35 protein-coding genes and 24 pseudogenes (2 of these 59 running past the window's edge) are annotated in these 57,671 nt (G+C 59.7%); 35 read left to right on the forward strand and 24 right to left on the reverse strand.

Translation table 11 applies throughout. The annotated features are described in order from the left end of the window. The 3 genes and pseudogenes from X741_RS01000000166665 to asnB form a co-directional block, all read left to right on the forward strand. A pseudogene (locus X741_RS01000000166665) lies at positions 1-88 on the forward strand (acetoacetate decarboxylase); its annotated part reaches 511 nt to the left of the window's first position; the annotation flags it as partial. A 73-nt stretch (positions 89-161) separates the two neighbouring features. Beyond that, positions 162-416, forward strand: coding sequence for a hypothetical protein (locus tag X741_RS01000000166670; RefSeq protein WP_023778237.1), 255 nt, complete (start codon positions 162-164; stop codon positions 414-416). A gap of 91 nt (positions 417-507) precedes the next feature. After that, complete coding sequence (gene asnB, locus X741_RS151275; protein ID WP_023778238.1) at positions 508-2,340, forward strand: asparagine synthase (glutamine-hydrolyzing); 1,833 nt, start codon at positions 508-510, stop codon at positions 2,338-2,340. A gap of 178 nt (positions 2,341-2,518) precedes the next feature. Here the strand turns inward: asnB and X741_RS1000000168430 are convergent. Beyond that, positions 2,519-2,711, reverse strand: a pseudogene (locus X741_RS1000000168430) (aminocyclopropane-1-carboxylate deaminase/D-cysteine desulfhydrase family protein); the annotation flags it as partial. 373 nt (positions 2,712-3,084) lie between these two features. Here X741_RS1000000168430 and X741_RS1000000168435 point away from each other — a divergent pair. Continuing rightward, positions 3,085-3,237: pseudogene (locus tag X741_RS1000000168435) on the forward strand (GDP-mannose 4,6-dehydratase); the annotation flags it as partial. Between the two features lie 710 nt (positions 3,238-3,947). Here the strand turns inward: X741_RS1000000168435 and X741_RS1000000168440 are convergent. Further along, positions 3,948-4,678 (reverse strand): annotated as a pseudogene (locus X741_RS1000000168440) (IS110 family transposase); the annotation flags it as partial. Further along, a pseudogene (locus tag X741_RS14980) lies at positions 4,678-5,014 on the reverse strand (transposase); the annotation flags it as partial. The pseudogenes X741_RS1000000168440 and X741_RS14980, both read right to left, overlap by 1 nt. Before the next feature lie 209 nt (positions 5,015-5,223). On the opposite strand from X741_RS14980, the pseudogene X741_RS1000000168445 reads away from it, so the two are divergent. Next, positions 5,224-6,242, forward strand: a pseudogene (locus tag X741_RS1000000168445) (IS110 family transposase). Between the two features lie 509 nt (positions 6,243-6,751). On the opposite strand, the pseudogene X741_RS1000000168450 reads toward X741_RS1000000168445, so the two are convergent. The 7 genes and pseudogenes from X741_RS1000000168450 to X741_RS1000000171490 form a co-directional block, all read right to left on the reverse strand. After that, positions 6,752-6,862 (reverse strand): annotated as a pseudogene (locus tag X741_RS1000000168450) (ATP-binding protein); the annotation flags it as partial. 946 nt (positions 6,863-7,808) lie between these two features. Further along, positions 7,809-8,228: pseudogene (locus tag X741_RS1000000171660) on the reverse strand (tyrosine-type recombinase/integrase); the annotation flags it as partial. A 378-nt stretch (positions 8,229-8,606) separates the two neighbouring features. Then, complete coding sequence (locus X741_RS1000000171475; RefSeq protein WP_348625687.1) at positions 8,607-8,885, reverse strand: tyrosine-type recombinase/integrase; 279 nt, start codon at positions 8,883-8,885, stop codon at positions 8,607-8,609. Then, positions 8,852-9,826: a tyrosine-type recombinase/integrase gene (locus X741_RS1000000171480; RefSeq protein ID WP_280940336.1), complete on the reverse strand. Its 975-nt coding sequence runs from the start codon at positions 9,824-9,826 to the stop codon at positions 8,852-8,854. Before X741_RS1000000171480 ends, X741_RS1000000171475 begins: the two co-directional genes overlap by 34 nt. A 52-nt stretch (positions 9,827-9,878) precedes the next feature. After that, entirely contained in the window at positions 9,879-10,196 is a 318-nt protein-coding gene (locus X741_RS151265; RefSeq protein ID WP_023778247.1) for a transposase, read from the reverse strand. Positions 10,197-10,587: 391 nt separating this feature from the next. Then, positions 10,588-10,965: a gamma-glutamyltransferase gene (locus X741_RS1000000171485; RefSeq protein WP_198023961.1), complete on the reverse strand. Its 378-nt coding sequence runs from the start codon at positions 10,963-10,965 to the stop codon at positions 10,588-10,590. Positions 10,966-10,970: 5 nt separating this feature from the next. Then, a pseudogene (locus X741_RS1000000171490) lies at positions 10,971-11,609 on the reverse strand (gamma-glutamyltransferase); the annotation flags it as partial. A 658-nt stretch (positions 11,610-12,267) separates the two neighbouring features. Between X741_RS1000000171490 and X741_RS151245 the strand changes: the two are divergent. The 4 genes and pseudogenes from X741_RS151245 (at position 12,268) to X741_RS01000000166690 (ending at position 17,207) form a co-directional block, all read left to right on the forward strand. Continuing rightward, positions 12,268-13,137, forward strand: a complete 870-nt coding sequence (locus X741_RS151245; protein WP_198023963.1) for an enoyl-CoA hydratase/isomerase family protein — start codon at positions 12,268-12,270, stop codon at positions 13,135-13,137. 2 nt (positions 13,138-13,139) lie between these two features. Continuing rightward, positions 13,140-15,332 (forward strand): acetate--CoA ligase, encoded by a 2,193-nt coding sequence (locus tag X741_RS151240; protein ID WP_051410473.1) that lies wholly within the window; start codon positions 13,140-13,142, stop codon positions 15,330-15,332. Then, positions 15,329-16,144 carry an enoyl-CoA hydratase-related protein gene (locus tag X741_RS151235; RefSeq protein WP_023778253.1) on the forward strand — a complete coding sequence of 272 codons (816 nt, stop codon included), beginning with the start codon at positions 15,329-15,331 and terminating at the stop codon, positions 16,142-16,144. Before X741_RS151240 ends, X741_RS151235 begins: the two co-directional genes overlap by 4 nt. A 177-nt stretch (positions 16,145-16,321) precedes the next feature. Beyond that, positions 16,322-17,207: pseudogene (locus X741_RS01000000166690) on the forward strand (MurR/RpiR family transcriptional regulator). Between the two features lie 536 nt (positions 17,208-17,743). On the opposite strand, the gene X741_RS151230 reads toward X741_RS01000000166690, so the two are convergent. Further along, positions 17,744-19,243: a M81 family metallopeptidase gene (locus X741_RS151230; protein ID WP_031250107.1), complete on the reverse strand. Its 1,500-nt coding sequence runs from the start codon at positions 19,241-19,243 to the stop codon at positions 17,744-17,746. Positions 19,244-19,538: 295 nt separating this feature from the next. On the opposite strand from X741_RS151230, the pseudogene X741_RS1000000168460 reads away from it, so the two are divergent. The 13 genes and pseudogenes from X741_RS1000000168460 to X741_RS1000000169805 all read left to right on the forward strand — a co-directional run. After that, a pseudogene (locus X741_RS1000000168460) lies at positions 19,539-19,859 on the forward strand (gamma-glutamyltransferase); the annotation flags it as partial. A 243-nt stretch (positions 19,860-20,102) separates the two neighbouring features. After that, positions 20,103-21,002: a transposase family protein gene (locus X741_RS1000000170960; RefSeq protein ID WP_245272716.1), complete on the forward strand. Its 900-nt coding sequence runs from the start codon at positions 20,103-20,105 to the stop codon at positions 21,000-21,002. 6 nt (positions 21,003-21,008) lie between these two features. Next, positions 21,009-21,686, forward strand: coding sequence for a hypothetical protein (locus X741_RS1000000170965; protein ID WP_245272717.1), 678 nt, complete (start codon positions 21,009-21,011; stop codon positions 21,684-21,686). A gap of 51 nt (positions 21,687-21,737) precedes the next feature. Then, a pseudogene (locus X741_RS1000000168465) lies at positions 21,738-22,238 on the forward strand (site-specific integrase); the annotation flags it as partial. After that, positions 22,235-23,071, forward strand: coding sequence for a tyrosine-type recombinase/integrase (locus X741_RS151220; RefSeq protein WP_245272718.1), 837 nt, complete (start codon positions 22,235-22,237; stop codon positions 23,069-23,071). The pseudogene X741_RS1000000168465 and the gene X741_RS151220, both read left to right, overlap by 4 nt. 140 nt (positions 23,072-23,211) lie before the next feature. Then, positions 23,212-23,424 (forward strand): annotated as a pseudogene (locus X741_RS151215) (tyrosine-type recombinase/integrase); the annotation flags it as partial. 114 nt (positions 23,425-23,538) lie between these two features. Beyond that, a pseudogene (locus tag X741_RS1000000168470) lies at positions 23,539-23,685 on the forward strand (transposase domain-containing protein); the annotation flags it as partial. Continuing rightward, positions 23,637-23,921 (forward strand): hypothetical protein, encoded by a 285-nt coding sequence (locus tag X741_RS151210; RefSeq protein ID WP_312887730.1) that lies wholly within the window; start codon positions 23,637-23,639, stop codon positions 23,919-23,921. The pseudogene X741_RS1000000168470 and the gene X741_RS151210, both read left to right, overlap by 49 nt. Positions 23,922-24,175: 254 nt before the next feature. Then, positions 24,176-24,898 carry a transposase DNA-binding-containing protein gene (locus X741_RS1000000170970; RefSeq protein ID WP_245272719.1) on the forward strand — a complete coding sequence of 241 codons (723 nt, stop codon included), beginning with the start codon at positions 24,176-24,178 and terminating at the stop codon, positions 24,896-24,898. 15 nt (positions 24,899-24,913) lie between these two features. Beyond that, positions 24,914-25,294, forward strand: a complete 381-nt coding sequence (locus X741_RS1000000170975; protein ID WP_023778260.1) for a hypothetical protein — start codon at positions 24,914-24,916, stop codon at positions 25,292-25,294. Between the two features lie 1,348 nt (positions 25,295-26,642). Then, complete coding sequence (locus X741_RS1000000168475; RefSeq protein WP_023778262.1) at positions 26,643-26,987, forward strand: LysR family transcriptional regulator; 345 nt, start codon at positions 26,643-26,645, stop codon at positions 26,985-26,987. 1,310 nt (positions 26,988-28,297) lie between these two features. Then, a complete protein-coding gene (locus X741_RS151195) occupies positions 28,298-29,431 on the forward strand; it encodes a hypothetical protein (RefSeq protein WP_023778264.1) in 1,134 nt (377 codons plus the stop codon). A 99-nt stretch (positions 29,432-29,530) separates the two neighbouring features. Beyond that, positions 29,531-29,779, forward strand: a pseudogene (locus X741_RS1000000169805) (transposase); the annotation flags it as partial. Positions 29,780-29,825: 46 nt separating this feature from the next. Here the strand turns inward: X741_RS1000000169805 and X741_RS151190 are convergent. The 3 genes and pseudogenes from X741_RS151190 to X741_RS1000000170980 all read right to left on the reverse strand — a co-directional run bounded on the left by X741_RS151190 (position 29,826) and on the right by X741_RS1000000170980 (position 33,456). Next, positions 29,826-30,932, reverse strand: coding sequence for an ISAs1 family transposase (locus X741_RS151190; RefSeq protein WP_023778266.1), 1,107 nt, complete (start codon positions 30,930-30,932; stop codon positions 29,826-29,828). A 979-nt stretch (positions 30,933-31,911) separates the two neighbouring features. Further along, positions 31,912-32,839, reverse strand: a pseudogene (locus X741_RS01000000166705) (IS110 family transposase). A 320-nt stretch (positions 32,840-33,159) separates the two neighbouring features. Beyond that, positions 33,160-33,456: a group II intron maturase-specific domain-containing protein gene (locus X741_RS1000000170980; RefSeq protein WP_245272720.1), complete on the reverse strand. Its 297-nt coding sequence runs from the start codon at positions 33,454-33,456 to the stop codon at positions 33,160-33,162. 586 nt (positions 33,457-34,042) lie between these two features. On the opposite strand from X741_RS1000000170980, the gene X741_RS151185 reads away from it, so the two are divergent. The 4 genes and pseudogenes from X741_RS151185 to X741_RS151175 all read left to right on the forward strand — a co-directional run bounded on the left by X741_RS151185 (position 34,043) and on the right by X741_RS151175 (position 37,228). Further along, the gene (locus X741_RS151185) at positions 34,043-34,750 is read left to right on the forward strand and encodes a class I SAM-dependent methyltransferase (protein WP_023778267.1); all 708 of its coding nucleotides are present in this window, start codon (positions 34,043-34,045) and stop codon (positions 34,748-34,750) included. Between the two features lie 22 nt (positions 34,751-34,772). Then, a pseudogene (locus tag X741_RS01000000166710) lies at positions 34,773-34,949 on the forward strand (peroxiredoxin); the annotation flags it as partial. Positions 34,950-35,280: 331 nt separating this feature from the next. After that, the gene (locus X741_RS151180; protein WP_245272731.1) at positions 35,281-36,237 is read left to right on the forward strand and encodes a thiamine pyrophosphate-dependent dehydrogenase E1 component subunit alpha; all 957 of its coding nucleotides are present in this window, start codon (positions 35,281-35,283) and stop codon (positions 36,235-36,237) included. Then, positions 36,227-37,228 carry a pyruvate dehydrogenase complex E1 component subunit beta gene (locus X741_RS151175; RefSeq protein WP_051410461.1) on the forward strand — a complete coding sequence of 334 codons (1,002 nt, stop codon included), beginning with the start codon at positions 36,227-36,229 and terminating at the stop codon, positions 37,226-37,228. Before X741_RS151180 ends, X741_RS151175 begins: the two co-directional genes overlap by 11 nt. 14 nt (positions 37,229-37,242) lie before the next feature. Here X741_RS151175 and X741_RS1000000169810 read toward each other — a convergent pair whose 3' ends face one another. Next, positions 37,243-37,683, reverse strand: a complete 441-nt coding sequence (locus X741_RS1000000169810) for a hypothetical protein (RefSeq protein ID WP_156937894.1) — start codon at positions 37,681-37,683, stop codon at positions 37,243-37,245. Between X741_RS1000000169810 and X741_RS1000000170985 the strand changes: the two are divergent. After that, positions 37,652-39,016 (forward strand): annotated as a pseudogene (locus tag X741_RS1000000170985) (glucose 1-dehydrogenase). The gene X741_RS1000000169810 and the pseudogene X741_RS1000000170985 sit on opposite strands and share 32 nt — an antisense overlap. Here X741_RS1000000170985 and X741_RS1000000170990 read toward each other — a convergent pair. After that, positions 38,979-39,421, reverse strand: a pseudogene (locus X741_RS1000000170990) (leucine zipper domain-containing protein); the annotation flags it as partial. The pseudogenes X741_RS1000000170985 and X741_RS1000000170990 sit on opposite strands and share 38 nt — an antisense overlap. A gap of 176 nt (positions 39,422-39,597) precedes the next feature. Beyond that, entirely contained in the window at positions 39,598-40,047 is a 450-nt protein-coding gene (locus tag X741_RS151165; RefSeq protein ID WP_023778274.1) for a GNAT family N-acetyltransferase, read from the reverse strand. Between the two features lie 666 nt (positions 40,048-40,713). On the opposite strand from X741_RS151165, the pseudogene X741_RS151160 reads away from it, so the two are divergent. The 4 genes and pseudogenes from X741_RS151160 to X741_RS1000000171000 form a co-directional block, all read left to right on the forward strand. Continuing rightward, positions 40,714-40,971, forward strand: a pseudogene (locus tag X741_RS151160) (IS110 family transposase); the annotation flags it as partial. A gap of 528 nt (positions 40,972-41,499) precedes the next feature. Next, complete coding sequence (gene gabT / locus X741_RS151155) at positions 41,500-42,822, forward strand: 4-aminobutyrate--2-oxoglutarate transaminase (protein ID WP_051410462.1); 1,323 nt, start codon at positions 41,500-41,502, stop codon at positions 42,820-42,822. 2,328 nt (positions 42,823-45,150) lie between these two features. Continuing rightward, the gene (locus tag X741_RS1000000170995) at positions 45,151-45,627 is read left to right on the forward strand and encodes a hypothetical protein (protein ID WP_023778280.1); all 477 of its coding nucleotides are present in this window, start codon (positions 45,151-45,153) and stop codon (positions 45,625-45,627) included. 326 nt (positions 45,628-45,953) lie between these two features. Next, entirely contained in the window at positions 45,954-46,076 is a 123-nt protein-coding gene (locus X741_RS1000000171000) for a helix-turn-helix domain-containing protein (RefSeq protein WP_245272732.1), read from the forward strand. A gap of 104 nt (positions 46,077-46,180) precedes the next feature. Here X741_RS1000000171000 and X741_RS01000000166725 read toward each other — a convergent pair. The 5 genes and pseudogenes from X741_RS01000000166725 to X741_RS1000000170395 all read right to left on the reverse strand — a co-directional run. After that, positions 46,181-47,630 (reverse strand): annotated as a pseudogene (locus X741_RS01000000166725) (IS66 family transposase); the annotation flags it as partial. Between the two features lie 44 nt (positions 47,631-47,674). After that, positions 47,675-48,019, reverse strand: a complete 345-nt coding sequence (tnpB, locus tag X741_RS1000000168490) for an IS66 family insertion sequence element accessory protein TnpB (protein ID WP_084018616.1) — start codon at positions 48,017-48,019, stop codon at positions 47,675-47,677. 314 nt (positions 48,020-48,333) lie between these two features. Continuing rightward, complete coding sequence (locus X741_RS151150; RefSeq protein ID WP_023778282.1) at positions 48,334-49,986, reverse strand: ABC transporter substrate-binding protein; 1,653 nt, start codon at positions 49,984-49,986, stop codon at positions 48,334-48,336. 539 nt (positions 49,987-50,525) lie between these two features. Beyond that, positions 50,526-50,639: pseudogene (locus tag X741_RS1000000171665) on the reverse strand (EamA/RhaT family transporter); the annotation flags it as partial. A gap of 145 nt (positions 50,640-50,784) precedes the next feature. Further along, positions 50,785-51,048, reverse strand: a pseudogene (locus tag X741_RS1000000170395) (site-specific integrase); the annotation flags it as partial. A 746-nt stretch (positions 51,049-51,794) separates the two neighbouring features. On the opposite strand from X741_RS1000000170395, the gene ltrA reads away from it, so the two are divergent. Further along, positions 51,795-53,033: a group II intron reverse transcriptase/maturase gene (gene ltrA, locus X741_RS151140; RefSeq protein WP_023778284.1), complete on the forward strand. Its 1,239-nt coding sequence runs from the start codon at positions 51,795-51,797 to the stop codon at positions 53,031-53,033. 102 nt (positions 53,034-53,135) lie between these two features. After that, a pseudogene (locus tag X741_RS1000000168500) lies at positions 53,136-53,564 on the forward strand (transposase); the annotation flags it as partial. 15 nt (positions 53,565-53,579) lie between these two features. On the opposite strand, the gene X741_RS151135 reads toward X741_RS1000000168500, so the two are convergent. Together X741_RS151135 and X741_RS151130 are read right to left on the reverse strand one after the other, a co-directional pair. Continuing rightward, on the reverse strand, positions 53,580-54,704 hold the full coding sequence (locus tag X741_RS151135) for a serine hydrolase domain-containing protein (protein ID WP_023778286.1): 1,125 nt from the start codon (positions 54,702-54,704) through the stop codon (positions 53,580-53,582). A 348-nt stretch (positions 54,705-55,052) separates the two neighbouring features. Further along, positions 55,053-56,066, reverse strand: coding sequence for a MurR/RpiR family transcriptional regulator (locus X741_RS151130; RefSeq protein WP_023778287.1), 1,014 nt, complete (start codon positions 56,064-56,066; stop codon positions 55,053-55,055). Between the two features lie 324 nt (positions 56,067-56,390). Between X741_RS151130 and X741_RS151125 the strand changes: the two genes are divergently transcribed. Further along, the gene (locus tag X741_RS151125; RefSeq protein WP_198023965.1) at positions 56,391-57,170 is read left to right on the forward strand and encodes an enoyl-CoA hydratase/isomerase family protein; all 780 of its coding nucleotides are present in this window, start codon (positions 56,391-56,393) and stop codon (positions 57,168-57,170) included. Position 57,171: 1 nt separating this feature from the next. After that, a protein-coding gene (locus X741_RS151120) for an acetate--CoA ligase (protein WP_023778289.1) crosses the window boundary here: on the forward strand, positions 57,172-57,671 show its beginning. Its footprint extends 1,693 nt past the window's final position; only the first 500 of its 2,193 coding nucleotides appear in the window; it begins with the start codon at positions 57,172-57,174; the stop codon falls past the right edge of the window.

Below are 57,671 nucleotides of genomic sequence, written 5' to 3' on the forward strand. Positions count from 1 at the left end.
GCTCGCGCTCGGGAAGGTCGTCCACGGCTACCTCGCGGAAGCCGAGCCTCGCTATCGGAAAGGAAGAATCCATGAACTTTCAGAATGAATATCGAACCAGCGCGACGACGGAGCCGGTGGCCGGCTTCTCGAGAAGATGGCGGTGATTGCCGGAGCCGCGAGTGCATCGCAAGGAGATTGCGCTCAGCTTCGCCCGCGAGGAGCAAGAGTGGTCCGCGGATCTCGATCACAGCGCTGCCCAGCAAACGGCGTCCGGGATCGATCCGATGGGCAAACGCGCGCAGTCGGGCTTGGCATGGGTATCAGCAACGACGAGCAGGTGGAAAGCGGATGGTGCGGGCGATCGAAACTTCGGGCGCCTCGACATCCTGGTCAGCAACGCCGGCGTCCAGATCATGGCGACGCTTGTCGAGTGAGGCGGCCATAAAGGATATCGCGTGTTCGCGTGGTGCGGTGTCCCGGATGCCCGAAGTTGCGCGACAGTTACTCAAAGAAAGGAGCCAAAATATGTGCGGCATCTGTGGATGGATTGATTTCGATCGTGACCTAGGAAGTCCCGACGCGCGAAGGGAGCTTGCCGACATGACGGCCACCATGGCCTATCGTGGTCCGGACGACGAGGGGACTTGGATCGACGGGCCTGCGGCACTGGGACACCGCCGCCTAGCGATCATCGATATCCAGGGCGGTCGCCAGCCGATGACGCACCAGGAGGACGGCCGACCGGCGTTGGTGCTCGTCTACACGGGCGAGACTTACAACTACCGCGAGCTGCGTCAACGGCTTGCCGCCTTGGGCCATCGGTTCGACACGAGCAGTGACACCGAGGTGGTGCTGCGCGTCCACCGGGAGTGGGGCCACCGAGACCCCCGCAGCGCCGTGAGCGAACTCAACGGGATGTTTGCCTACGCACTCTGGGACACCGCCAAGCGCGAACTGCTTCTCATACGCGACCGGCTAGGCATCAAGCCGCTTTACTACTACCCCACCGAGCACGGAGTGTTATTCGGCTCCGAGCCAAAGGCGATCCTCGCCAATAGTCTCGCGGAACCGGCCATGGACGCCGACGGGCTTCGTCGCACCCTATGCTCCATCCCCGATCCGGACAGCACCGTATTCCGTGGCATGCGTGAGGTACCGCCCGGCCACATCGTTCGCGTGACCCGCGACGGCATCAAGCAGATGAGCTACTGGCATCTCACCGACAGCGGGCATACTGACGACGTGCCTACCACCGTTCGGCGCGTCCGCGAGTTGCTCGACGACACAATTCAGCGGCAGCTCATTGCCGACGTGCCGCTGTGCACACTGTTGTCGGGCGGGCTTGATTCCTCGGCCATGACCGCACTGGCCGCGCGCTTCAGCGACGAACGGATCCGGTCCTTCGCCGTCGACTTCGTCGGCTACACTGACAACTTTATCCCCGGCCCGTGGCGCCCCACACCCGACGGGCCGTACGTGCAGGAGGTCGCGAAATACGTTGGAACCGACCACACGGACATCACGTTGTCCGCATACGAACTCATGGACCCGAACGTGCGGGCCGCCACCCTCCACGCCCGCGATCTGCCGTTGACCTTCGGCAACCAAGATAGCTCGCTCTACCTGCTGTTCCGGGCCATCCGGCAACACTCGACGGTGGCCCTATCTGGGGAGGCGGCCGACGAGGTTTTCGGCGGCTACTGGCTTTTCCACGATCCCGCGCACGTTCAGCGCGACACGTTTCCCTGGATCGAAGACAGCGACGATATCGTACGGCGGTCCCTAGACCCCGGACTGGTCGAGAAACTCGACCTCCCCGGTTATCTCGACGAACAGTACCGCACGGCACTTGCGGAAGTACCAGCCCTGACCGGGCCGGCCTCTGCCGACCCGCACGAGCGTCGTATGCGCGAGGTCTGCTACCTCTTTCTCACGCGTCACCTGCCGACGCTACTCGACCGCAAGGACCGGATGAGCATGGCTCTGGGTCTCGAGGTGCGGGTCCCATTCTGCGACCACCGCCTCGTTGAGTACGTGTTCGGTACCCCATGGGCCCATAAGACTTTCGACGGGCGCGAGAAGAGTCTGCTGCGGGCCGCCACCGCGGACCTACTCCCGCAGTCGGTGGTGCAGCGAGTGAAGAGCGCGTATCCGGCTATCCAGGATGCCACCTATGACAGAATGCTGCGCACGCGGTTCACCGCGCTGCTGAATGACCGCAATGCGGCAGTAGCACCGCTATTGTCCGTCGACACGTCCCGCGCGTTGCTCGATACGACCGACAACCTCAGGGGGGTAGAGCATATCCTGACCCTGCAGGATTTCCTGACCGATTACAACGTGAGCCTCACGATCTGAGACGACAGAACACGCAAGAGGATTGCGAAGGAGGTCCGGCGTCCGAACGGCGTTGGCCTCCATGGCCAAGAGGCGGCAGACCTGTTCGCGTGGTACTTAATTATGAGCATGCTGAAAAAAATTTCCCATTTCGACACGCTAATAAAAACAAAGACTTCGCCTTGAAGATTGTCGAGCGTCAGCCGTTGCTGAAGGTGTAGTCATAGCCGTTGATCGCCGGCGCCGCCGAGATGCGCGTAGAGGATCCTCGCCCCCTCCGGAAACAAGCCCTTCTGGACGAGGTCGATTATCCCCTGCATCGATTTGCCCTCGTAGACGGGATCAATAATCATTCCCTCGAGCCGCGCACACAGGCGGATGGCCTCCTTGGTTCCCCCGGACGGGCGCTAAGGGCCAAATCCAACTTGGGTTGTTCCACCCGAACTTATCTAGAAACTCAAGGGGATAGAAGGGTATACTACCTGATGATCGTTTAATTCTCAGCGGTTCGCCCTTAGAGCAATGATAGCTGGCCGCCTGAAGTCGTTTTCCCCTGAGGGAACTTGATCTGCGTTGCCGGTTTCTCGACGACTATACGAGCATCGTTTTGGCGCGGTGCGCTGCAGCTGCTTAGCTTCCGACCATGGGCGCTGAGCCAAGTCTCGGTTTCCTCTTGAGCGGTCAGGATCACCGGCATGGTCTTCTCGTGGATCGGCTTGATAAGGGCGTTGGGAGGGGCTGTCTGCAAGCGGCCGTCACCGTGAGAATACTTTTCGCCCGACCGAGGTTGACCTGCTGATCGGCGACGCCTCCAAGGCGGCCGCCAAGCTCGGTTGGAAGCCAAAGACCACCTTCGATGAGCTCGTCTCAGAAATGGTCGAGGCCGATTGCCGCGCCTACGGAATCACGCTCGATTAACGTGAAAAGATAGCGATTTCGACGGACGGCAAAGAGCATTCGCAGTCCAAAACAATCCGCATTCGCCGGACCCCTTTCAGGCGGTTCGCCGACATCCATCAGCATGTGGACGCCTTGGATCAGAATTCGCACATCCTACAAAGCAGAAAACCATCCGTTCCATTCATGCGATCGACGATTTCGCGAAAAACCTGCCCTTCAAAGAGATCTTCATATGCGTCGCGCAGAAGGTTTCCCATACGTGGCGCCGTTCAAAATCCACGGAGCAGCAGTAACGTCGCCACTGGGAAGAAGAACATTCCGATACTGTCGTTCGTCCATGCATGTCAGCGCTCTGACGACTGGCTGCCGTGGTTCAACGATCTTAGAGTCCTCTCTGATTGGGGTCGTTGCTCCTGGACTTTTTCTCGGACCGTCCCGCGGGTCCCTCGCTTCTCTTCACGGTCGGCGCTTGGGCCGCCGCATGATGTTGGGGTTGTCTATCGCGGTGGGGACCTCAAGTATCTTCGCGCTTGGAGATGCGTTGGCCGGGTACACGGTTGTCTTCGCGGTCAACATCGGTCGCCGCATGATGAAGCTTCGCGGGACGAGCCTTCAATGTGGACGACGCACTTTGCTGAGTCAGCGGTGCAACCCCATCAGCGGAATGGCTCGGCTCACGTCCCGGCAGGGGACGCCTCAGGCGTTCAGATTCTGAACGCTATCCGGATTTACGTTGTGGTTCCTGCATTCGGATTAAAGAGCTCTCCGGTTTTAAGCATCGTATGCATTATCACCGCCAGTTTGCGCGCCACAGCCACGGTAGCTCTTTTGAAGCCGATCCTCTCCCGGAGCTGGAGACCCATGTCCGCAGGTGCTCTCGGTTGAGCTACGCGTCAGAATAACCGACGCCGCTTCGTAGAGAAGTCATCGCAAATGGCGGTCGCCGCGTCGGGATATATGCCCGTCATAATCGATTTCTCCGGATTGGTAGCGGTGCGTCGTTAGGCCTGTCCAGGCGCCAACAGATCGGGACGTCTTGAAGTTGCCCGGATCTTCAAGGAAGTGGCGAACGAGGTTGCGGTGATGGCGCTGATGCCAGGGATCGACATGAGCATGCGGCATGCCTGGCTCTGACGTGCATCTGCAACGAGCTGGCGCCCAAGTTCCTCGTGATCGATAAGAAGACGCCGAACGTTCTTCTCAACGCGGCTCCCTTACCTGCAGGAACGAGCAGCCCGAACGTTTTCATGATCCCACAAATCTGGTTGGAAAGTTCGGTAGTGATCCGGACCAGCCGGGTGCGTGCCCCCACGAGCGTGCGGGTCAGCATGCTGTCAGATCCTTTCACCCGCACCTCGGGGAAGAACCCCACCTCTGCAAGATGCGCCAAACCGTCGGCGTCGTTCGCGTCGGTCTTATTCGGCGCCATATCGAGCGCAGCTTTGGCATGGCGAGCATCTGGCTGTCGATCGCGCCCGACGTGGGACTGGCCTCGCGCCCGGCTCGCTCGAGTCCAGCATCAGCGCCACGTCGTGGATAGTCTGGAACAGAAAGCGCCGCGCCAACTCGCGAAACCAGCGTAGACCGTCTGCCAGGCGCCAAAATGGATCGGCAGCATCCGCCAGCCGCAACCCGAGCGCACAAGGTAGCGCACCGCGTTGATCACCTCACGGAAATCAACCTCGCGCGGACGGCCGCGACGCCCAGGCTTGGGCATCAGCGGAGCGATCTGTTCCCACTCCTCGTCCGTCAGATCGGACGGGTAGCGCTTGGTCTTCTTGGCGATCTTGGCCATCCGGCCACGGCTCTGTTCGGTCCCACATCCCCAGCTTGAATCACAACCAGCCTCGCCGAAATCCCAAACTTCCGATTTTCCAAACAGATGGGGTGATTGGGATCTCGACCGAGCCAGATGATGGCGGCTGCTCCTGTCGAAATGTGAAAACGTGGTCGATGTGAGTCGCCACAAACATTTGGAAGGAGCAGCCATGAAGTGATGCCGGACTGGACGTGTCTTTGGAAGAGACCTCTATTTGCATTGTCGACGAGACTGGCCGGATCGTGAAGGAGGCGAGAGCGTTGAGCGATCCGCAGGCATTGTGTGAGGCGCTGAAGGGGAGCGGCTTGCCGCTTGAGCGGATCGGCCTGGAAGCGCGCTCGCTGACGGCCTGGCTTCACGATGGACTGCACGCCGAAGGCTTGCCGGCGACCTGCATCGAGACGCGGCAGGCCAACGCGGCGATGAAGACGATGCCCAACAAGACCGACCGCAATGACGCCCGCGCGCTGGCGCAAATCATGCGCACTGGCTGGTATCGGCAGGTGCATGTCAAGAGCAGGCAGTACCGGCTGTGGCGTTCGCTGCTGGTTGCCCGCCGCACGGTGCTGAACGAGATGCGTTCGATCGAGAACGTAGTGCGGGCGATCCTGCGCGAGGCCGGCGTCAAGCTGGGCCTGCCGTCGCGCAGCGCGTTTGCCGGCCGCGTGCGCGAGCTGACAGGTGCCGACGCTGAGGTGATGGCGATGGTCGAGCCGCTGCTTGCAATCCTCGGTGTCATGTTGAGAGAGTTCGCCCGCCTGACGAAGCAGGTTCTCGACATCGTCCGCAATGAAGAAGTCTGCCGGCGGCTGAAGAGCGGGCCGGGCGTCGGGCCGATCACCGCGCTCGCCTTCCGCGCCACGATCGACCGGCCTGAGCGGTTCGGCTCGTCGCAGGCGGTGGGGGCGCATCTGGGACTTACGCCGGCACGCTATCAGTCCGGCGAAACCGACAGCCGGGGAAAGGTCAGCCGATGCGGCGACGAACTTGCACGCACCGCGCTTTATGAGGCGGCCCCACACTGCTGGTGCGATCGAAGAAGTGGTCGAGCTTGCGCGCCTGGGGCATGAACATCGCCAGACGCCGCGGCATGGTGCGGGCGCGCGTGGCGGTGGCCCCAAAGCTGGCGGTCATCCTGCATCGCATGTGGGCTGACGCGACCGAGTTCCGCTTTGGAAAGGAGCCTGCCGCGCTGGCCGCGTAAGCCGCGACGAACACCGAAGGAGCAAAAGCAGAGCTTTCGCCCGAACGGGCGATGCCCGGATCGTTCCGTGGGACGATGGGCGAGGCGATCCCGTTAAGAGCCCCGAACCTGCCGGCCCAAGCGCGGCAAGGTCGTGACACAGATTGAGACGCCTCGCTCTCCTGACCCCATATGTGGACGGCCCCTCCTTGCAAGATTGTTCAATGATTTGATCGGATCGCTTGCGCTCATATGTCCGGCCTTTGTGTGCGGTCGCACTTAACCGCTAGCCAAGATGGTTTCCGCGACGCGAGTTCCCAACATCATGGCGGCCTACAACGACCAATGGGGTCAACGGAGTGTCCCGCGTCCTCGGATTGTCAATCACCACTGAATCGGGACCCTGGTTTTTCGCGCAAAAGGGGACCCCGGTTGTGGGGTGTTGAAGGGCACGCCGGTGAGCTCCCGATCAGGCGAAGCTGGTCGGGGTTGCGCAGCCTGATCGGGTGCGGCTGGTTGGCTCGTCGACTTCAGCTTTGAGAGCGGTTCTTGAAGCGCCAGGAATCGTTTCCTGTTTCGACGATCTCGCAATGATGGGTGAGCCGGTCGAGTAGCGCGGTGGTCATCTTTGCATCCGCGAATGCTCCATGATGCACCTTTCCTTGATCGCCTGGTCCGTTGCAGTCGGCGTTGAAGTTGATCGATCTGGTCGCTGGAAAGGCTGATCTGCCAAGGCTGGCCTTTCGTGCTTTGCCGACCGTGGACAAGGCCCTGGGCGAGGTAGTCGAAGATGGTTTGAGCCGTCACGCCGATTGCAGCGGCTGCGCCCTGTACAGAGTAGGTTCCATCAGGCCAGCGCGGCGGATTGGCTGCGACGCCGTTGATCTTGGCTGTGGGGATTCCCCAACGGTGGCGTAAGAGCCAAATGTTCTCATAGCTGAACAGCTTGCCTCGCGCCGAGCGGACGCCCTCGTCATTCAAGATTTTGGCAATTTGCCTGTCCATATCGCCCGCAGCATTGAGTTCCGTGATCCGCTCACGCACAAGCTCGAGTTCGCCATAGTCTCGATCGTAAGGTTGAACTCGGCGTTGGATTTGATGTTCGCTGGTTGCCCCGGTCTGCCAAAGAATCCTGATGGCGACCTGGCCGCGTATCTTCTTCTGATCGAGAACGACCTCCTGCACGATGAAGCGCAAGATACGTTTGCGGTCTTCTGGCTGGGTGGTTTCTGAGTGCCAGATAGCCGGCAAATTCTCGGCGAGTCCCTGAAGCGCCGCGTGATCCTGTGCCTGTAACACCAAGGGCTCTCGGTCTCTCCACCGACGATATTCCTGCTCGATCTCATCGACCAAGCGCAGCTTGTCTTCCCAAGCCTTTTCCAGGGTTCTGGCGACGAGACGATTTTCCGGTTCCACGGTGTCGTATTGTCGTCGAGCCCGTTCGGCGTCATACCGCGCACGTTCCCGCCGTAGCGCCCATTGTTTCTCGAGGCTCCGCGTTTCCTCCGCAATCTCGTCGAGCGCAGCGATGGCGATGGCGATTTGGTCAGGTTCCAACGCCTTCAGGAGGATCCGGGCGACTTGTTCATCTACTGCGGGCGCCCGAACCTCCTGACAGAGAGAGCTGCCGGTCTGGTTGCGGTCCGCCAGGCAGCAGTAGACGGGGCATGCACTGTCGGGGCCGCTATAGCGCACGGTCATCCGCCGTCCGCACTGGCCGCAGACCGCCGAGATGACCCGCACATAGTGCCACGGCCGGCCGTCACGCGTGGTGAATGGCGGGGATTCCTCCCCACGCGGCAATGGGAGGAGACGACGGCGTTCGATATGTTCAGCCACCTCCCGGTTGAGCTTTGGTCCGATCGGCACGAGACGCGTCTTGAAGAACTTCGTGTGGCGGACGGTGATGATCTGCTCGCTCAGATCCACGTCCTGCAAGAGCAAGTGAAGCGCCTCGCCGATGCACATGCCGCTTCCGTAGAGCAGCAGGACGAGCGTGCGGTACATTGCCGGCACCTGAGGGCTGTGCCCTATCTTCAGGATCGAGGTCGCTTCCAGCAGGCGGCGCAGCTCTTCCGTCGAATAGACATATGGCGTTTGTTGCCGCGGCAGCTTCGGCAAGTTTGTCGGCAGTGGTGAGGACGCCGTGTAGCCGCGGCTGACGGCGAATCGGTAAAGGCCGCTCAAGACCCTGATCGCAGCATCCAGGTGGCACTGAGCGGGGGCTGCCGTGGAGAAACAAGGCTACCGCCTCGGGGGTGACTTCGCCGATATCGCGGTTGCCCATCACTCGGCAGAACCGACGCAGCAGAACCTCGGCGGACTCGAAACGCACGCCCAATAACCGCTGCTTGGCCAGATAGGCGTCGACGACATTGGTCAGCATCATTCGAGCTCTCCCAGGTCAAATGCACCGACCGCGCGAAGGGCCTCCATGTTCACTTTGGCGTAGATACTCGTTGTTGCCGCACTACGGCGCCCCAAGTGGTCCCCGATCTCCTTCATCGAAAGACCTTCGGCAAGAAGCCGAGAGGCGCAGGCATGGCGCAGCGCATGCCCCACGCGGTGAGCGGCGTCGATTCCAAGCGCAACAAACCTGCGATTAGCGACATCATAGATACTCCCCGCCTTCAGCGGCCGACGAGGGCTTGCATGCAGAGAAATACTTGCGGATCCGCTGACAGCGGGCGCGCCGTATCGATGTAGCGGGCGAGCGCCTCAGCGGCGGAGGGAACCAGCGGGTAAATTTGCGGCTGACGGCGCTTCAGGCGGAAAAGCCGTAGCGTCCCACCGGCCCAGTCGATCTGATCGAGGCGCAACGCCGCCACTTCGCCGCTACGCATCCCACAGACCGCAAGCAATAGCAGGATCGCTCGATCACGGATTTCCCGAGGCTTGTCGGTCTCGGCATCGGCCAAGATACGCTGCACGTCCGACCCATCCGGGGCATATGGCAGCCTCTCTTGCTGATAGAGCTGAGGACGGCTAATCGACGCCGCGACGCGCTCAATGCACATGCCCCGCTCTGCCGCGTAGCGCAGAAATCCACGCAAGGCCGACGCTATGTTGGCTACCGATACGCGGGACCATTGTCGCGCCCGGGCGACGAAATAAGCATCGACGTCTTCGGGCTGAAGACTCCTCAATTGCCGGTCCGTCTCCTCGCACCAGCGCAGGAACCTACCGATCACACGGGTCCATTGCTCGACCGTCGACGGTGTGAAGCCGCGCTCATCACGCATCCATCTCACATACTCTTCGAGTTGGCTGCGGTATCGGGACACAACGGTCGGCTCACGCCACCAGCCCAGAAATCGAAGCCAAGGTCGCCCGATGTGGACGACTCTTTGCGCCGCAGCGGCGGACCCGAGGGCTTGCTGCCTCTCGATGGCTATCTGTTGAAGGGCCTTGATGTCGATGCCTTCCGACGCAGCCGGGCTGAGACGGGAGGCAATCCATAAGAGCCCACTGCATTTGACCCTGAGCGAAGCAGGGGTCGCCCCGCGTTCCGCACAGTGGCGAAGGTAACGGTGCCGCTCTTCGGCAAATGGCGCGTCATCATGGTAGCGTCCGGCCGAGTGGCCGGCATCAGTCCTCTCAATCATAGCAAACCTCCATTGGACAAAGGCTTGCTACCCAAACATCGGATTATGTTGATCAAGAACGCGGTGACGGCCAAGCGCCTGGGCAAGACAGCTGCTTACGCAACACAAATTTGGCCGTAACATAACGGCTATAACCGAAGCCATCAGGGCGAACTTCGCGATATTCTTCCCATAGCACCATCAGATTGACGCTGGGTCGCTTCAGCTCGCAAGCCAGCGTCGCCCAGTCCGGATCAGTGCGTAGGCGCAGCCCGGGCTTGCTGCCGGCATGGCCGAAAAGCCGCTGCTCCAAGACCGCGTCGGTCAGCTCGGCAGGCAGAGGCCAGCGCAAGCCGGCCTTTGCCGCCCGTTGCAGATTATCCTGGATCATAGTGCGCGCTTGCCCCGAGCGTGCGCCCGATCTCCCGGGCGCTGACACCGTCACGCGCAAGCCGCAGCATTTGTCGTTTGTCTCATGGTAGTTCTCTCTTGGCGGGCATCAGCCATTCCTCGTTGATAACGAGAGACCTCATGCCCGAGGGACTGACCCAGGCGAATACGTCTTTCCGAAGCAAAAGCCGGCAGGTGGCCAGCTTCAAATCGGAACAGTGGCCGGCTTCGCGTCGGAATACCCCGCCGACTTCAGTCGGAATCCGCAATTTGGGGTTAGACCTCCCATAGCACGCACACTTTACCTTTTATTCGTTGAGCAAGCTTAGCGCGCGCCATCCATCGCGTCGATCTCAGGGAAATCAGCCTCACCACATCCTGTGGATGGTGGCTCATAGCGCTGAGCTGGAGGGCACCGACACGGATGAGCCATCCCAAGCGTCGTCGGCGGCACCTTCGGGATGACCGTCAGCATCCCGTCCAACTGCGTGAACGATGCCAAGGTTGTTCTCGTGGCCTCGCGCGCTCACCTGCAAGCTGGGCCAGCGCGCTCTGAGCATGGCGATTACCTCGGCGCCCGCATCGGCATGAACGCGCGGTTGCTCCTCCGTAAGGTTCACCCGGGGGTGGCGTAGCGCCTCGGCAATGCTGAGACCGCGGTCGATCGTGTTGACGATCCCCTGGACGATCGCCCCGGGGATGAGCTCGCTGCCCGCTGCGCCGAGCGATAGCAGCACCCGATCCTCGCATGTCACGATCACCGGAGACATCTCAGTTACATCGCGGGCGCCCGGCTCGGGGGCACTCTCCATCCGGTAGCTTTTTGCGGGAAAGCCACCGTCGCGCCCTCGGCGTCTAGCGTCGAGAGGTGGGTAGTGTCTCCACGCTGCTTGGCAGGCGGTGCTCCGCGAGGGGCAGTCGCTGCCGGGACCTCGGCCAGGCGCTGGACGATCGCCGCGGCTCGGGCAGTGACGAAATCGGGAGTGATCAGGGTCTCAACGGGGAGGCCGTCTGGCTTGGGTACAAGTGAGCCGAGGTGCTGAGGACGGTCAGCAAAGCAGGTTTCGATCGCGGCCATCAGAAGGCAAGCCTCGGGGCCAGTCAGGTATGGGCCGAAGGTTGGCAGGCGGTCAAGAATTGCCAGCATCTCGATCAGGCTGTGGCCCCAGCCCTGGCGGCCGACGGTCGTGATACGGCAGTTGCGGAAACGACCGTGAAGGACTTCGCCGTTGCGGCTAGCATTGGCCGCGAGATCCTCCGCGCGCCAATGCCCGCCGCGGGCGCGCACCCCTTCGGCCAAGCGCCGGGCGGTCTCTCCAGTGGTGATTGCACAGGCTCCCCTTGCCCCGAAGGCGCGAAGCAGCGCGCCGAGCTGGTTGTGACGGAAATGTGTGCCGGTGGGCGCAGGTCGTCCAGATAGGGCCCAGCGCCTCCCTCGGCTATCGCGTCAGCTCGGAGCGCCCAAACGGCAGCGAGATTCTTTGGTGCGGCGAAGCCCTCCTCTGCCAGCCGCACCGCCGGGGCCGCGATCAACTCGAGCGGCAGGCGACCATGCTCGGTATGAAGCTTGTCCAGCGCCTGTGGCAGGCCAGGGATCGCGGCGCAAGCCAACGGACCCGACCCAAGCGCATGGGGCAAGTGATGCGGGATGGCGCTCGCCCCGTCGATCGCGGCGAAGCGCCCCTCGGACGTGCGCAAGACGATCTGGCACCGGCCCAGCAGGCTTGCATTCGCGGGATCGGTGACACACGTGGCCAATGCCGCCGCCACTGCCGCATCGGCCGCAGTGCCGCCAAGCCGCAGCATCTCAGCGCCCGCGTCGGCCGCCGCCGGGGAGCCCGCTGCGACCACGCCACACCGGCCCGGCCTCTGACCGGCATTCGACATGGCTATTCCTATTTGACCGCTGTTCGACATTGCCATTCCTATTTGGGAGAATTTGAATTTGCGAGAATGTTGAAGCACAGCACCGTTACACTGATCGCCACTCACAACAGAGCGCCGCAGAGCATGCGCCTTCCAGCGAGCATTTCCCGTGGCAATACTGATCCATCAGAATCATTGTTACATCGATGAAACGTATGTTGCAACTAGAATCGGAGTTTGCTATCGTGCCTGCGAACAGGATCTCCCAACCCGCCAGGGTCATTGGTACCGACATGATGTTCGATACAGTCACCTACGAAATTCAGGACAGCATAGCTGAAATTCGACTCAATCGGCCGCACCGGCTGAATGCAGTAGTGCAGCAACTGTACGACGATGTCCTGACAGCTCTCGACCAGTCTGAAAAAGACAAAAAAGTGCGCGTGATTGTCCTGACCGGAGAAGGGGGGGCGTTCTGTGTTGGCGCCGATATGAAGGAGCATAAGGCTGGTCGCGCCGCCTTCGATAGGCGACAATATCTGATGAGCGAACAAAGGGTGTGCAGGCGTCTGGTTTCACATCCAAAGCCGATCATTGCGGCCGTGAACGGCTATGCGCTTGGTGCTGGTGCCGAGATGGCGATCGCTTGCGATTTTATGGTCATGGCTGCATCGGCGCGGATCGGATTTCCCGAAATCGGCCTTGGCGCATTCCTCGGCGGCGGGGTCACGCGCATCCTTCCACGACTTGTTGGCCTGGCAAAGGCGCGTGAGCTGCTCTTCCTGGGCCGGCAGATCGATGGAGCGGAAGCGGTCCGGATCGGGCTGGCCTCAAACTGTATCCCCGACGGGGAGTTCGCCGAACGAGTCCGCACCCTGGCAAGCGAACTATCAAACAAGGCGCCATTCTCGATGCAGCTTGCGAAAGAGCAGTTGGCGTCCGCTGCTGACGGGACGTTCGAAGCTGCGCTTACTGCCGAGCTTGAGGGCATGATGTTTTGTTCGACAACGCGTGATTGGCAGGAAGGTGTCGACGCCTTCGCCGAGAAGCGTTCGCCGGTCTTCCTGGGGGAATGATGATGTCGTCGGACGAACTGGGCGACATTCTATCCCCGAACTCTATCGCGATTGTCGGCGCATCCAAGAATCCCGCTAAGCGCGGGTATCGGTCGCTAAGGAAACTCTTGGACGACGGCTATGCAGGAGCAATCTATCCTATTAACCCGAAGGAAAGCGAAATCTGCGGCATTAGGTGTCTGCCCGATCTGGGCAGCCTTCCGGGGCCCGTCGACCTTGCGCTGGTCTGTACTCCCGCTTCGGCGATTGCCTCAGTCATCACCGAATGCGCCGCAAAAGGAGTCCGCGGTGCCGTGGTTCTTGCGGGTGGCTTTGGAGAGGCTGGAGACGACGGCAAGCGGCTCCAGGATGCAATGCTAGCCGCTGCGCGGACTGGCGGGGTGAGGATCATCGGGCCAAACACCTCGGGCATGTTCAATACCCACAAAGCCTGCAATCTCGTCGGCTTTTCGGACTTGCGGAAGGGTAGCATTGGCCTTTTATCCCAATCCGGCAACATGGCTCTGTCACTCGTCACCGAAGCTCAAGCCAACGGGCATGTAGGTTTGAGCACTTATGTGGGGGTAGGTAACGAGGCCGATATCCGCTTCGACGAGTACCTCGACTACTTTGCGGCCGATCCCAACACCAACGTGGTGATCGCCTACATTGAAGGACTGAAAGACGGCCGCCGCTTTTTAAACGCCTTGAGGCGGATCTCGCTAGAGAAACCAATTGTCATTTACAAATCGGGTCGGACAAGTGCCGGACGCATTTCCGCGAAGTCTCATACCGGCGCTTTGGCTGGCGAATATGCGGTTAGTGAGGGCGTGCTGAGGCAAGCCGGCGCGGTTCTCGCGTGCCGATCCGATGAGATCCTGCCGATCGCGGAGGCACTGTCACTGTTGGCACCCTTGCGCTCGCGTCGCGTTGCCATCCTCGCGGATGGCGGAGGCCATGCGACGATTGCCGCTGACGCGTTGTGCGAACGTGGACTGGTGCTCGCGCCCCTAAGCGAAGAGACGCGGCGGCGGCTTGCGGCAGTGCTCCCTCGGGCCGCGTCAATTGGAAATCCAATCGACGTCGCTGGGGGCACAGATGCAGATCCGTTGGTATTTGCCGCTTGCGCCGAGATCCTCTTGCAGGATTCGATGGTGGACGGACTTCTAATATCCGGTCTCTATGGCGGGTACGCGGTCCGCTTCTCGCGCGACCTGCTCGCCCCAGAACTCAATGCGACGGACATGATCGGCGCGATCTCGCGCAGGTTGGGCAAGCCCGTTGTTGTTCACAGCCTTTACAGTGCGCTCCAAGCAGATCAGCGTCCATTACCACTCATTGACATGCGCCGCGCCGGCATCCCCGTGCACAGTTCCCTGGAAACCGCCGTGCGGTGCATACAGGCTTTGGCGGAGTACGGTGAGGTGGGCCGCGGCTTTGAAGCGTTGCCGCCAAACCGAGCGGAGCACAGCAGAGTCTTCGAGCAGGTTCTTGCGGGATGTAGGGCCGAGGGTAGGCGGGTAGTTTTGGAGCACGAAGGGCGAGGCAGCCTGCACGATTTCGGCCTGGATCTCGCTCCGGCATTGCTTCCTGTGGATGAACGAGAGGCCGAAGAAGCCTTTCTCCGTCTCGGCGCACAGCCGGTCGCGATGAAAATCGTATCTCGCGACATCCTGCACAAGACGGAGGCAGGCGGAGTCAAACTCAATGTCGCCGACGTCGCATCTGTACACCGTAGCTTCCTTGAGATCGTCGCCAATGCCAAGGCTGCAGTAACCAATCCGAATGTTGCCGGCGTCCTCGTCACTCCAATGGCAGCGAAGGGGGGCGTCGAGGTCATCGTCGGCGTGGTGCGCGACGCGGCCTATGGCCACGTCATGATGTTTGGACTTGGTGGAGTCCTCGTCGAAGTTCTTAGCGACGTAGTGTTCCGCGCGCTTCCGATCTCGCGGAATGATGCATTCGCGATGTTGGACGAAATCAAGGCTCGAGCGCTCCTCGAGGGCGTCCGTGGGGGAGCGCCGGTCGATCGGGACGCGCTCGCAGACCTGATGCTGCAGATTTCGCGCTTCGTTGAAGCATTCCCGGATATCGACGAACTCGATCTTAATCCCATCCTTGCCTATCCCGACAGTCTGGCCGTCCTGGACGTTCGCATTCTTCTCGCCGAGACCTCCACGGCGCAGTCGGCACAGAAGCAAGGGATTGAGGCATGACCGATCTGCCGAAACTGATCGACTCGAAACTCGAGGTGAGCGACCGCGTCGCGATGCTCATACTTGACCGCGACGACGTCCGCAACGAACTGACTGGGACCGCCCTGATCGACGATATCGTGCGGACGGTTGACTGGATCAATGGTGGTGCGGCCGTCTCGGCATTGATCGTGACAGGGGCTGGCAAGGCGTTTTCCGCCGGCGGCAACGTCAAGGACATGAGGGACCGTAGGGGAAGCTTCGCTGGCGAAGTCTATGAGGTGCAGGATCGTTATCGCCGCGGTATTCAACAAATCGCCCTCGCCATGCATCGCCTGGAGGTGCCTGCCATTGCCGCCGTCAACGGCGCCGCGATCGGTGCCGGTTTCGATCTCGCGACGATGTGCGATATCCGGATTGGGGCTGAAAACGCGGTATTCGGGGCAACCTTCATTAATCTTGGGATTGTTCCGGGAGATGGCGGCGCTTGGTTCCTGCAGGACCTGCTGGGCCCCCAAAGAGCAGCGGAGCTGATTTTCACCGGGCGTTTGATGAGCGCCGGGGAGGCTTTACGATTGGGAGTCGTGCTTGAGGTGGCGGCAGCTTCCGAGTTGCGGGCAAATGCGCTGCAACTTGCAGGAAGTATTGCCGAAAAACCCCCTCAGGCACTTCGGCTCGCGAAGCGGCTACTGAAGGCGGCGCAGCGGTTGGACCTGCCTGACTACCTTGACCTCTGCGCGGCATTTCAGGGCATGTGCCACAATACTTTGGATCATCTCGAGGCGGTCGAAGCCTTCCTGGATAAGCGCCCGGCCCGGTTCCAAGGGCACTGATTGCCAAAGGGCGATATCAGTAATCTGCTTTAACGCTATTGAGTTCTGGAATCGCGTTCCGGTTTGCCGCCATTTTTGGGCAGGGCTTGAGGCAACGAAAGCTCGCACCGAAGAAGGTGAGAATCCGGCAGCATCATGGACGCTGGCAGTCTCGCCGCCGGTACTTATAATAGTCACATGGATCAAGGACCTCTCCACAAACGAATCATCGAAGCATTCGACGAACTGCCCGGGCAACTGCAGGTGGCGGCGCGTTACGTCCTGAATCATCCGCGCGACGTCGGTCTCTTTGTCGATGCGGCAGCAGGCCCGGCAGGCTGGAGTCGAGCCTGCAACAATGACTCGGCTTGCTCAGCGGCTTGGGCTGGAGGGGTACGGACCTGTTCGCAAGGCTTATGCAGAAACCGTGCGAAACGGAAGCCTTGATTTTTCGGAAAAGGCTGAGACGCAGATTGCAACCCAAAAGCTCAAGGGGGACCAGGCACTCGCGGCCGGGATTGTAAGTTCCACTATAGATCAGATCTCGAAGTTAATGGATCCCAGCATTCTCGATTCTCTCTCGGCAGCAGCGTCGTCGCTTGCTTTAGCCCGCCGCGTTTATTGTCTCGGTCTTCGATCAAGCCATCCTGTCACTTGGTACTTTCATTACATTCTGTCGCTATTGGGCGATAGAGCGGTCCTTCTTGACGCACTTGGGGCTGTTGGAGCCGATCCATTTCGGGCAGCAACTGAGAGCGATGTGCTTCTCGTCGCAAGCGTCCATCCTTACACCCGCGCGACCGTGGAAATTGCTCGGTACGCTGCGTCGCGAGGAGTTCCAATCATCGCAATCACAGACAGCGAGGTCGCGCCGCTCGCTCAGGTCGCAAAGCACGCCATTCTTGTCGCGACAGAAAGCCCATCTTTTTTTCATACAATGGCGCCCGCATTCGTTGTGGCTGAGGTCCTTTCTGCGCTCGTGACAGGCCACGGAGGGGAGAAAGCTCTAGAGGCCATCAGGCACACAGAGGAGCAGCTAGCGGCATTCAAGATTCATTTCAGACCGCGCGGCACCCGAAGATGAGCAGGAGCGCCAGTGCATCTTGTTTTATTTTTGACAGAGAGGCATGCCGCAACCTGCAGCGGCTGAGCATTCGTGGAACTATAGCGTGGAACGAACGCGGTTACTCTACTGAGCGGCGCCCAAACAGACATCGCCACCATGAAGTAGACGGCTTCCTGGATGAGAGCCAGGTAGCGTCGCGCAAGCACGTGTAGGTGTGACCGGTCGCAATTCCCACGGGCACCAGGGACGGCAATGGAGTTCATTCTCGCTGCCCCTCGCCAGCACCCCGACGGCACCGTCAGTATCGCCGCGTCGAACGCCCCCGTGACTCGCATCCGCGCCGGTCGCAAACTCGATCTTGATCGGAAATCCGATCGGCGCCAGCACTGCCCGTTCCGGTTCCGTGATCACCATCGCCGGGACGAACCAAGCGAAACGACTGTCGCCATCGGATCAGCGACGCCCTCGAGCCGTCTCCATAACCAAGTGACTATGTGTTTCAATGTCAGCGTTGAACCGCGGACCGATAAGAGGCGCGTTGCCAGAGGGACCGCTCATGCCTTCGATTCAACAAAGGGGTAGACCCGGTCGAGGGGAACACGTTTATACGGCAAAATGTGCAGATCTGCAGGCCCCCAATCCGGGGTGTCGACAATCAGAATGGCCGCGGCCGCGGGCTCGAAGAAAGCGCGGAAATGTGTCTTCGAGCGAAGGACCACGTAGTCGAAGTCGTCCAGCGTGCGTCCGAATTGGGTCAGGCAGTCGTCGTCGACGGCAGTCGTGGGGAGGGAAGTCAGCGACACGATTACTGAGCCAGTGTCTATCACAGCGGTAACGCCGAGTTCTACTGTGCTTCCCGTCTTGTAGGGACCGGTCGCGCGGTAGGTGACGCGCCCTGCATGAATGACATTGCCCTCAAGCACGACCGGTCCCCCCGCGCGCTCACTGCTTTTTCCGCCCACCTTCAGGCTGACTGTCGCGCCAACGCCGGCGGATACGGCCTCGGCGGCGGCCTCGGGATCCCACAAATAAGGAACAGCCGTCCTCGGCAGCTTTCGGCGCAGGACCTCACGAAGGAGATAAGTCGAGTCATGCATCCGATCGGCATGTTCAAGCAGAACGATGGGGCGCCTTCCTTCGGATACGAGCTTTTTCGCTGCCACGAGCCCACTCTCGACGGAGTGGACGAGGTCCCGGTGAGTCAGGGCTTCCCGCTGCGTCCAGATTTGCGAGGAAAAACTGTTAGCGATATCGAGCGCCGCCGAACGGTCTCGATCCGCCGCCACGACCACTGAGAAGCCGCAGTTCGGGACATCGGCATAGGAAAAACCGGCGAAGATCGAGACGTCGAGATACCGGTCGCTTCGCTCGCTCGCCGCGATCGACTCCATGACAATCGATTTCAGTGGCTCTATGCCGGTCGCGCTGAAGATACTCGGCACCATGACGCCGGGCTTCACCAGAACACAGACCGGTGCGATCTCTCTCCGCAGGGTACGGAACAGACACTCTGCCGCACGTTTTCCGGTGGAGCCCATGTCTGTGTGTGGGGAGAAATGATAACCGAATACGGCATCGGCCGCCCTGATCGATTCCTCATCGAGGTTGGCGTGATAGTCGAGCGCAACCATAACGGGGACGTCCGGCCCGACGACCGCTCGAACACGCTCCAGCGTTTCCCGATCGGCATCAAGGCGGTTCGGCGTCGCCATTGCACCGTGGAGATCCAGCAGCACACCATCGAGCTTGCCGGCCGATCCCAGACCCTCGACCAGTTTCTCGGCATAATACTCATAAGCCTCGTCACTGGTTGGGCCGGCCGCTCCACCTGAGGAAAAAAATAGAGGAATGATTTCGGCCCGCTCGCGCTCGCAGACATCGATAATGCCACCAATACCGGTGTTGGTCCCCCGATACTTTTCGATGAGATCCGGTCCAGAAGTCTCCACGAACCTGAAACGCTCGAGTGGCGTTTCCTTATCGATGAACGTCATCGACTCGTCGAGGAAGCCCGCGATAGCGATGCGGTGTCCCCCGTTGGTGCTCGAAGACATCATTTCTTTCCTTTTCCCGAAGCTGAGGAGGCCAAGTCGCGAGGACGCAGAATGTTCCGAACCGCTTCGCTGACCACGTTTATTCCCAAATTAGTTCATTTGACTCATAATATGAAATATGCAACACTTGATTCAAGGTGCAAAGGGGAGCGACTGACATTCCCGAAAACGGACAGCCCCAGGGGCCAAGCTACAGCCTTGAGCCCCGCTCTGGCTCTAACGACGCCGGAGCAAGTCCTCGCACGCGGGCTCGCCACGACTTCGAAGGTTGTCGCCGCGATGGGGTCTAGTTCTCATGCCGGTGTTGTCGCCGCAGGCTCCGAACCCGCTGCCATCGCAGGAGCGGAAATGCTCCGGACGGGGGGGTAATGCAGTGGATGCGGCCGTAGCGGCAGCTCTCGCCATGACTGTCGCCGATCCTGCAAACACTAGTCTTGGCGGACGCTGCCACATCGTAATCCTGAGCCCGGATGGTCAGGTGAACGTGATCGACGGTCGAAGCGCGCTGCCGCAGGCTTGGTCACCACAAAGCGCCGAAATCGGCGCGAAAACCGTGCCCGTTCCAGGCATTCCGCGGGCTTTTGAAAAGGCCGTCGCAGAACATGGCCGTCTGGACCTGAATAAGGTGGATCTGGCCGTGCTGATCGAGCGGTGGTTCACCGATCGGCTCATGCGACATCGAGGCGTAAGCTCCAACACCATCGCCTCCTATCGCGACACCTTCCGGCTCCTGTTTGCATTCGCGCAGTGTCAAGCGAAGTGAGGATTTGACCCTGCATTGCCTCAAGCAAAATGTTACCAATAGTGTCGCTGTTCCGAATGGGATGGTCAGGTGTTGTCATCCCGATTCGGAGGATGGATGGCAAGGCGGATCAGCATGGCGACACGGTCGGAATTGGTGGAAGCAATTGTCGAGCGGTATCGATCGGGGAGCCGAAGCGATAAGCGCCTCATCCTCGATGAGTTCGTCGCGGTGACCGGTTATCATCGCAAGCATGCGATCCGAGTGCTCCGTCAACGCGCGTCGAAGATACCTGGCAACAAGAGGCACAGCCTTCGCTATGGCGGCGATGTTCGCGAAGCGCTCGTGGTGTTGTGGGAGGCATCGGAGCGGCTGTGTTCCAAACGGCTGCGGCCGTTGATACCTGTCTTGCTGCCAGCGCTTGAATGGCATGGCCGGCTGGAGCTCGATGCCGCGCTCCGCGGCAAGCTGCTGACAATGAGCCCGGCGACGATAGATCGGCTTTTGGCGGAGGTACGTGTTGTGGCTCGCGGCGGCCAGCGCCGGCGAGCAGGAATGAGTTCGGCGGTTCGCCGATCGGTGCCGGTGCGCACCTTCGGGGACTGGAATGATCCGCCGCCCGGTTACGTCGAGGTCGATTTCGTGGCGCATTCCGGCACATCTTCGTCCGGCAGCTTTGTGCAGACGATGGTGTTGACCGATATTGCCACGGGGTGGACTGAATGCGTTCCGGTCCGCACGCGCGACAGCGGCAATGTGATTGTGGCGATCAAGCAGGCCCGCTCGTTCTTTCCCTTCCCCCTGCTCGGCGTAGATTTCGACAACGACAGCGCCTTCATGAACGAGTTCGTCGTCTCCTGGTGCCGCAGTGAGGAACTGGAAGTGACGCGCTCGCGCGCCTATCGAAAGAATGACCAGGCGCATGTGGAGCAGAAGAATGGCGCCATCGTGCGTCGCCTGGTGGGGTATGGTCGGTTTGTCGGCGCGGAGGCGACGGCCGCGCTTGGTAAACTTTAAGCTGTCGTGCGGCTTTACGGCAATCTGTTCCAACCGTCATTCAAGCTTCAGGAGAAGACGCGGATCGGCGCTCGTGTGATCAAGCGCTATCATCCGCCAGTTCCGCCTGCGGCCCGTGTCCTTGCACATCCGGCTGTGGCCGAGGCCGACAAGCAGCGGCTCCAGGCGATGATGGAAACCGCCGATCCCGTGCTGCTGTTTGCTGGCATCCGCGCCGCGCAGGAGGAGCTTGGGCGGCGGGTCGATCGTCGTGGCCTGAATACGAAGATTGAGGAGCCGGCCGTTATCGATCTCCAGCGCTTTGCCGCGAATCTGAAGACGGCCTGGAAGAGTGGCGAGACCCGACCAACGCATCGGCGGCCGTATCGGCGGACCAAACCCTATCCGAAGAGACCCAGCATGTACGAGCCGTTCGAGGCGCAGATCAAGGGATGGCTCGAGGAAGAGCCGGCGCTCTCGGCAGCAAGTGTGTTGCAACGCCTGACAAAGATCGACCCCTCGCGCTTCAAGAAAAATAACCTGAGAATGGTGCAACGGCTTGTGAAGGTCTGGCGCATGGAAATGGCTGGGCTGATCATCCTCGATGGCGGTTGGATGAAGAGCTGGCCGCTATCTCCCTCCGCCGCGACGGATGGAGAAAGGGCCCATGTCGGCCCTATCGCGTTCGGTAACATTCCTCGGTGAGGCAATAGGGGGGGTCAGTTTCTCAATTCGGCCGACACGCAGACACGCCTTGGCAGGTCTCCGTCACAGTTGACACTGCGGGATTTGGACGCGCCTTTCATCGGCGCATTCCTGGAAGACCTCGAGACACTGCGATCCGCCTCAGTGAGGACCCGTAATCTCCGCCTCACGGCCATTCGGTCTTTCAGATATGCATCGTTCGAGGAGCCGGCCCATAGCGCCCAGATTCAACGCGTGCTCGCGATCCCGAGCAAGCGATGCGACAAGCGACAGCTTCAGTTTCTCACCAGGCCCGAGATTGAAGCGATCCTGGCCTGTCCGGATCGAAGCACATGGCTGGGACGGCGTGATTACACTCTGCTGTTGCTGGCCGCGCAAACGGGGTTGCGGGTCTCGGAGATCATCGATCTCGACCGGGACTCGGTGATGCTGGGGCACGGTGCCCACGTGCGATGCCTTGGCAAGGGCCGCAAGGAGCGAAGTACGCCGCTTCGTACCAACGCACCAGCGTGTTCGCCGCACGAACACTGCATAAGCCGCCGTCTCGCTTGAACTTCCAGGAAGTCGACGCGCCGTTGATCGTTGCCTTCCTTGATGACCTGGAGAACCACCAGGGTATCAGCGTCCGCAGCCGTAACTTGCGCCTCACGGCAATTCATTCCTTCTTTCGCTACGCCGCCTTCGAGGCACCCGAGCATTCCGCCCAAATTCAACGCGTGCTCGCGATCCCCAGTAAGCGCTTCACTCGAACCCTGGTCAATTTCTTGACCCGCCCAGAGGTCGATGCCTTGCTGGCCGCACCGGATCGATCGACCTGGTCCGGGCGACGCGATCACGTGTTCCTGCTGGTCGCTGTGCAGACCGGATTGCGGCTATCGGAGATCACTGGTCTCAAGCGCGACGATCTGTTCTTCGGCACGGGCGCCCACCTGCGCGTCATTGGCAAAGGGCGCAAGGAACGCTGCACCCCGTTCGCCAAGTCTGCGGCCGCAGTCTTGAGAAGCTGGCTGAAAGAGCCTCAACGCGGAGAAGAGGGTATCCTGTTTCCCAGCGCCAGAGGTGAGCGGCTGAGCGTTCATGGCGTTCAGTATATGCTGAACAAACACCGCCAGACCGCTTCTGACATCTGCCCGTCGCTGAATGGAAAACGCGTCACTGTTCATCGTCTGAGACACACGATGGCCATGGACCTCCTGCAGGCGGGCGTCGATCGTGCGGTAATCGCTCTGTGGCTCGGCCATGAATCGGTCGAGACCACACAGATCTATCTCGAGGCGACGTTGGCGATGAAGGAGGCGGCGTTGGCAAAGACGTCCCCATATTCCGGCAAGTCATCCCGCTTCCGGCCTGGCGACAATTTGTTGGGATTCTTGAACAGCCTGTAGATCGAGCTGACTATGTCGGGTGGCCCGGGCGTTTCTGCAGGAAATCTCTCTATTCCTCAGGGCATTTACTGTTGCGGTCAAAGCTACTCGACATAGTCGGGCGGGGTAGATAGTGACTCCTATGTCTTGATCGACATAGGCGCCACAGCGCTGCCATGGAGCTGCTGCAGGCGGGCGTCGATTGTTCGGTCATCGCCTTATGGCTGGGCCATGAGGCGATGGAAACGACGCTGACCTATCTTCATCTTGAGCTGAAGGAATCCGCACTTGCCAAGCTGAAGCCATACGAACGCGCAAAGGCCGAACGATTTCGGCCAAACGACCGGCTACTTGAGTTCCTGAACGCCCTTTGAGGATGAGAACTATGCCGAGTGTCAACGACGGGTTCTTGGTCGAAATGGCGGGCAAAGCGCATCATACCGCCATGATCGGACGAGGCGCTCGGCATAGTTCGCCGGTCGGCATAAAGCGCCAAGCTGAATGACATCGACCCTCAGGCCTGGCTCGCCGATATCCTGGCGCGCATCGCAGCCCACCCAGCACAGCGGATCGATGATTTGCTGCCGTGGAATTGGAGATCCGCAAAACTGCGGACCCAACCAGCGGCGGCCTGATCATGCAGCGCAATAAGGTGCATCACGTCTACACCGTCGAACGTGTCGCCAGGGACCTCGGCGTCAGCGAAGCGCTCATCCAGGACCTGACCCTCGGTCTCGAGCCCGAGGACGGCGTCATCTGGGTTTACGGCGCCAACGATGACGACGGGATCTTGGCCTTCACCGATGAAGGCATCGAGGAAGTCAAACTCCTCCTCGAAGAATATCATCGCGTCTCCCCATCGAAAGCTTGACCCCAGCATCACGGTGCTCAAGTGCTCATGGCCGCCGGATACGCACGGTCTTCACCGGGCTTCACCGGCTTTCGATTACCCACATCGTCGGCGGCCTATTGCCGCGTATGAATCTGCTGTGATTCTGTCCGTGACGCCGAATCACGAGGCGTCACGGATGCGAGACAAGACCAGCAGCAGCGAAGCCGCTTGGCAGGAAGAGCTTTGCGCGGCGGGCCCTTCCCGACAAGCGCCTGGTCCGCCGCCTGCAGCGGTTGCTGGATCAGCTGTCAGCAGCGCCGGGCAAGCCGATCCCGGCGGCCTGTGGCGACTGGGCAGCGGCGAAGGCGGCCTACCGCTTCTTTGACAACCCGCGTGTGACCGAACACAGCGTTCTCGCCGGCCATTTCGCCGCGACTGCGGCCCGCGTTGCGGCGAACGAAGGTCCGATCCTTATCCTGCAGGACACGACCGAATTTATCTACAGCCGCGCGCAGCCGGGCAAAATCGGCTTCACCAAGACCATCAACGCCGGGCGCTACAAGGCTGGGCAGCCCAACGTGCTGACCTTGTGCGGGGTGCTGATGCATTCGAGCTTGGCCGTCACCCTCACCGGCACGCCCCTCGGTCTGACGGCAGTGAAGTTCTGGACCCGAACGAAATTCAAGGGAACGCTCGCGCTCAAGCGCACATCAATCCCACGCGCGTGCCGATCGAGACGAAGGAGAGCTACCGCTGGCTGGAGAACTTGCGTCAGTCCATCGCGCTCGTGGGCGCGCCCGAGCGCTGTGTGCATGTGGGTGACCGGGAGAGCGACATCTACGAGCTCTATTGCACCGCGCAGGACCTTGTACCAGCTTCCTCGTGCGGGTGCAGACGAACAGGCTCGCCGAGCGGCCTGCCGATGCTGGCCCACACGATCCTGCGAATCGCGTCTTTACCCAACTTGCGGCGGCGCCCTGGGCGGGACGTCATCGCATTACGATCGATCAGGATGAGACGACCTGAAGGTCATGAAGTCCGGCTGCCGCGCCGAGGAGGCGAGGCTCGAGACCGCAGAGAGGCTGGCGAAGTTCCTCGCTCTCATCGCAGTGGTCAGCTGGCGAATATTCTTCGTCACTATGTCGGCGCGCGCCAAGCCAGACGCCGCGCCCGACAGCGTTCTCACCTTCGCCAAGATCACTGCGCTCGACCAGATCGACGCCGCCCGAACACGACCGCGCCCCCAACGGCCCACGCTCGCCGCCCACCTGCTGCAAATCGCCATGCTTGGCGGCTATCTCGCCCGCAAACATGATCCGCCTCCCGGCAACATGGTCGTCTGGCGCGGCATGACCCGTTTGCACGACATCGCCTTCGGCATCTCTATTGGATCAAGCCGACGATGTGGGTAATCGAAAGCTTCACCGGACGGGTACGTTGGTGGTGTCGCCACTGGCGGTTCTTAGTACTGGTCTATTTCGAACAAATGCCGACAGCACTGCTCCGGTCAAAGGCGCATGTGTGACGAAGCCGGCCAAGCCGGGCATCCTATCAAACGGACCGCGGTCGCCTACGAGGCGGCTGGCGATGGCTTTTAGCCGGCAGGTTGGCTGTCGGCGCCCGACATCGAGTCCTACGCTACCTCCTGCAACGTTTCGATGTCCGGCGAACACGCCGCGCCAAGACCGATCGTCTCGATAGGGAGCTTTTGATGCGCGTCTATACGGGCTGGCCGCGCGGCGAGAACTATTGCAGTATGGCAGCGATGGGTGGTCTTCAGCTCATAAACCCAGATGGCGATTTGGTAGCGCACACCGATCCACGGAACTTTCATAATCAACATTGGGGTCTAGTTCAGTGGCTCACCAACGATGTCTACTTGGCGAACTTGCACCGCGTAGGGAACATCTCGCGGTGAGCGATAGTCAATCCCTTTCCTTATCGATGCTGATTTCAACGCGATCATAGAGCCATTTGGCCTCATGCATCACAAACAGCAATCCGCTTCGCTACAAGCCCGTGACGTGCGGCGAGCACAAATTCGACGGTTTTCGCAGCTAGTTACGCTCACTTGGCCAAAGCGTGATGAGAGCGGACAGGCTCTTGCTCACGTGACACTGTCTGCCGTGCATCTTCATTGCGGAGAGTTACAATGATTCGAAGTTCCTTGGCGAGCCGGTCCGAAAACAGGCGGGCTTTCGAAGCCGCCCCTGGGCGGATTTTCAGAAAAAACTATGGGGAGACAATACTGTCAGGCCAGGGCGACGGCAGCGCGGTCATCGACAAAGGATAGAGCTTCCAGCGCAAGCGACCGTCAAGGATCGGTGTCTCGAGCATCTGCCGCGCGAACGCGTGATCATTGGTGCTCCGTCGAACTGTGTTGCGTTTCGGCCATTCTCCTAGGCCTTTATCCGGACTCCTCGCCCAATGGCCACGGCCCCATGTTTCGTGGCTGACCTCCCGCGCCGACCACCTCGGCAGGCACAAACCCTTTGCCCGAAGCCGGACAAGAATATCGGAAACCCGACGAAACGGTCGGGCGGGCCGGGTGTCGATGTGGACGAGTAGTGCAACTCCTAACGGTGCGCCAGCTGGCACGCAACTTGCGCGGGTCACGGCCGACGGCCGCAGTTCCGTCGCGGAGCCTGGTGGTGACTCATCAGCCTCGCTTTTAACGCGTGTAGACTGGCGGCAGTCCTTTATGGGCGACGTTGATAGCCGGTCGTTTGGTTCGCGACTGCCGATCTGATTGGAGTGTTCATGGCCCATCGCTATTATGATATCCTGTCCCTCACTGTCCTCACTGCCCTCGAGGTATTCGAGGCATCGGCACGACACCTTTCGCTTGAGCTTGCAGCTTCCGAGCTGAACGTGCCATCGAGAGAGATCAGTCGGCAGATAAAAGTCATTGAGGACGAGCTTGGTGTTCCGCTGTTTGTGAGGCCAGGAACCGACCTGGTGCTTACCGCCGCTGGCAAAGATCTCTACACCCAGCTGGCAAGCATTTTTTCCAGGGCGTCCGATGTCGTCACGACCATTAAACGCGGCGGTCGTTCGCCGACGTCACGATTGCCTCCAGCGATGGGTTCGCGCCGATCTGGCTGAAACTACGTATGCCGTGCTTTGGAGCACAGCACGACGCTATTCCAGTCCATGTGACTTCCGAAAGTTCGCACGACTATCGCCGCGCTGAGGTTAAGCTGCGCATCCGCTATGGCGCCTCGTGGCCTAACGAGAGAGCGGACCTATTGCTTGGCGTCATCTACCCGGTCTGCGGTCTCGCCTTCGCCAAAGAGCAACACAACGCGCGGCCAAGTGCTTGCCCAGACTTCCCCTCCTGCACGTCGAATGGATCGAACCCGGCTGGGAGGATGCCACGGGTGGTTTTGCAAGCTGCCCAGGCCGATCAGGGCGTTGCCGCGGGCTGGCACCTACTGGTGCGAATTTGGTCGAAGACGGCAAGCTCTTGAGGATTACCGACCTCGAACTGGACGCCCGGCAGGAAATTATCCGATGTGAATGATAATCGCCCGAGCGGCTGCGTGACTGGTTGCGGAACATCGACCGAAGAGCGGAACCGCTTGGAGTTGGAGCTCGCGCCGCGGCGCGTCTTTGCATGGCCCGGAGGCATAGGTGCGGCTATGCCATCACGCGTTCGGGATGATGTTTCCTGGGGGGCGGATTCGTTCAGACATCCTCGATCTCAAATGGGAGTTGGGGGCGCTCGAACGCGCGGCATTTGCTGCGCGGCTGGTGGGCCTGGTGCTGGAACTGAACGCCGTGATCCTGATAACACCCAGCCCTTCAAAGCGAGTTTCTGTCAGAGGCAGTGCGGCAAGTGCCGCTGCGCATGCAAGGGGATTCCTGCGTAGTTGCCCACGAAATCGCCCTGCGGCACGGCATCCATGATCATCGCCTCGCCGATGACAACGGCGATTGGGGCCCGCCGCCGAAACTCTTTCCCAGCGCTATCGGCTCCACCCTGAATGCTCTATGGCGAAACCAGGCCGGTGCGAGCGAAGCCGGACTGGACCTCATCTGCGGTCAGGTCGGTGCGCGATCGCACAAGCGCGCAAACCGCGGATGAACTCCGGCGGCGCTGGCAGGAGTCACTTTCACTCCTGGACCGGCTCGATCACTATAGCTGCAACCTCAGACCCGTTCCGTTCCAACGCCTTCGGCATAAGAGAGCATCGCCGTGAATTTAGATTGGCGTAGGACAGAATTGCCACATGAATCTGTCAGTACCGCGCCATCATTGAGAATTGTTATTAATTAAGTAGCAAAAACTTTTACATTAATTCAATGTAATTTATGACAAGTGCACTTGCATATGAAATTAAAACGGGCCCTCCTATGTAAGGATAAGAATCATCAATTTTTAAATTCGTCCACAATCACCTCGGAGAGCTTCGATGCAAGATCGCGCAAAAATTCTAGTTATCGGCCACGGCGTGCTTGGCGGGGCGGTCCTTGATTTTCTCAGTCAAAGCGGCAGACCCTACGATCTGCATGTCGGAGCAAAAGATGTGGAGCGGGCCTCTTTAAAGGTCAACCTGGCGAAGCACTCGGCTTTGAACCTCGGCCACCATCCGACAATTGAGGTTGTGCCCATGGATCTCATAAATGTAGAGGCTACAGCAGAGCAGCTTGCGGCTCTCCGTCCTGACATCATTTTCAATGCAACGACATTGCATTCATGGTGGGTGATAACCCAATTGCCGCCCGATGGTTATCAGCAGATCGATCGAGCACGCGGCGGCGTATGGACGCCTATGCATCTTGTTCTCGTGCGACGCCTGATGAGAGGTGTGCGAGAGGCCGGGCTTGACACCGCGGTCGTGAATGCATCCTACCCTGATGTCACAAATGCCGCCCTTGCCGCCGAGGGTCTCTCGCCGGCGATTGGCATCGGTAACGTCGCAAACGCCGTACCGGGCATCAGGTTGGCGGCAGCGCATCTTCTGGGTTGCGAAGTGAAAGCAATCGATGTGCGGTTCTTTGCCCAACACTACCTCAGTTATCGTATGCCGAGGACCGGTTCCACGGATGGCGCGCCGTACCATCTGACCATATATCGGGAGGGCCAGAGAATTGGGCCTGAGGAAATGGGTCACGACGTGATCTTCGCGAACGTTGCCGGACGTTTTCGGCGGGTTGGAGGCCTGGAGGGGGAATCGGTGACTGCATCGTCGGCGACAGCTGTTCTTCGTGCGTTGGCTGATCGCGTAGAACGTGTCGTCCATGCGCCGGGTCCATTGGGTCTCGTGGGAGGCTATCCCGTTAGGGTTGCTCCGACAGGCATTTCGATCGACCTGCCTGAAGGCTTGTCATTGGACGATGCGGTGGAGGTTAACAAGGGATGCCAGAAATACGACGGTATTGAGGCCGTGGAAAGCGACGGGACGGTGCGCTTCACGGCGGAGTCGGCGGAAGTTATGCGCGAGCTGCTCGCCTACGATTGCAACGCAATGGCGTTGGACGAGTGCGAAGACCGCGCAGATGAATTGGCAGCAAAATATGCTGAATATCGTCGTCGCTTCGAATAGTCGGGCACCCTTCGCGCCGCCTGCCGGACAAAGTACATCGGCGCTCGCAGTGTAAAGCAGTAAAGCCATCCCCGGCATGCACGATTGGCGCCGTCGGGGAACCTGCCCGACCTCAAGACCGTCATCCAACTCAGCGATGTGCTGGTCGAACTGTGGCTGTCGAGCTATTGCTGCGCCGCCCGAGACTGTGAGGCTCGACATCGACGATATGCTCGATGTCGTTCACTGCTTTCAGCATCAGTCGCTCTTCAACGCCCACTATGACGAGCGCTGCTTCGTGCCGATTGATGTCTGCGCCCCGGGCCGGTCGCTTTGACGGCCAAGGAGATTCGCGGCCATCTGCGCCGGCCGACCACCCATATTCTGGTGCGGGGCAGGGCGAAATCATGAATCGTTAACCTGCAAGGACGGCTTGGCGGTAGGTCGGGTTCATGAGGGCTTTGAGGCGCTTACGCTTGAGCGAGGTCTTTGAAGGCTCGCGTCGGAGCATGTTGAGCACCGCGCGGCGGATCATGGCGAGGTTGCGCGCCGAATGGTCTTTACGGACGCGGCACTCGTCTTCGCGGAACGCCACGTCCAAGACCCAATGCAGATTGTTCTCCACGCTCCAGTGGGCACGCACGGCGGCGGCGAGGCGGACGGGGTCGGGCGGCAGCGAGGAGATGAAGAGCCGCGTCTCGATCGAGACCGCGCCGGTCTTCTTGATCGTGCGACGCGTTGTGACGGCGAGAAAGCTCGCAAGCCCCTTCCAATCGGGATGACGCTCGGCGAGCCAGGCGGCATCGGCGGCGCGGATCGTGCGCTCCTCGATCCGGCCGTGGCCGGCTTGCGGCTCTTCTTCATGACACGAACAATCGGCCGCGAGCACGGGATCGTCGAAGAACAGCGCGACATCCTCCTCGAGAGTTCCCTGATTGCCTTTGAGCGCCAGGACATAATCGGCCTTCTTGGAGACGATTTTGGCGGCGATCGGCCTTTGCGTTCCCATCGCGTCGATGGTGACGATCGCGCCTTCGAGGGCGAGCATGTCGAGAAGCTCGGGAATGGCGGTGATCTCGTTGCTCTTGGTGTCCACCGCCCGCTGCGCCAGCACGAGGCCCGCCTCGTGCGCCCAGGCCTGAACGAGATGCAACGCGCCTGTCCCGTCGGCGTCCTGCTTGGAGCCGCGCACGGTCTTGCCGTCGATGGCGACGACGCCGCCGATGCGCCCGGCGAGGCTCTTCACCCAGGCGGCGAACGCCGTCTCCAACTGTCGCGGATCGAGCCGTGCCAGCGTCCGCTTTAAGGTCTGCGCCGGCGCAACCCCATGCGCGAACGGCAAGATGCGCCGGAGCCAGTCGAGCAGTTCGACGCCCACGTCCTCGATCTCGTCGAAATCCTCCGCTCGGCACAACAGGCCCACGAGCACCGTGAGCAGGATCTCGTCGAGCCGATAGACCACCATTCCGGGCACGCGAGGGTCTTCAATGTCGTCAATATGATCGAGAAAGCTTGCGTCCATGGCCGGTCTCCTTCCCGGCCAACAGAATCCCACTTGGTTACCAGAGCGTTAACGATTCATGATTCCGCCCTGTGGTGCGGGGCTATGCCATTAAAGGTCGACGCAAACCATCTATAGTGAGAGGACAACGGCATCGGTTACACTTCGGACGCCCGGCAACACGGTTCTCCAGCAGCTCGTCTACGAGTGCCGAACGGCCACACCCGCTGCGCGCTCGAGCGCTAGCATGTGCTGCGTGGCTATGCCGAGACCCGCTACAAGCCGAAGCTTCAGCATTTGCGAACCAAACAGCGTTCGCCCTTCCTTCGCACAGCCGCGGTGAACCTTTGCCGCGCGCGAGCCCGCAGCGCGCTCGCTGCCACTGTCATCTCTCGTCTCACGGGGTCGCGCTTGGCGCCGCGCCGACTGCGCTTGCTATCATCACACTTCGGTTGCCTACGTGACGATCTTGGTGCGCGAGCTTGTGCTGGCAGAGCTGCGGTGCGCAATACCAATCAACCAGGACGGCTACACCACCCAGATCGGCAAAGACCGCTTCAGCGCATTCCGCACCGGGCGATCGAAGTCGCGTCAGTCGTTCCTGGCGACGCTACGCGCTGGACACGGAGATTAGATGATCAATGACCACGCCCTAGCCTATATGCGCGGCCGCAATCTCGCCGGGTCGGGTGATCGAGCGGCTGGCGGGTTCTGCGCAAAAGATGGGTCATGACTGAACTATAGAACCCTGATCGGCGGCAAAATTTTGTTAGGGTTGTCTAATCGCTTGTGGGTCGTCAAGCATCTATTGCGTTGAGACGACGCTACCGGGTTCATGGTTGTCTTCGCGGTCGACAGTAGCCGCCGCATGATGGAGCTTCGCGGGTATGTGGATGACGCACTTTGCTGTATCAGCGGTGCAACCCCATCGGAATGGCTCGGCCCACGTCCCGGCAGGGACGCCTCAGGCGTTCAGAATCTGAACGCTATCCGCGAGATTTCACGTGGCAGCTCCCGAATTCGGATCAAAGAATTCGCCTGTCTTAAGCATGGCATGCATGATCACCGCCAGTTTGCGGGCCCCGGCCACGGCGGCTCGTTTGAAGCCGATCCTCTCCAGGAGCTTGAGGCCCCATGTGGGCAGGCTGCTGTCGGTCGAGTCGCCACGTCGGGATATATGGCCGTCATAATCGACTTCTCCTGATTGGTAGCGGCGCGTCGTCAGGGCGACCCATGCGCCAACAGACCGGGACTTCCTGAAGTTGTCCGTATCCTCGATAGCCGTAGTGAACGAGGTCGCGGTGATAGCGCCGATGCCGGGGATCGACATGAGGATGCGGCAGGCCTGGCTCTGACGCGCATTCGCGGCCAACTGACGCCCAAGCTCGGCTGCAGATGCGAATGTTGCGCCAGGTCTCCAGAAGCGGCAAGACGATAGAAGCAAGCCCATCCTGATCGACAAGGAGGCTCCGTACATTCTTTTCGAATGCGCTTCCCTTTCCGGCGGGAACGAGCGGCCGAACGTTTTCATGACGCCACGAATCTGGTTCGAAAGCTCGGTGGTGATACGGACCAGCCGGCTACGCGCCGCCACAAGCGTGCGGGTCAGCATGCTGTCGAGCCCCTTCACACGCACCTCACGATAGAACTCACCTCAGCAAAGATGCGCCAAACCGTCAGCATCGTTCGCGTCGGTTTTGTTCGGCGCCATATCGAGCGCCGCTTTGGCATGGCGCGCATCGATGCAGATCGCCGCCACTCCCTCGGCGCACAGCACATGATAAAACCACACCGACAGAGGGCCGGTGTGGCGCGACAATTCTGATGAGAAGCGCTCGCAGCTTCATTGTCGCGCCGCAGGCCGGTCTCGAACACCGCGCGTTTTACGGCCGGCGCTCGTTGTGAACAAGCTCTGCAATGAGCTTCAGATTAGAGGCGCACTTGCCTCGCTATATCCGCTTGCCGTCGCGGCGGATCGACACCGCCGTCTCTTTCATCGACAGTTGAGTAGGCGGTAAGCGCCGCGCCGCCTTCCAGCGACCGGTTTCTCACCGCCTCCCCGATCCGGGCATGCGTCTTTCGTTACGCACCCGGCTCTCCAGAAGACTTGGTAAAGTCAGGCATATCCATCCATGCGACACGGAAGCGGCAGACGGGGGTCCAGGCGAGCATGTGTTGCTCGACCAATCCCTCGCGCCAGAGCCGTCTCGTCGGCCGGCGACTGCTGGGCTGATAGGCCGCCCAGATGTCACGCGACCGCGCTTTGGGGCGTTTCTTCCGCAACCATCGCACTATACGCATGCCAGTATACCAGTCGAGACTGGTGAACACACAGACTGGTGAACACCCGGCCGGCGCAGGCACAGTGACGGTAGTGGTTCGCCCACCCGCGCAGGATGGGATTGAGCTCCTGAAGCTTGGAACCCAGACTGCACCGGGCGGAACTCGTACCCGTACGTGCCTTGACCTTCCAACGCAGATCGGCGGCCTTTTTCTTGGGAATCTCGACGCGTGGGCCGTAGCCGTAGCGTCTATCCCAGTGCATGACTAAGCGGAATCCGAGGAACTCGAACCCGCTTAACTTACGCCCCCAATGCGTACCGGCCCGGCACCGAGGCTAGTCTCCTGCCTAGCTCCCCTGCGGATTAATTTACAATATAAGGTCGTCACGCGGAAGGCTTGTGGCAGTGTTGTTACCGAAGTATGTCAAATATTAAATAGAAATAAGACGTATATCTCAAAATTGTAACGTATTGTAATATAAAATTCTCAAAGATCACCTTTGTGCTCTCGCATGCCGCTGGTACAGTCGCCTCTTGAGAATGCCAGATCGTCTTTTTCTGCTACCCATCTTAGGGGTGTCGGTGGGTTGTCATGGAGAGCGTCGATGCAGGACCGGCAGCAGGGTGAGGAATTGCTGAACACTCCCGCCGGGCGGATCAAGCCGAGAAAGTGGACATATGTTTCCACTAGAGGACGTCGACGTAATTACCTTGTGTCCAGACGCCTTCGCATGGCCAAACAACCATGCTCCGCATAGTGGCACGGATCAGTTCGTGGTTTCAGCAGCGGCCATTGCGCGCTCATGACGGCAGTGCCGCACCCATTTGCCCTTACACGGAGGAACTGTTATGAACACCTTGGATCAGCAGACAGCACCGGAGCAAGCCGCACGAGAGCGCATGAAGGCATCCCATGACCTCGATGGCGACGCCGAGCGCTTGGCCCTCTTATATCGCGGATGGGCGAGTGCCTTCGATCTAGATCAGGCCCGCGTCGGGTACTGCGGGCCGATGATCGTGGCGGAACTGGCAGGCGCCGTGCAGACGGCCTATTTGGCCGGGCAGCGAAATGCCATCGCAATCCTGGACGCTGGTTGCGGAACAGGGCTCGTCGGCGTGGAACTGGAACGCCTCGGCTTTCGGTTGATTGACGGGTTCGATCTCTCCGAAGAGATGGCCGAAAAGGCCCGGCAAACCGGCGTCTACCGCCATGCCCAAGGCGATGTCGACCTTAACGGTCAGCTCTCCGACTACTCCAGCGCGAGCTATGACCTGACCGTCTGCTGCGGCGTCCTCACACTTGGACACGTCCGACCGGATGGGTTGCGCGAGCTGGCTCGCGTCACCCGCCCGAACGGCTTCGTCATTGCAAGCACCCGCAAGAGCTATGCGGAGACGACATCCTTTGAAGACCAGGTACGGCGTCTGCAGGATGAGGGCGTCCTTATACCGGCACAGTGTCTGAGGAACGGCAGATACGTCGCCGAGGAGGACGCGCACTATTGGGTCTTCCAGGTGCCTGAGAAGACCAGCGCACCAGAGGAACCGAGGCTATGACGAGGCTACCGCAAATCCTTGCGGTCGAAACTGGCAGCCGATGCAACGCATCAAGCTCATCCCGGACGGCTTGGGCGAGTCCACGAGCCAGCCGGGCATGCTGGTCGCCACGGAAAATCTCGGCTTCGGTATGCGCTCCTGGCGCTACGCCGCCTTGATCAACAATGGCGTGGTGGAGAAGTGGTTCGAGGAGGAAGGCTAACCCAATGTCTCTCGTCGACGCATAACGTTCTCGAAAGGACGAACGCCGCCGTTAACGCCGAGGCTGCATAGCCACAATTCTCGTCAATCATATTACCAGCCAATCGCGCAGCCCGCTATTTTATCATCATGCTCTTGTTCCGGGTGTATGAGAGAACCGGAAAGTGGAGGAATCATACCGGAAGATTAAGACGTCCACTATGCCATCAAATGGCAGGCATCTTTTACCTTCATATTGGAGCGACGTTTGGATCATGCAGTTAAACGGTGATCAGAGAATAGAAGCTTATCGGCGGATGCTTCGCATCCGTCGATTCGAACAAGAGGGTATGCGCCAGTTCAAAGGCGACAAGATCCCTGGTTGGTTCCACTCGAGCGTGGGTCAGGAAGCCGCTGTCGTAGGGGCATGTCTCGCTCTTCGGGACGATGACGCCATGACCGGGACGCATCGTTCGCACGGTCATCCGATCGGGAAGGGTGCGCATCTGGATGCGCTCATGGCCGAGCTGATGGGAAAGGAGGGCGGCACTTGCAAGGGACGCGGCGGTTCAATGCACGTTGCAGACAATTCAGTCGGGATCATCAGCGAATCGGGTATCGTCGGAGGCGGCATTCCTCTTGCCACAGGGTGTGCGTTCAGCGCCAAGGTGCGCGGCGTCGATCAGGTTACCCTTTGCTTCTTCGGCGATGGGGCAGTGAACCAGGGCACCTTCCATGAGAGTCTCAACATGGCGTCGCTGTGGAAGCTTCCGGTCATCTATCTTTGCGAGAACAACGGCTATGCCATGACCACCTCGGTGGCGCAAAGCCATGGGCAGCCGGACATCGCGCTGCGGGCGGCAGGCTACGGCATGCCTGGAGTAACGGTTGACGGGCAGGACGTGAGTGCCGTTTATGAAGCCGCGGCAGAGGCCGTCACGCGAGCACGCACGGGCGAGGGCCCTACTCTGGTAGTAGCCAACACCTATCGGTTCGATGAGCACGATTTCGGCTCGGTGATTCCGGGGGAGCCTTATCGATTGGTTGAAGAAGTCGAGGCTCAAAAACGCGACCGGGATCCGATTTTGCTATATCGCACTGTACTCCTCGATGAAGGCATAAATGAAAAGAGTCTGATATCAATTGAGGACGAAGCCGCCCAAGCCGTGGAGCGGGCTGTACAATTTGCTTGGGCCAGCCCCATGCCTCGGCCCGAAACTTTACCCGATTACATGTTCAACTCGCCCCTTGTAGGGCATCAAAGCTTCGGGCTGGGCTCGAGAGGAATTAATCCGCATGGAAACTGATGCTCAGAAACTTACCTCGACGCCCAGCGCCCATATTCAGATGACCTATTTTGAAGCGCTCGTGCAGGCGCAGATGGAAGAAATGGAGCATGATGAGCGCGTCGTCCTGATAGGAGAGGAACTCTCGGTTCATGGCTGCGCCAAACTTATTGCGCGGTTTGGCAAAAACCGGATTTGGAGCACGCCGATTTCAGAAGGCAGTTTCACCGGCCTCGGAATCGGGGCTGCCATCAACGGATTGAGGCCGATCGTAGACCTCTCAGGTGCCAGCTTCGTCTATCTCGCCTCGGATCAGATCATCAACCAGGCCTCGAAATTGCGGTATATGACTGGAGGCCAGATCGACATTCCGATCGTGTTTCGTTGCTGTATGTCCTCGCTGGGGTCCTACGCAGCGCAGCATGCCGACCGGCCTTATCCGTTCTTCATGAATGTGCCTGGCCTCAAGATCATCAGCCCGACCAGCGCAGCCGATATCAAGGGGCTGATGAAATCGGCCATTCGCGACGGCGATCCGGTAATGGTCTTCGAAGACACACGCCTGTGGCCGATCAAGGGCAATGTGCCCACAGATCCAGACCATCTAATCCCGATCGGCAAAGCGGATGTGAAGCGCGAAGGAGAAGACGTAACCCTTATCGCTGTTGCCGGTGTCATCGGGCCGACGATGGAAGCTGCCAGAGCGCTCGCCGAGGAGGGAATTTCGGTCGAAGTGATCGATCCACGTACGTTGAAGCCGCTCGATCATGAGGCCATCAAAACGTCAGTCGCCAAGACCGGACGGCTTTTGATCGCTGAGAATGCGCACCGCGTCTGCAATGTCGGAAGTGAAATCGCGGCGGTGATGGCGGAGGAGGCGTTCGATCTGTTGAAGCGTCCGATCCTGCGTGTGAGCGCTCCAGATATTCACGTACCCTTCAGTCCGGCCCTTGAGAAGGATTTCTTCCCGACGAAGGACCACATTATCGCCGCCGTAAGGCGGCTGCTCTGACATTCTCAAAGACTTTAAATAGAATGGAAGCGAAATGCGCGCCAGCGGCCCAATTGGGGCGCGAAATCGGCAAGCTCAGTGTCGGATGCGTCACCACGGCGAATCGCGCTCGGCAACAGCAACTGTTTGTCCGTAACGGGATGAAAGTGGTAACGGAGAATCGTCTCACCCGACGGATAGTGGGCAGTTGTGAAGCTGTTGCGCCGACCCTCGGGATCGTCATCGGCCTTCGGCAAACCGGATCTGCGACGGTCATTTTCTCGACCTTTTTGATGACGCTGAATCTCATCCTGATCGCCGCGCCGCAACAACGACCGGATTGCGGCAAGCCCCGCATTCCTCCTCGCGAGCGAGCAAGCCAGGCACATCACGGGCGTTGCTGTTCCGATCGATGGCGGCTTCACGGCAGGATAGGAGGAATATTTGGGTAATCGGCTTTCAGGCAAAGTCGCCATTGTTACCGGTGGCAATCGAGGCATAGGACGGGCGATTGCCGAGAGGCTCGCGGAAGAAGAGGCAGTGGTTGCCGTTGGCGACTTGATTGACCAGCGCTCCCCCCCTGTCGGCAGCGAGAGGCTCGCCTTTTTGCCTCTTGACGTCACAAAGGAGGCCTCGGTTCGTGAATTCGTTGACGAGGTCCTGCAGAAGTTCGGCAGGGTCGATGTCCTGGTCAATAATGCTGGTATCGTCGTGCATAAGTCCATCGACGAGCAGACCGTCGAGGATTGGGACCGACTCATGGCGGTCAATCTCCGTGGTCCGTTTCTAATGGCCAAGTATGTGGCCCCGGAAATGAGACGAATCGGCGTGGGCGCGATCGTCAACATTGGGTCGGTCGAGGGCTTTATGGTCAACCCCTGGCATACAGGCTATGCCGCCACCAAGGCCGGCGTGCACGGTCTCACGCTGGGATTGGCAGTAGACCTTGGACCCGATGGTATACGCTGCAACACCGCGTGTCCCGGTTGGATCGATACCGATCTGAACCGCGCCTATGTCGAGCTCCACCCGGACCGAAGCTTGGTCGAGCGGGAATTGGCGGAGATCCACCCGGTCGGAAGGATAGGCTCTCCAACGGATATAGCAAATGCGGTCCTTTGGCTGGCGAGCGACGAATCCAGTTTTGTTAGCGGTGAAATGATCGCTGTCGACGGCGCCCGAACCAAGAAGATATCTCTGCCCGCCATCTTGGACGAGGAGTATCGGGCGAAGCTGACGAAGCCGAAATCCTAGACCACCGAAGACGGGCCCGCCGGCGCGGCGACGGTGGCTCACGCGCTGGTGCAGCGCGCCGTCGACGCACATCCAGGCGTCGCCCGCCTCACCGTCGCGCTCGACCGCCCGGTCGTCGGCCTAGGGGCCTCGGCGCCACTGCACTACGCGGGTCTGCCCGCGCTAGTTAACGATGAATGCGGGGTGCCCGAAGATACCGACGTCGCGAATGCGCTGGACGCCGTCGTCGGCCAGGTGCGGGTGTCGGGCGAGGCCCAGGTCAGCCAACCCAAGGAAGGACTGTTCCGGCTTGCCTCCGGCGGAAAGGTTCGCGATTTCCTTGATGAGGCTGCGGCGATCTCGGCCGCCGAGGCCGATGTCCGCGCTATCGTTGTGGAACGGGCGAAGGATGCTGCAACCGACAGCGCCGAGATCGAGGTCGCGACCGAATACCGCGTTTCCACGGTGGAAGCCCAGCGCATGTTCATCGAGGCGCATGTCGTCGCGGTGGCCTCGGGAAGGCCAAGGATTGCGGTTTGCGGTGGCCCACACGCTCGAAGCGGCCGAGCTTCTTAATGTCGATGTGGATCAACTCGCCAGGATGCTGGCGCTCGTAGCGGCGGACCGGTTCGGGGGCTCCAACGAAGCGATCCGATTGGGACCGAGCAGCCGCAGGATGCGGCTGACGCTAGTCGGCGAGATGCTGACTTCGGCAGCGATCTGCTGGCCGGTCCATCATTGACGTGGAAGGCCTCAACCTGCTCGACAATAGGCTGCCGCGTCGGCCGGTAAAGACGCGCGGTCGCGAGGAACGATTGAGCCCTTCCACACTTTCGACTTCGAAGCGTTACCCACGTGTACCGTGTGCGGGCATACGCCCGCGGCTGACGCGACGGCCTTTGGCGTCTGCCCGCTCAAAACCTGCTTCACAATACGCTCTCGACCGAGCGGCGTCAGACGGGCATTCTTGTGTATATTCATCCAGTCCTTCGAGGAATCACTGAAGTCTCGCAACCTCAGCTTTCTTCGCTCAGAACCGGATGGCCAACGTATTGAAAGCTCACACCTAAGCTCAATTCCGACGAGGCACAGCGGAAGTTTGCCAGCATAACCCACGTCCGAACAGTGAAGGCAGGGGGGACGATAACGTTGCCGTTTTACTTCGAGATGCGCATTCGGTAACGCACGTGCCCATCATCCTCGACATAGGAATCGTAGAGTTTGCGGGCGCGGGTATTGCCCGCGTCGGCGTGCCAGTAAAGCCGCTCCCAGCTGTTCTTTTTGCAGACTGCGACGAGGTCGTCGAGGAGCGCCCGGCCGATGCCGGAGCCGCGGAAATGCTCGGCAACATAAAGATCCTCGAGATAGCAGTCGTTGCTCTTGACCCAAGATGAAGGGTGGGACAGATGGATAGCGAAACCAGCAAGCGCACCGACCTGCTCGGCAACACGCATGTTGACCGGCGAGGCGGGATCGAGAATGCGCCTCCAGGTTGCCGCGGTCACCTCGGGATCGAGCGTCATCCTAGAGAAGTGCACGTGGCGGTCCCAAAGTTTTCGCCAGGCGCCTTCGTGGTCCGGCCGCGCATCCGTGATCTCAAGCACCATGGCGATCCCTCAAATGAAAGAACGGGAAACACCTTGGACCGATGGCTTTCCCTGGGTTTTGGTTATGACCGGCAGTTGTGCCGATCAGCTCAACTGTGGCGTTTTCTGCCACCCGCCAGCGGCAGCTTCTGCTGCCTCGCTACAAGGAAGGTTCAAAAGTCGTGCCAACTGAGCAGTGAAGTCAGAAAGGCTTAGATTCAACGTTTTAAAGTAAGACCGTATGTCCGCCTCTGTCGGTGAGGTGGCTCGCCCTACACTGCGCGTCCGAGGGTTGCTCGGGCAGGCCGAGCCGATCCTCAATACAGGAGGACGAGCCACCTCACCGACAGAGGCGGACATACGGTCTTACGTTTTAAATGAGAGTGCATCAGCAACGAAGCCGGCCGCCATCCTGTCGCGGACTCGACAAAACCGACATTTGGCTGTCTCGCTCTTCGGCAGCGACCTGCCTCAACCAGTTAGCCTCCGGGGGGGCGGGGTCGCACCAGCCGATGCCAACCCACGGCAATGCCGTAGTGGGCCTGAGCGGCCACGGAAAATTTGCCGAATCTGCAAGCACTAGACCGTATGCTCTATGTTCGCTGGTGAAGGCGGCTCGCCCCCGCGTTAGGCTGATGCGGGGCTCTGGATTGGCCGAGCCGACCTGCGAGATCAGCGAGGATAACCATGAAAGGCGAGAATGTGATCTTCATCGGCTTGGATACTTCCAAGTTGAAGATTTCGGTGGCGGTTGCGGATGGCGAGCGCAACGGCGAAGTTCGGTTTCTGGGCGACATTTCCTCAGAGCCAGCCTCGGTGGACGCAATTGTAAAGAGGCTCTCCAGGCGCAGTGCCAAGCTTCACCTTTGCTACGAGGCCGGTCCGACGGGCTATGGACTTTACCGTCAGATCATCGAGTTGGGGCACGAATGCATCGTCGTCGCGGCTGCTTGATCGCGTCGCGCGGTCGGAAGATATTGCTGATGTTGTCCTCTTCTTGGGCGTCCGACGTCCCGCGTTACAGGTGCGGCGCCTGTTGGGGTGAATGGCGGAAGGGCTATCGCCTGAGGCGCTTCGCGGGGAAAGTCGCGCTAGTAACTGGTAGCGGCATTTTTGTTTGGGCTTCCAACATTCTTGTCCAACTTCGTACAGAAGAAGGTTTAGCGGATTGTTCCGGCGGTGCCTCGTCCATGCAACAGCAATGTGATTTCATAGCCTTATGTCAAATGGCGCGGCGCTTGCTTCAGCCTCTCTAGGCCCAGATCTTTCTCGACATCACGAACCCGCTGACCTTGATCTATGGGCCATATGACGGCCAAAGGTCGCTTCCCCAGCCACTGACAACGACGGGAGCAAAAGCGAATCTAGTTTTGCATGAGCCGAAGACTGAAGCGCGGATTTTGCCGAAGCCAAATGTAGTTCTCTCGAGTGACACACAAGACAAATCATAGTGACCGACAGGAGGATAGTCGAATGTTTTCTAATGCTGCTTTGGACGATCGCCGGAAGGCGGCTCTCCCGGTTGGGGTATCTTGTGCCAATCCTATATACGCAGACCGCGGCCAAAACGCGGAGCTCTGGGACGTAGAGGGACGCCGATACATTGATCTGGTGGGTGGAGTAGGTGCTCTGGCGGTTGGGCACTGCCACCCAAAGATTGTCGGTGCAGTACAAGCTCAACTTGGCAAGTTCAGCCACACGTTTTTCGGCACCATCCCCTATGAGGGCTACATTACCCTCGCGGAGCGACTGAACGAGCGTTGCAAGGTGGGAGGGCGGGCCAAGACATTGCTTGTCACCACTGGTGCCGAGGCGATCGAAAATGCTGTCAAAATTGCTCGCGCCTACACCAAGCGGCATGGGATCATTGTCTTCGGTGGTGCCTTTCATGGCCGCACGCTTTTGACGATGGCGATGACGGGGAAGGTCACCCCATATAAACACTCATTTGGACCGTTTCCAGGGGGCATCTATCGCGCGCCCTTCCCCGATCTGTACCGGGGTATTGACGTCGAACACTGCCTTTCGGCGTTGGACACCGTCTTCGAAACCGAAATTGAGCCAAGCGCGGTCGCGGCCTTCGTCATTGAACCGCTTCAAGGGGAAGGCGGCTTTATCCCCGCACCCGCCGAGTTTATGGAAGGTATCCGGCGGCTTTGCGACCGCCACGGTATCGTCCTCGTGGTCGATGAAGTCCAATCCGGCTTCGGGAGAACGGGCTGTCTGTTTGCCGTAGAACATACCGGCATCGAGCCCGATTTGATCGCCATGGGCAAGGGCCTGGGTGCCGGCCTTCCGATTTCCGCAGTGGTCGGAAAAGCGGAGATGATGGATTCCGTTAAGGTCGGCGGCCTTGGCGGGACCTATGCCGGTAATCCGCTGGCATGCGCGGCCGCATTGGCGGCAATAGACGTGTTGGATGAGGAAAATCTGCTTGCGCGCGCTCGTGAAATAGGTGCGCGGTTCACGGCTGGCTTTCAGCGGATCCAGAAGAAGCATCGCTCGATCATTGGCGACATTCGTGGGCTTGGCGCGATGATCGGCGTCGAATTCGTCAAAGACGAAGAAACCCGCAAACCCGCGCGATCACTGACTGCCAAAGTGATCAAGGAAGCGGCGGATCGTGGTTTGCTACTCGTATCAGCCGGCCGACACTTCAACGTCATCCGCCTTCTTCTCCCTCTGACCCTGTCTGATGCAATCATTGACGAGGCTTTGAGTATCGTCGAAGATTCGATTGATGCGGTTGTCGATGGCGACCTCGCTCTCCAAACCCCCGCAGCCGCTCAGGCTTAGTGAGGAGCCGTGGACTTCGAAAATCCCTCCGATTCACTTCAGCTGGTGCGTGAATTCCGCCGCGCACCGTTCGGACATCACAGCCCGAACCTGCAGAAGCTTCTCCGGATGTTTCGAATGCAGCGTAGGACCGCGCGGCGATATCCCAGAACTCGAACTCGTCGCAGAGCGCGAAACATCGCCTTCGCAATCGCGGTGTCAGCGGCCCGCTTTTGTGGACGGTCATAGTAGGTCGAGCGCGCGACTCAGTCGGCATCCTTCAGCGATGGAGATGCGAGGCCGGTGACGACAGATGTAGTCCCGTGAGCTTTTCAGAGCCCCCTTTAGGAACTCCAGTTCCAGAGCCTGCTTGCCTCCGAGCCGCTCAAGGGCCACGATCCGGGCCTCGTATTCCTGGATAAAGTCGGCCGCCTGCATCGTCATCGAAGCCGGCCCTCAGACGCGGATCAGGTTGCGGGTGACTTTGTGCCGTTTCGCCAACGATGCCCGCGGCCTGGCCGAACTGCCGCATTGATTGGTATCCGGAGTGAAGGTCAAGAGCGCAGAGAGTCAGGCCACCGATTCATGCTCGTCGCACGGTCAAGACTTGTTGAGATCCGGCGCGATCTCAAAAACAGACACGGTCCATGCTGAAAGAATACGGGCTGCAGTCCAGTCGATCGATTGGATCACAGTTCCGTCGAAGGTTTGGAGCTGGTTACTGAGGGGCATTCGCTTCGCCCGTTGCTTCATCGCTTCTGTCTGTAGACGAGCAGGTCTGCTGTGAACAGGAGAAGCTCGATCGGCAAGTCCGGCATCTCGCTGGTGATGACGAAACTACACGTTGGCTGATGACGGTTCCCGGGGTCGGTGCAACAACTTCATAATGCCGCTCTCAGTCGGGTGAGGCGATTATTCGATATTGATTTCATCACCGTTACGGGGAAGCGGTTATTGTTGCCGGGCGCAATCGCCATGGTGACGAGGTCGCTCTGATCATCCGCCAGCTTGACGGCACCCTGGTGCAGTTGCCGATCTGGAAACGGAGGATCGTGCGGAGGTGATGATGATGACGGAGAGTCCCCGCCTGTCGCTGACGTATCTGCGCGAACGTCGTCTTGAGCTCGATGCCTATCTAACCTCGCTTTGCGATGATTCCCGTTGCAAAGCATGAGACAAGTATGAAGCATCGTCAATCCTGTCACCGCCAACTCGATCTCTTTGTGCCCAAGACCGAGCCGGCACCGATGCACCGGCCGAGCGGACGAAGCTATTGCCACTGGTGAGTGCGTTGCTGCCGGAAGCACGCGGCGCAGCCGCAGCGACGGAGGCCGGTGAAAGATCACGTCTGACCACCTGGCGCGCGGCGCCTGCATCTATATCCGCCAATCGACCATTGACCAGCTTGCGATCATGAGAGCTGGCGATGTCAATACGGCCTTGCTGACCGTGCTCCCTGCTCTTGGCTGGACAGATGTGACAGTCATCGATGACGACCTTGGCCGCTCGGATTCGGGCGTCGGTCGTCCGGCTTCGAGAAGCTGCTGGCAGCGATCTGTGAAGGCCGCGTCGGCGCCGTGTTTGCATCGAGGTGTCGCGTCTGGCTCGCAACGGGCGCGACTGGCACACGCTGATCGAATTTTGTGGCCTGGTTGGCACTGTGATCGTCGATGAGGATGAACCTATGAACCACGCATCCGAACGATCGATTGTTGTTGGGCATGAAGGGGACGATGAGCGAGCTCGAACTGTCGCTCCTGCGGGCCCGTTCGATGGAAATCTTGAAGCAGAAGGCACGACGGGGTGAGCTCTTCTTCACGGTCGCCGCCGGCTATGTGAAAGCGGGGCGTGACAAATCGAAATGGATCCCGACCTGCGCGTGCGTGAGGCGATTGGGTTGGTCTTCACCCGCTTTGCCGAAATGCAAAGCATCCGCCAGGTGTTCTTATTGCTTCGCAGTGACAGATAGCGTTGCCGCACATCAACCCCTGGATCTCCGGACAGCAGCATGTGCTGTGGAACCTCCGGTCTGCACGACGTTGAGCAACCTTCTCACCAATCCTGTTTATGCTGGCGCTAATGCCTTTGGCCGAACCGGAAGTCGGACGATAATCGAAAATGGCGCAAGCGAATCGTGCGCGGCCGTCGCAAAGCGCTCAGATTGGGCAGTCTTGCTCGTTGATCGTCACGCTATTTGTCATGGGCAGACTTTGAAAGGAACCAACGGCTGATTACTGACAATGCCAACGGCAAGGGCATGATGGTGCGCGGGCCGGTGCGCAAGGGAGAGGCTTTGGCTCGCCGGGCTTTTGCGTTGCGATCATTGCGGCTGCCGGCTGCTTGTTGGCTATGATGCGCCAGGCTGATGTCGGCCGCTATAAGTGTGACGCGACCCGGAGCAATCCCGACGGTGATTCCTGTATCTCGTTTGGCGCATTACGGGTCGATGAGGCGGTGGGAGCCGAGATCGTGCGGCTGCTGCAGCCGCTCGGCGTTGAAGCGGCCATCCAGGCGATCGCGCAGCGCGAGTATCAGTCTGGCGAAAAACAGCGCCAGATCGAGTTGGCGCTCGAACAGGCGCGATATAAGGCAATCAGAGCGCGCCGGCAGTATGACACGGCCGACCCTGAGAATCGTCTGGTTGCTCACCAACTCGAGCGACGGTGGAACGGCACCCTCGCGGCCGTACGCGCAATCGAGGAAGAACTGGAGGCCCTGGTCCGACAGCGGCCGGCCGCTTTAGGCGCCGAGGAGCGCCAGCGCCTATTCCAAGGCCGACCTGCAAGCCGCGTGGCATTATCCGGCGGCCACTGCTGTCACGCGTAAGCGCATCATCCGGGTCGTGTTGCGCGAGGTCGTGGCACACGTCGAGGGTGACCAGATTCATCTGTTGTTGCATTGGCAGGGCGGCGATCATACCCGCCTGACGGTGAAAAGAGCCGACGGGGTCAAACGCGGTGGTCGGTCGAGCCGGAGACGGTTGAGTTATCCGCGCTTGCGCGCGACTGATGCCCGACAGGAAAGCGGACAGGTCGATCGAAGGGATGGTCGCAGTCGCGTGTGCGGGGCTTCCGCAACACGCACGGCATCGCGGTCTACAGGGATGCGAATGGGCCGAGCGCGGCGAAGTCACGTTGACCGAAGCCGCCAGGATGCTCAATCTGAGCCCTGCGACGGTCCTTCGTCAGATTCGCGCCGGCATCATCCCTCCCAGCAATAATGCAAAGGCGCCCCTTGAGTCATCAAACGACGGGATATCGAAAATTCGCATCTGATCGAACACGCGGCCCATGTCTCAACGGGCCGTCATCATCAAATCCGGAGCAGAAGACCTTTGTCTTCCAGTAACGTAGCGAGATGGGCATTATGACGTGGGACCAGCAATGCCACGCAGCGCTCTTTCGGCCGCGTTGTTGCTGAGGCAGATCCTGCCGTCGTCGATGAAGCGGGCGAAGTCGGCCCAGCGCCTGAGCATGTAATTGATCGGCTTCAGGACCTCGGAAGAGCGCGAGAGGGTATCGCGCTCGCGGAGCAACCAGGCGTGCATGTCGTCGAGAAGTGGTTTGCTCTGTTCCTGGCGCACGGCATACCGCTCGTCAGCGCTGCGGCCGTTGATGGCGCGCTCGATCTCGAACAGCGCGTCGAGGCGTCTGACCGCCTCCAGCGCGATCAGGGAGATCGGTTTGCCCTTCTTGCCATCCCGGGCCTTTTCCGCGATGTCGGCCAATTCGAAGAATCCGCGTCGCGCATGGGCGTAGCAAAATGCCGGCGTGATCGGCTGCTGCTTCCGCTGCGGGTCGAACAGCGGCTCAAAGCCACTGTAACAGTCGCACTGAAGGATGCCGCTGAATCCGGCCAGATGTTTCTGAGGATGCTCCCCGCGCCTGTCGCTCGAGGCGTAATAGATCGCCGCCGGCGGCGCAGGCCCGGCGAAGGGCCGGTCGTCGCGCGTATAGGTCCAGATGCGCCCGGTCGCGCACTTGCCCTTCGCCAGGATGCGGATGGTGGTGTCGTCGCCATGAAGGCGCTCGGCCGCGAGCACATGGCGCTCGATCAGCTGGAAGAGCGGCATGCGGCGAAGGTTCCGTGGCCGACCTGATCGGCCAGCGTCGACAGCGGCAGGCCGATGCCCTCGGCCTTGAAGCGCGCGCTCTGGCGGTTGAGTGGAGCATGCATGCCGAACTTGTCGAACAGGATTGTCGCCAGCAGTTGGGGACCGATGAAGCCGCGCGGCGTGGCATGGAACGGCGCCGGCGGCTGGGTGATCTTCTCGCAATCGCGGCAAGTGAACTTTTCGCGCACCGTCGCGATCAGCTTGAAGCGGCGCAGAATCTCTTCCAGCGTCTCGGTCACATCCTCACCCAGTTTCGACAGCCGCAATCCGCCGCAGCAGGCGCAGGCAGTTGGAGGGTCGATGACGACGCGCTCGTGTTCGATGTCATCCGGCCATGGCTTGCGCACAGGTCGCTTGCGCGTGAACGGTCGGACCTTCTGCGTCTTCGCCGCCGCGGCCTGCGCGGCAAGCTCGTCCTCGGTCGCCGCGGTCACGAGGTCTTCGAGTTCCAATTCCAACTGCTCGATCAGCCGCGTCGTGCGCTCGGAGCGCTGCCCGTACAGTTCGCGTTTCAGCTTCTCGATGCGCAGCTCGAGATACGCAATCCGGGCCTCGGTGTCGGACAGCATGGCCTGCGCGTTGGCGGCTTCAGCCTGCCAGCTGGCACATCCGCGACCGCCACATCGCGTTCAGCCTGCAACGCCTCACGCTCAGCCAGCAGCGCCACGTAGGCGCTGGCAAGATCCGAGGGGAGCTCAACCGGCTTCGAAGTCATGTCCCGATTGAATCACATTCCATCGTATTTTCAATAAAAAAATGCTATCCAACCCGAGTTGCACGCCACGTTTCCTGAGGGTTGCGCCAGTCTATCCCAGACAAGAGATAACTCAGCTGCGCGGGAGATACTGTCACAGCTCCACCCTCAACTGTCGGCCATATGAAGCGGCCGCGATCAAGTCTTTTTGTGAACAGGCAGGCTCCTTGGCCATCATGCCAGATGACCTTCAACAAATTTCCGCGTTTCCCCCTGAAGCAAAACAGGTTGCCCCCAAGGGGATTGTGTTTGAGGACCTCCTGCACCCGTAGCGCCAGTGATGGAAAGCCACATCTCATGTCGGTGTAGCCTGTGGCTAACCACACACGCACGCCTTCTGTCGGGATCATCGCAGCATTTCCATTCAAGCCTCCAAAAGAAGCCTTGAATCACTCGTCACAAAACTAAACTCAGTTTATGAGTTTGCCGCCTAGCCGACGCTGCCTGATATGATTCAAAACCACGGAACGCTCAACTAAGGTCGCGGCTGCACTATGAAATCGGCATACCGAGCCATCCCGTGGCTGCTAGGGCAGAATGCTCTGACCGCGCGGGCTATAACATGACGTCTCGTCAGAACGCCCTTCTGGCAAGCGGAGGTTAAAATAGCGTCATGGGCATTGTCGAATCCGACAAAGCTACTATACCACAGTTTTGGCCGATCTCATGCGGCCCGATCGAGCCAAACCTTACCGAGGTCGATCTCGAATGTTGGGTGCATCGCGTAGCCCCTAACGTGCTTTGTCGAATGGTTAAACAAGGAAAGCCAATAGGGCTGGATGATGATGCCGGAATCCTGCAGAAGCGTTTCAACATCTTGCATGAGTGCTTTGCGCTTCTCGGTATCCAGCACTGTCAACGCCCCGTCCAACTTCTTATCAAATTCTGGGCTGGACCATGCTGTCTCATTCCATGCTGCGCCACCGCGATAGGCGAGTACTAGCGTCTGTACTCCCAATGGTCGATGATTCCAGTTTGTTATAGAAAGAGGGTACTTCAACCAATCATTGTAAAATGTGCTAGCGGGCAGAACTGTCCGCTTCACCTTGAACCCCGCCTCACGCAACTGCGCGGCAATCACATCGCCCGTGTCCTTGAGCCAATCCTCGTCATCGGTGATGATATCGTGCTGGAAGTCCATCTGACCCGCTTCGGCCATAAGGCCCTTGGCAGCACCAAGATCGCGTTTCTTTTCTGGGACTGGGTAAAATTCGGGGTGCAATGGTGCGACATGATAGTTCGCAGCTACCGTGCCGTATCCATTGTAGGCAATTTGCAGCACAGCACTATTGTCGACTGCCAACTGCAATGCATTTCGTACGCGCTGGTCGTCGTAGGGTTTGTTTGTGACCTGTGTGCGGCACACAAGCGTCGTTGCGGTCTTGGCCTCTGACTTAACCAACCCGAGGCCATCGTATACGGCTACGTTATTCGCGAACGTTTGGTAGTTCGCATCAATTTCGCCAGATTCGAAGGCGCTGAGAAGAGCGGAGGGGTCGCTGCCATAGTCGATGAACTGCACTTCGTCCAGGTAGACTTCACCACCCCACCAGCTTCCGTGTGTTCGACGCTTCAGAACGGCCTTTTGGCCGACGTCCCATGAAACCAGTTCGAACGGCCCCGTGCCTACGGGATGTGCAACGATGTTCGACCCTTTCTTTTCGTAGTCGCGGTGCACAATCAGGGCTGGATAGTCAGCAAGCCCAGGGATGATCGTGATGTCGGGTTTAGGCAGTTTGAGTCTAATCGTGTAATCGTCAGCTTTCGTGATAGCGCCTTCTAGCGCCTTGCCAGTCTTTTCATCAATGAGCGCGGCCATGCGCGCCGCCATCGAGTTTCCAGGTACGTCCCTTTCGCACCAGCGCAGCAGGTTAAACATCACATCGTCGGCGTTGAACTCGTCGCCATTGTTCCACTTGACACCTCGTCGTAGGCGCAGAAGGTATTCCGTCGCATCGTCGTTCGTCCCCCAACTTTCCAGAAGCCGGGGTTCAAATGTGTATTCACCGGTATACTTGACCAAAGGTTCAAGGAATTGGCGGTAGATGTTGGCTATTTCAGAATAGTCATTTACGCGGGGATCCTTCGCACCATAAACCAACATGGCAATTCGCAGAATTCCTCCTTTCTTGGGCGCATCTTCGGCATGTGCCGCCGGCATTGCCCCCAGCATCGAATAGGCCATGGCTGTCGACGCACCAAAGATGGAAGCGAGGGCCAGGAACTCGCGCCGGTCCATCCGGCCCCTCTTTACGTCCTCGGCAAGATTCTCAAGAAACTTGGGCGTTCGGTCACCACCATTGCTAAACAATCGCATTTAAACCTCCCAAAATTGTTAACCAAAAGTGGCCTGCCAGCGCGGTAGCGCCGCACCGTGACGTGTTCAAAAGAACTGGCCTATCTGCTCGAATATTCTCGAACGCCATCCGTACGCTACCCGAAAAGTAGTGATGGACGCCCTGTCCGACTGGAACCTGGGCCTAGCCTGAAGCCTGTCGCGCCTGATTGGTTCAGAAAACGCTAACGGCGGGCGAGCTCCTAAACAACTGCATAAAAAGTCATGCCCCACAAGACAAAATGTTATCACGCGGGTGGCAGGCCAGAACAGGTGTAGACGGTCGTCTGGAGGTACGCGCATCCGGTGCCAGCAGGAAGTACATGTTTCCGCGAGGTCGCACAGCGTCCGGATTTTTCGCCCGATGCTTGTTGGTGAAGCGCCTGGGCGCTGGTAGAGTCGCAGCGCGTGCTTTAATCCTTTCCCAAATCGTTAAAGCAGGCGCGGCGCCGACCTAACCTGCAAGTTACCCGGCGCCGCACCCTACACCGTGCGGGGCACGAAAGCGCCGAGACTCCTCCCTAGCCGCTTACGATCCATACGCCGGCGAAGGCGATAGCGAGGCTTATCCATTCGCGCGCGGCGACGCGCTCGCCCAATAGAAGACCCGCCACCGCAGCGGTTAGCAGCGGTTGGAAGCGCGTAAATGATGGACACGGTTACCCCCTGACATTCCCAAACCGATGGCCACAGCCCAGCAACCGATCTGCAGAAACATGCTGTCGACACCAAGGAGTCCCTTCAATCAAACGGATCGAGGGGCTGCTGCAAGGACATGGCGGGACGCTGGGGATACGCAATATGCTCCGGGATTGTGTCCCGGCCGAGCGTTACGCCATACAGGAACCGGAGTGCGCAGACGATCTAGTTCAATCCCGACCAGGAGATGCCCCTCGACATGAGGTGAACCTGGAAGGCATGGATATCGTCAAGGCCCAGCCGATCAGGCGATCGGCCAAAATAGCGGCTAAACTTTACGACTGCATAAAGGTAGGATTGCTGCGTGGCCGGAGATAGATCGCGGACTGTCATGTCCTCGATCATCCGGCGACGCGAGGGCTCATCTCGGCCATCTGGATCTCCTGTCTGAAGGATGGGTTTGCAACACCCAAATCCTCTGAACGGGGGGTGTCTCTCAAAGCGGGCACCAAATGCCGCGACTAGCGGCTTCGTTGCGTGCCCAGCATGTTCAACCGCTTGGGGGTGAAAGTCCCCTAGCCAACCTGAGGTGAAGGCTTAGCAAAGCGCAAGGGCATTACCGCGAGGTGGTGTCTGAAGGAAGCGTGGAGCAAAACCGCGACCTGACGAACAGAAACCGGATATGAGGCATCCCTGGCCGGACGAGCGGGCAACGTGTCGCGAAGTCCATATCCATCAAGGGGCAGGGCTGTAGATCCGGCAGGTGCGCGGGGAAGGCGATTGAACTTACCTGGGGAGGCCTGTGTCATGTTCCGACTTCGGAACTGAGGGAACCGCAAGGTGACCTGACCGTGATGCAGGAGTCAGCAGAGGGCGTAGTAGGTGATGCAGTCGGCAAGGCTAGTGAGGCACTCCAAGGCCGAAAGGCGGAGCAAACGGATAGGCCGAGCCGGAAACGATGACCGAAGGCCCGAACGATTGGAAGTGGCAAGTAGGACTGGCAACTCATGAGTGGAAAGCGGCAGGAGACCCAGTATTCACTGGCCCTGGAACCGAGGGACCGGGGTGAAGCCCCTGTCAGCGGTTACCAAGGGGCCGAACCACTCGTGGCGAAGTCGGCACCCGAAAGCCCGGCTTGGACAGAACAGCTAATGGAGACGGTATGTAGCCGAGGGAATCTGGAAACAGCGTGGAAACGCGTTCGAAGCAACAAGGGCGGTCCAGGCGTGGATGGGATGACCATCGACGACGCCAAGGGCTACCTGCGTGAGCACTGGCCAAGCATTCGGTCTCGATTGCTCGAGGGAACCTATCAGTCGCAGCCGGTCAAGCGGGTCGAAATCCCCAAGCCGGAGGGTGGGGTCAGAAAACTCGGCGTGCCTTGCGTCGTCGACAGACTGATCCAGCAAGCCCTGCTGCAGGTCCTCCAAGAGCAGTGGGACCCGACGTTCTCGGAGCACAGCTACGGCTTCCGCCCGGGACGCTCCGCTCATCAGGCAGTAGCCCAAGCGCAATGCTACATTGCCGAGGGTTTCAGCTACGTGGTTGACCTCGACCTCGCAAGATTTTTCGACCGGGTCAATCACGATAGCCTGATGGCGCGCGTTGCCGCGAGGGTGTCCGATAAGCGTGCGCTCAAACTCATCCGGGCTTTCCTCAATGCCGGGGTGATGGAGGATGGCTTGGTCCGTCCAGTGGACGAAGGGACCCCGCAAGGCGGCCCGCTCTCGCCCCTCCTAAGCAACCTCCTGCTCGACGACCTCGACAGGGAGCTGGCCCGACGTGGTCTCCGCTTCTGCCGCTATGCCGACGACTGCAACATCTATGTTCGCAGTCGCCGCGCCGGCGAACGGGTCATGGCCTCGGTCGGCCGGTTCCTGACCAAGAAGCTGCGGCTGAAGGTCAACGAGGCGAAGAGCGCGGTGGCGCGGCCGGAGGAGCGGAAGTTCCTTGGGTTCAGCATCTCAAATGACGGGAGCGAGCGGCGCATCGCGCCAAAGGCCCTCGCCAAATTCAAGACGCGGATCTGGGACATGACACGCCGGACCCGGGGCATCAGTCTGCCGCAGCTGATCAAGGAGCTGAAGCCATACCTCGTCGGTTGGCGCGGCTACTTCGGCTTCTGCCAGACGCCTCGAGTGCTCACACACCTGGAAGCGTGGATCCGCCGGAGACTACGCATGTATCTTTGGCGGCAATGGGGGAACGGGCACAACCGCTACAAGGAGCTGCGCCGTCGTGGCGTGCCAAAGTTCCGAGCTGCGGTTGCCGCCGGTTCACCAACGGGGTTCTGGCGCATGTCAGGACACCCGGCGGTCCAACAGGCCCTGCGCAACCATTACTTCGAGTCTCTCGGTCTCCCTCGCCTCCATGTCTCTGCCCAAGCTTAATCCGATCGAACCGCCGTGGTACGTGATCCGTATGCCCGGTGGTGTGGGAGGGGCGGCGCCGCGAGGCGTCCCCCTATCCCGATCAATCCGCAGGGAGTTCTGGAGCGTAATGAGCTCGATCCTGGCGCCCGTTGCACCGCGTGTGGTGGCGAACTGCGCCTTGTCGGTGAAGACGTCAGCGAAATCCTCGACATGATCGCGACGCAGGGGAAGGTGCTCGAGGTCGCTCATTTGAAGAAGTCCCGCCGCTGCTGCGAGAAATGGTGCAGTTGCCCGCACCAAGCCGTCCGATACCGGGCAGCATGGCAGGGGCCGGACTTCTGGCTTACATCCTGGTCTCGAAGTTCGATGACCATCTGCCCCCGTATATCGCCTGAACGAAATCTTCGCCCGCATGGGTGCCGACATTCCCGACAGCACGTCGATTGGTGCGGTCGTGTCATGCAGGTGCGTCAGCCTTTGATTGAGCGCATCGAGAGGGCGATCATGGGAAGCGACCTTCTGCATGCCGACGACACCCCGATCCGGGTGACGACTCAAGGCTTCTCAGGCAGAGGGACTTAAGGTTACAACACCCACGATTGCGCTCTCCACCAGCTTCTTGAACTCTGGACGCGTAGCGTTCCCCGTCTGTTGCGACTGCGTCAAGTAGAGGCCAATCAGGTCATGCGCCCTATCAACCCAGGCTAAAGTGCCTTGGAACCCCCCGTGCCCAAAAACGTTGTCGCCGAAAACCTCCCACTGGAGACCGTACTCTTTGGACACGGGGCTTGGACCCGTCGCAAGTCTGATGGTCTCCTCCGACAGCAAGCGGCGATCGCCGAAGCGCCCACCATGCAGCATACAGGACAAGAACTTCGCGTAGTCGATCGCCGACGCGAAAAGGCCGCCGGAAGCGCGGAAAAACGGGACTTCCTCCGGTTCCGTGTTATCCCAGGACTTTGTCCAGGGGCCGCTTTCGCCGTTCTCCCGGCGGTAGCTGGCGGCCACACGTCTTGTACGTGGATCGCCCGGCTGCAGCTTGAAGTCTAAAAAAGAATCGCCCATCCCAAGCGGCTCCAAAATTCGCGTCGTGATGAAGTTTTCGGCAGGCATTCCCGAGATCTCAGCGGCAACGGCCCCAAGAGTGCTTGAGCCCGGATCACTATATTCGTATCGCGTGCCCGGGGGATGTTCAGGCCCTTTCCGGCCGACCTCGTCAACCGCCTCCCGCAGTGAAGCGTACTGCGTGGTCCCGATACTCTCAACGATCGAGCCGGTAATTCCAGAGCTGTGAGTGAGAAGCTGATAGATCGTAATGTCGCGCGCACGCTCATTATCAAAAGCCGGGAGATATGCGGACACCCTGTCTTGGAGCGTCAGCCGCCCCTCCTCCTTCAACATCAGGATGGCCGTGCCGAGAAGCGGCTTAGTCATTGAGCGCATCATGAAGATCGTGTCGATTTTCATGGGAATCTGGCGCTCTCGGTCACTCCAGCCGACCGTCTCGTGCAACACGATTCGATTCCTGCGGATCACCAGCATGACCGCGCCAACGATGCGGCCCTCGTCCACCCACGCATGTGCAGTCTCGACGGCACGCCTAAGGGGTGGCGGCGACATGCCCACGCTTTCGGGCGACGCGGGCGAGAAAGGTACGTTCGATTCGTACAGGATGGGTTCAAATCTCATTCGTTCTCCACAATTGTCGAAGCAGCGCAGCATTCTCGGTCCGAGCCCCACTAGCTCTGACGCGTCAATTGAAGCACATCTATTGAAAATAAGTCAAATGTTTCACACCAGCCCTGATTTCACCGAGCCGTGGTGGAGTTTCCTTTTTGCGCTTGAGCGCAGCGAGCTCGGCCAATTACGAATGGTTCGGGGACGAGGACCCCAAACCGGCACTGGCTGTGGAGCACGGTGGCCCGACCGGCGGAGCCCCGACGGTAGGATCATCGTTGTTAGCCAACAGAATCTGCGCAAGAGGGTCTCGTTTTAAGGGTCTCAGGCTTGAACGAATCCGCTGACGGTCGGCAAGTACTACTTCGACGCCGGCAAAGGCTTCTCGGCCATGGTCTCGCTCGAGGAACGCTCTGGCACGGCTGGCATTGCGTTGCGTCCCTTGCCATCAATTTTCTTTGCCGTAGGAGAGGTCGGACGAGACGAGCGGGCCTTTTTAGTCCAGGTTCTCGATTTCAAGTGGGTGCTGAAATCCGCAAGATGAGCATCAAACCGCAGAAGAGACTCACGCGCGGCCTCTGCACCCTGCCCGGCGATCAGCGCGCCCAGCACTTCAGCGACCGCGAACGCTGGTGTCATCGTATGGAAAAACGACGGACTCTTCGTCTGCACAAGAACGACATCGTCGGCCACTCGGGCCAGCGGGGCAACCTCGCTGTCGGTGATCGCGACGATCGGAATGCCATGCCGATGCGCATACTCGGCGATCTCGACCGTGACACGCGTGTAGGGGAACACGCTTGTCGCGAAGAGCACGTCGTTGCGGGACGCGCGGGCCAAGGCGTCCGAACCGGTGCCGCCGACCGCATCGAGCATAACAGACTTTTCCCTAATCATCGAAAGAATGTAGTGCAGATGCCAAGCAGTTGCGTGGCTCGACCTCAATCCGACGCAATAGACGCACTTGGCAGCTGCAAGGCGTCTTGCTGTTGATACTATCGCGTCAAGTTGAAACTCGGCCAGATGGATAATCTCGGCCGCTTGAGCTCGGAGAATTTCGCGCGCGAGGCCATGGTCGCCTTTGCGCTTTTGAGCGATCGCTTGTACATCCGCCTTTCCGGCGAATCCAACGTCGCCGCTGCGAACGGCCTCAGCATAGATTTCGCGAAGCTCGTCGTAACCTTCGAGGCCAAGATGCTTGGCCAATCGCGTCATGGTAGCCGGCTGGACCCCGGCCACACGCGCCTGGTCGCGCATTGACAGCAACGCGACGTCATGTGGTTGGTCGATAATATAGCGCGCCGCCAATTGAAACTGCTCCGACATTGTGTCGAAGTGGGCGATCAATCGCTCCGAAAAAGGTCCGTCAGCCATGGCTTCTACCTAGCGTAGCGTTATAGCTTGCGCAACATACGTTTCATTTCATGTTACATTTCGTCCGGGCAAGATCGGCCGTGAACGCAGCTGCTGGGGGCAACGCGGTCGGTCATTCAATATTTCAATCATTGTTCACGGCTGAGCCAATCGGATTCTTTCCAGGAGTTTGAGCTAGACGCGGCTAGACGCAGGCCCGCGTCTCCAACATGATCCATGCAGCTCACCTCGGCAAAGATTGAAACATGTGTTGCAAATCAAATCGGCTCTGTTATCGTGCCTGCCAACCGTGACCACCCGCCCAGCGGTGATAGGAAGTACATAATGTTTGAAACGGTCGCCTACGAAATCCAGAATGGTATCGCCGAAATTCGTCTGAACCGCCCGGACCGCTTGAACGCAGTGGTGCAGAAATTATACGATGATGTCCTGGCGGCTCTTGATGAGGCGGAACGCGACAAGACCGTACGCGTCATTGTCCTGACGGGAGAAGGCCGGGCGTTTTGTGTCGGCGCCGATTTGAAGGAGCACAAGGCGGGTCGCGCGGCCTTCGATAGGCGACAATATCTGATGAGCGAGCAACGGGTGTGCAGACGTCTGGTCTCACATCCAAAACCGCTAATTGCGGGAGTCAATGGCTATGCGCTTGGCGCCGGTGCCGAGATGGCTCTCGCTTGCGATTTTATTGTCATGGCCGCCTCGGCGCGGATCGGATTTCCCGAAGTTGGCCTTGGCGCGTTCCTCGGCGGTGGGGTCACGCATCTCCTTCCCCGACTTGTCGGCTTGGCAAAAGCGCGCGAGCTGACCTTCTTGGGCCGGCAGATCGACGGGGCGGAGGCGGTCCGGATTGGGTTGGCCTCACGCTGCATCCCCGACGAGGAGTTTGCTGAAGGCATCCGCACTCTGGCGAGCGAACTGTCAAAGAAGGCGCCATTCTCGATGCAGCTTGCCAAAGAACAGTTGGCTTCAGCTGCTCACGGGACGTTCGACTCTGCTCTTACTGCTGAGCTTGAGGGAATGATGTTTTGTTCGACTACGCGCGATTGGCAGGAGGGCGTTGACGCCTTCGCGGAAAAGCGTTCGCCAATTTTTCGGGGGGAGTAACATGCCGTCCAATGATCTCCTCAGCATTCTGTCCCCCGACTCCATTGCGATCATCGGCGCGTCGAAGAACCCTGCAAAAAGGGGGTATCGGTCGCTAAGAAAACTCTTGGATGACGGCTATGCCGGGGAGATCTACCCGATTAACCCAAAAGAGAGTGAAATCTGCGGGGCTAGATGTCTACCCGATCTGGCGAGCTTGTCGGGGCCTGTCGACCTTGCGTTGGTCTGCACTCCCGCTTCGACGGTCCCCTCGGTCATCGCCGAATGCGCGGCCAAGGGAGTGCGCGGTGCCGTGGTTCTGGCGGGTGGCTTCGCGGAAGCCGGAGACGACGGCAGCCAGATCCAGGATGCCATGCTAGCCGCTGCGCGCGCTGGCGGTGTAAGGATCATCGGGCCAAACACCTCAGGTATGTTCAATACTCACAAAGCCTGCAATCTCGTCGGCTTTTCGGACTTACGGAAGGGTAGCATCGGCCTTTTGTCCCAATCCGGCAACATGGC

Source organism: Mesorhizobium sp. LNHC221B00, assembly GCF_000502935.1.
GTDB classification, from domain to species: domain Bacteria; phylum Pseudomonadota; class Alphaproteobacteria; order Rhizobiales; family Rhizobiaceae; genus Mesorhizobium; species Mesorhizobium opportunistum.

Bases quoted from the DNA above. Each gene is read 5' to 3' on its own strand.
- asnB (WP_023778238.1), top strand. From the start codon at position 508: ATGTGCGGCATCTGTGGATGGATTGATTTCGATCGTGACCTAGGAAGT.
- X741_RS1000000171480 (WP_280940336.1), bottom strand. From the start codon at position 9,826: ATGATTGAGAGGACTGATGCCGGCCACTCGGCCGGACGCTACCATGAT.
- X741_RS151265 (WP_023778247.1), bottom strand. From the start codon at position 10,196: ATGATCCAGGATAATCTGCAACGGGCGGCAAAGGCCGGCTTGCGCTGG.
- X741_RS1000000171485 (WP_198023961.1), bottom strand. From the start codon at position 10,965: ATGTCTCCGGTGATCGTGACATGCGAGGATCGGGTGCTGCTATCGCTC.
- X741_RS151245 (WP_198023963.1), top strand. From the start codon at position 12,268: ATGAAACGTATGTTGCAACTAGAATCGGAGTTTGCTATCGTGCCTGCG.
- X741_RS151240 (WP_051410473.1), top strand. From the start codon at position 13,140: ATGTCGTCGGACGAACTGGGCGACATTCTATCCCCGAACTCTATCGCG.
- X741_RS151235 (WP_023778253.1), top strand. From the start codon at position 15,329: ATGACCGATCTGCCGAAACTGATCGACTCGAAACTCGAGGTGAGCGAC.
- X741_RS151230 (WP_031250107.1), bottom strand. From the start codon at position 19,243: ATGTCTTCGAGCACCAACGGGGGACACCGCATCGCTATCGCGGGCTTC.
- X741_RS1000000170960 (WP_245272716.1), top strand. From the start codon at position 20,103: ATGGCAAGGCGGATCAGCATGGCGACACGGTCGGAATTGGTGGAAGCA.
- X741_RS1000000170975 (WP_023778260.1), top strand. From the start codon at position 24,914: ATGAAGTCCGGCTGCCGCGCCGAGGAGGCGAGGCTCGAGACCGCAGAG.
- X741_RS1000000168475 (WP_023778262.1), top strand. From the start codon at position 26,643: ATGGCCCATCGCTATTATGATATCCTGTCCCTCACTGTCCTCACTGCC.
- X741_RS151195 (WP_023778264.1), top strand. From the start codon at position 28,298: ATGCAAGATCGCGCAAAAATTCTAGTTATCGGCCACGGCGTGCTTGGC.
- X741_RS151190 (WP_023778266.1), bottom strand. From the start codon at position 30,932: ATGGACGCAAGCTTTCTCGATCATATTGACGACATTGAAGACCCTCGC.
- X741_RS1000000170980 (WP_245272720.1), bottom strand. From the start codon at position 33,456: ATGCACTGGGATAGACGCTACGGCTACGGCCCACGCGTCGAGATTCCC.
- X741_RS151185 (WP_023778267.1), top strand. From the start codon at position 34,043: ATGAACACCTTGGATCAGCAGACAGCACCGGAGCAAGCCGCACGAGAG.
- X741_RS151180 (WP_245272731.1), top strand. From the start codon at position 35,281: ATGCGCCAGTTCAAAGGCGACAAGATCCCTGGTTGGTTCCACTCGAGC.
- X741_RS151175 (WP_051410461.1), top strand. From the start codon at position 36,227: ATGGAAACTGATGCTCAGAAACTTACCTCGACGCCCAGCGCCCATATT.
- X741_RS1000000169810 (WP_156937894.1), bottom strand. From the start codon at position 37,683: ATGGCGACTTTGCCTGAAAGCCGATTACCCAAATATTCCTCCTATCCT.
- X741_RS151165 (WP_023778274.1), bottom strand. From the start codon at position 40,047: ATGGTGCTTGAGATCACGGATGCGCGGCCGGACCACGAAGGCGCCTGG.
- gabT (WP_051410462.1), top strand. From the start codon at position 41,500: ATGTTTTCTAATGCTGCTTTGGACGATCGCCGGAAGGCGGCTCTCCCG.
- X741_RS1000000170995 (WP_023778280.1), top strand. From the start codon at position 45,151: ATGATGCGCCAGGCTGATGTCGGCCGCTATAAGTGTGACGCGACCCGG.
- X741_RS1000000171000 (WP_245272732.1), top strand. From the start codon at position 45,954: ATGCTCAATCTGAGCCCTGCGACGGTCCTTCGTCAGATTCGCGCCGGC.
- tnpB (WP_084018616.1), bottom strand. From the start codon at position 48,019: ATGATCCCGACAGAAGGCGTGCGTGTGTGGTTAGCCACAGGCTACACC.
- X741_RS151150 (WP_023778282.1), bottom strand. From the start codon at position 49,986: ATGCGATTGTTTAGCAATGGTGGTGACCGAACGCCCAAGTTTCTTGAG.
- ltrA (WP_023778284.1), top strand. From the start codon at position 51,795: ATGGAGACGGTATGTAGCCGAGGGAATCTGGAAACAGCGTGGAAACGC.
- X741_RS151135 (WP_023778286.1), bottom strand. From the start codon at position 54,704: ATGAGATTTGAACCCATCCTGTACGAATCGAACGTACCTTTCTCGCCC.
- X741_RS151130 (WP_023778287.1), bottom strand. From the start codon at position 56,066: ATGGCTGACGGACCTTTTTCGGAGCGATTGATCGCCCACTTCGACACA.
- X741_RS151125 (WP_198023965.1), top strand. From the start codon at position 56,391: ATGTTTGAAACGGTCGCCTACGAAATCCAGAATGGTATCGCCGAAATT.